The following is a 57,671-nucleotide window of genomic DNA, read 5'->3' as shown; positions in this document are numbered from 1 at the left end:
CGACGACTGTACTAGAGTCAACAACGGTGTAACCCAAAGCTTGCGCCTGATCACGATCTGCAGGCTCAATCCAAACCGCTTCCAAGCCAAATGTCGGGTCCTGCGTCGGCGTTCCGGCCACTTCACCATAAACATTGCCAGGATTGATCGCCATTTCGCGATCCGGCATTACTTCACCTTCACCAGATGGCACGCCCATGAGCATGATTCTATACTGGTTCGGTTTTAAGTCCAAGTTGTCACGAATATGTACAGGAGAAACTAAGAAACCTAAGTCTTGAGATACTTTGCGGCGGACACCGCGAATTCGTTCTAACAACTGCCCATTCTGCGATTGATCCACCATCGGAATTAAGCGGTAACCCACCTCTAGTCCCAACACATCAACATTTTGCACATCATCCCAGTCCAGTTCAGCTGGCTTTGATTCTTCTGCAAAGTCTGGTTCAATCAGATCGCTCTGTACAGCTAATTTTTTCTGTTGATTCAGGTAGATGAGATAAGCACCCATGCCAGCTATGGCTGCAAAGGACAGGAAGGCAACATTGGGCATTCCGGGAATGAGACCCATGGCTCCGACAATACCAGCGGTCACACCTAGCGCTTGTGGGCTAGAAAACATTTGCGCTTCAAGCTGCTCACCCATATCTTCTTTATCACCAGAAACACGGGTAACAATAATCGCGGTTGCAGTCGATAAAAGTAACGCTGGTATTTGAGCAACCAAACCATCACCAATGGTTAATAATGTATAAACCTCAACAGCTTCACCAAAACTTAAACCATGCTGACCAACGCCAATCGCAAACCCGCCAATAATATTAATCACCAAAATAATAATCCCGGCAATTGCATCGCCACGCACAAACTTACTGGCACCATCCATGGAGCCATAAAAATCAGCTTCCATAGTAATTTCTTGACGACGTTCTTGAGCTTCTTCTTGCGTAATCAAACCCGCATTTAAGTCGGCATCGATCGCCATTTGCTTACCGGGCATCGAATCCAATGTAAATCGTGCACTGACTTCAGCAACGCGACCAGCGCCCTTTGTTACGACCACAAAATTAATAATAACCAAAATCGCAAAAATAATGATACCAACAGCATAGTTGCCACCAATAACAAACTCACCAAAGGCTTCAATTACCTTACCGGCGGCATCGCCACCGTTATGCCCTTCTAGCAAAATCACACGTGTGGAGGCGATATTGAGCGATAAACGAAACAGAGTTGCAATCAAAATGACAGTCGGAAATACAGCAAAATCCAGAACACGCTTAGCGTATACCGTCACCATCAAAACAACCAACGAAATCACGATATTAAAAGTAAAGAAAACATCCAACAAAAGCGGAGGCAACGGAATTGTGATCATAGCCAACAAGGCTAGAATCAAGATTGGTGCTCCAAGCCCACTTTTTAGCCATTTCTTAGCTTGTTGAAAGATTTGTTGAATATTCATTATGTTCCGTTAGTTAGGGCTCGGTTTTAAGATCATTGGGTATATCAAGACTACTGACATCCAGTGGTTTTGTGCGTTTATTATCGCGCAAACCGAACACATAAGCCAATACCGCCGCCACGGCTTTAAATAAAGAGTCCGGTATAGGCTGATCAATCTCAGCATTATAGTACAAAGCTCGCGCCAATGGCGGCGCCTCAATAATTGGAATATTGTGTTCTTTTGCTAAGGTTCTGATTTGTGCAGCCATGAAGTCGACTCCAGAGGCTAAAACAACTGGAGCCCGCATTGAGTCCTGCTCGTATTTTAAGGCAACAGAAAAGTGAGTTGGGTTGGTAATAATGACATCCGCTTCGGGAACTTTTTGCATCATTCGTCGTTGTGACATTTCACGCTGAATTTGGCGAATTCGACCTTTAACCTCTGGGTTACCTTCTTGTTGCTTATATTCTTCTTTTACTTCTTGCTTGGTCATCTTCAACTGAGTCGTATGCTGCCAAACTTGAAAAGGCACATCCACAATGGCCACCACAATCAAAGCCAAGCTGACAAAAATAAAAGCTTCAATAATAATTTTCGCCGAATGGGCTAAAGCCGCATGCAAAGCCTGACTACCAATCGCAATAACATCTTCATATACATGCCATAAAAAATAAACTGCAACCGCTAACACTAAGGTAAATTTGGCTAAGGCTTTGAATAACTCCATTAATGCCTGAGTCGACAGCATGCGTTTGATCCCCTTAAGAGGACTAAGCTTGCTAAATTTAGGAGACATGGCTTGCGCACTAAAATTAAAGCCACCTAAAAGCGAAGAACCAATAATCGCAACAGATACCATTAGTATAAAAAAGGGCATCAACAGCATGATTGATTCCACAACCAAAGCGATAATCAATTCGAGCATCTTAGTGAGATCAAATGCATGATCTCGATCAAAACTCAGCCCATTGACCATTATCACTTCAAATGACTGAATCATGCCGGCACCGAAAAAATACAAAAATAGGGATGCCGAAATCACCATCAAAAAGGTGGTGAGCTCTCTTGAGCGCGCAATTTGCCCCTTCTCACTCGCTTCTCGAAGCTTTTTCTCGGAGGGTTCTTCGGTTTTTTCTTGACCACTGTCGTTTTCTGCCATGTATTACACCTAGGCTGAATTCAGTTGCAGCATTTGAATAGTCTCCATTGCACGGGTCATCAACTCTTGTAAATGTGGCAAAATCATAGGTGTGGTATAAATCATCATCACCAAGCCAGCTAATAAAGTAATCGGAAAACCAACTGCGAAAATATTTAAAGCCGGTGCCGCACGTGTAATCACACCAAAAGAAATGTTAATTAGTAATAACGCTGTAATGGCAGGCAAGGCTACCAGTACCCCTGCCGAAAACATATAGCTTCCAAACTCATACACCAGTTTAAAACTTTCTGTGGTTAACATATCGGCGCCAACTGGCAAATAATGAAAGCTATCAACCACAGCATAGATGACCATTAGGTGTCCATTTAACGCTAGGAAAAGCAAGGTTACTATAATTGTAAAATATTGTGAAACAACCGGCGCCTGAACGCCACTGGCGGGATCGACCATAGAGGCAAAAGCCAAACCCATCCCCATTGCAATCATATGACCCGCCACAACAAAAGCCTGAAAGACCACCAAAAAAATAACACCCATGGCCAAGCCAATTAAAATCTGTTGCATGATATACATTAAACCCAACCAGGTGAAGGGATCAACTGGTGGCGGTAGATTCAACATGGGAGCAACAGCAATGGTGATCAAAACTGTAAGGATCAGGCGCGATCTTACTGGAACTGATCGCATGCCAAACAATGGAATGATTGATAGCATTGCGCCAATACGCACAAACGGCCAGAAGTACAAGCCTATCAATTGAAGAAGTTCTTGATAGGTAAAAGACATGATTAACCAATCAAAGCAGGAATATTCATATATAGCTCAGTTGTATAGGAAATCATGGTGGTTAACATCCATGGTCCAGCAATCATCAGAGCCACCACAATGATCGCTAACTTGGGGATAAAGCTTAAGGTCATTTCATTAATTTGAGTCGCGGCCTGAAACATACCAATCAATAAGCCTACTAACAAGGCCGGAATTAAAAGCGGCGCGGATAACAGCACCACCACTTCCAACATTTTTTGCCCAAGCGTTAATACTGTTTCGGGTTGCATCTAAGCACCTCCTACCACGACAAAACTATTCGCCAATGTACCAACAACCAATGCCCAACCATCAATCAAGACAAACAACATTAACTTAAAAGGTAAAGAAATAATCATCGGAGACAACATCATCATCCCCATCGACATCAGTAAACTCGCTATAACTAAGTCAATAATTAAAAACGGAATAAAAATCATAAATCCGATTTGGAACGCCGTTTTTAGTTCACTAGTCATGAAAGCCGGCACCAAAACTCTAAGCGGCACTTCTTCTGGAGAAACCAACGTTATATCAGCCATCTCTGCAAACATACCCAAATCCGACTCACGTGTCTGCTCAATCATAAATTGATGCATCGGCACAACTGCTAGGTCTACCGCTTCTCTAAAATCCATCTGTTCTTCTAAATAAGGGCTAACGGCCGTATTGTAAATTCGATCTAATACCGGCGACATGATAAACAAGGTCAAAAACAAAGCCAAACCAATCAAAACCTGACCAGACGGTGTTTGCATTGTACCTAAAGCTTGACGTAATAACGCCAACACAATAATGATGCGCAAAAAAGAAGTAGTGGCAATTAGTGCCGCTGGTAACAGAGTTAAACCTGTCATCAGCAGTAAAATTTGGATCGTTAAGCTATAATCTTGATTTCCTTGTGGATCGGTTTCCACCGTGAAGGCAGGAATACCCGGCATTGCTTGGGCAAAAATGGGCAAGAAGGATAATAAAAGAAAAAGAAAGAATTTAACTATTTTCACCAGAATGTCTTTGCTTTAAGGCATCTTGAAGTCGTTGTGAAAAAGAGGGCTTAACATCGCCCGTTGAATTTTGTTCTTGAATCATGATCGGCTCATCAAGTTCGTGTAGTGTCGTAATTCTACTAGGCGTTACGCCAACCAACAGCTGCTTAGCGCCAATTTGTAATAACATAATACGTTCTTTTTGACCCACTGACAGCATGCCTAAAACACGAAGCTGGCCATCAGCTACCGCTGAAAAACGTCCGTACCTTTTAACCAACCAAGCGCCCATAAATATAATCGCTAACACTAATATTAAAGAGATCATAATCTGACCCAAATAATCACCAGGCCTGATCAATGAACCACCAACTTCGTTGCCGCTAGTACCAGTTTCGGCCGCTAAAGCCGTCCCCATCAATATCATTAAACCGGCCATAATAGCCGATAGCAAGAATTTAAATCGCGTCATTTAAGCTTTTTAATCCGTTCTTGTGGGCTAATTACATCGGTTAAACGAACACCAAACTTGTCGTTCACCACCACGACTTCACCATGAGCAATCAAAGTACCATTTACCAATAAATCTAGTGGTTCACCTGCCAACCTATCCATCTCAACCACTGAACCTTGCGTGTAAGACAACAGGTTGCGAATTGACACTTTAGCGCGACCAATTTCGAGCTGCAAAGTAACAGGGATATCGAGCACTACATCTAGGTCAACTTTGTTTTTAGAATCACCGCGATCAGCATTTAACGCTTCAAATGCGGCGGCATCCATCGCACCCGCTTTGGTTGCTTTCGCGCCTTCTGCGGCCTCAGCTTTTGATTGCTCGCTCAGAGCGTTACCCCAAGGATCATCATCCGCACCTACATCATCAGTATCTGCTTCAGACTCAGCTTGTTCATTTAAGGCGTCACCCCACGCATCTAGTTCATCTTGATCACTCATTGTACCAGTCCTTCACATTATCGATCATTCGCTCATGATAAGCAGGATGATGCAAAATTTCTTCAATTTTTATAGATTTTTTATCGTTACTAATGCCAACTTTACCTCTAGCCAACGCGATCCCTTCAGCTCGGAGGGTCACAGATTTTGGCATCTCAATAGGTATAATATCGCCAGTTTCCATTTTTAAAATATCGTTCATGTCCATCGCTATCTCAGCTAGCGCAGCCGTAATGGTCACCTCAATGTTTTTTGACTCTTCTCTCAAAGTTTTCGACCACCGGTTATCGGATTCTCCCTGAAGATTCTGCATACCCTCTTCAAGCTTATCGCGAACCGGTTCAAGCATGGCGTAAGGCATGACTATATCAACACGCCCTTCTACCCCCTCAAAACGCACATTAATTGGACTCACCACAATCATGTCAGTCGCATCAACAATCCCAGCAAATTTAGGATTCATTTCAGAGTGCATGTACTCAATTTCAACATCCATCACTGGCGCCCATGCTTTTCGCATGTTTTCGGTGGAGATATCCAAAATGCTACGTATCATACTCATTTCGACAGGCGTATATTCGCGCCCCTCGATTTTGAAGGGTAACAAGCCTGTGCCGCCGAAATAGATATCCACTGCTGTAAAAATAAGCTTTGAATCTAATGTAAACAAAGAAATGCCGTTGAGTGGATTGATGCGATAAATATTTAAACTAGTAGGGACAAACAAATTACGAAGATAATCAATCATTTTAATAATTTTAACTTCACCAGCCGTCACTTCGACACTTGCTAGGATCATCTCATTAAAATGTCGCTGAAACCCTCTCGCAAAACGTTCGTTAATAATATCCAACGCTGGCAAGCGCCCACGAATAATACGCTCTTGGTTAGTAAAGTCATAGACTTTAGCTGAGCCATCAGATGTCTCATCGCTTTCAGTCTCTACATCCCCATCCCCCATACCGCGGAGGAGCGCATCAACCTCATCTTGACTTAGGATATCATCCATCTAACATTCCTTACTGCATGACAAAACGGGTTAAAAACACATTTTGCACATATTCAGGGTTTAAACCGTTACTTTCAGCCGCCGCACGTCCAATTTCTAAAATGCGTTGACGCAGTAATTCTTGACCGTTATCTTGACTCAACTCAGTATATGTTTGGTTACGTAATAACATTTGCAGATCATTTTGCAAAACTGGACGAATGTGTTCCATGTCTTCAATTAACTCAGGGTGGCGTGACATAAACTTCAAATCAACTGCTAAAAAGCGGGCCCTACCTTCACCTTTAAAGTTCACAACAAACTTCATTTCAAAGTAAGACGGCGGAGTACCTGCAGGTGGAGCAGGATATTCTTTATAAGGAGAGGTAGATTCGGCTACCGCTTGTTCAGCTGCAGCTCCGTTTCCGCCTGACCCCATAAGCATCGTCGCCATTACACCCATACCAATAGCCAACAATAAAACCACCACACTTAATGCAATAATTAAACCTTTGCTACTTTTCTTTTCCGGTTGGACTTCTTCCGCCATGTCTGTAATCCTAAATTATGATTTAATTGAAAATTGTAACACCAAAATCATAGGGTGTTTTGTAATTGGCTGCCAGCTGAATCAACAACAGGGGCATCACTGAGTGAGCGAATACGCGCAATCGCGTCTTGATTTAGTACCACAATACTGATCCGACGATTGCGTGGATTATACGGGTTTTCCTTGTCAAATGGGACGGTATCAGAAAGACCTACAACCTGTACAATTCTGTCAGCTCCCACACCGCCCTGCAAAATTAATCGGCGAGCCGCATTTGCACGATCTGCTGACAATTCCCAGTTAGTATATTCAGCATTTGCGCCATAACTTGACGAATCGGTATGGCCAGCCACACTAATTTTACTGGAACTTTTACCCAACACCATGCCTAACTCTCTAATGATCGTTTGAGCATAAGCTCGCGGTGCATCGACACCCGCATCAAACATCGGACGCCGCCGATCATCTAGCACCTGAACCTGTAAGCCGTTTGGTGTAATATCGAGCTTGAGTTGCTCTTTAAATTCTTGCAATACTGGTGATGCTTCAATACGCTGCTCCAACTCTTGCTTCAGCTGCTGCATTTCTTCACGCTCTTGCTGACGCTCTTGCTCATTAATCTCATCATTCTTGTCGCCACGAGGGGCGTCTTTAAACCCACCCATATCGATTACCGAATCGGTAGCTTGGCCGGCGCGTTCAGATTGAATTAAAATTTCCGGAGACGCCTCAATGACAGTAGGGTCGCGAAAGTACTCAGCCATGGACTTGAGCTCTGAATCACTAGTTCCACCCAAAATCCACAACATCAAAAAGAAGGCCATCGCCGCAGTCATAAAATCTGCAAATGCGACTTTCCAAGCACCACCATGAGCAACATGGGGGCACTTATTGACTCGTTTAATAATTATGGACTGTTCGTCACTCATGCTATTTTGTCATTGGTCATTATTTTTGAGTTTGCAAGTATTCATCCACTTCATTAAAAGTCGGGCGTAACTTACCAGGAATTGATTTGCGTCCAAACTCAATCGCAATTTGCGGCGCATAACCGTTTAGATTAGCCATTAAGCAGGTTTTGATTGTAGTAAAAAAAGCACTAGATTCGTGAGCTCGATTCCCCATATCTGAAGCGATTGGTCCGACAAAACCATAAGCCGCCAAAATACCTAGAAAGGTTCCGACAAGCGCGACCGACATGTGATGAGCGATCTCCATTGGACCTGCATCCAAATAACTCATGGTTACGATAATACCTAACACGGCTGCCACGATACCAAAACCAGGCAAAGCTTCAGCTACTTTCCCAACGGCCTCTGAAGGCGCCATGGCTTCATGATGATGCACATCTAGCTCCAGTATCATTAAGTCTTCAAGCTGATATGGATTGCTGGCACCACTAATCATTAATCGCAAATAATCACATATAAAATCGACCACATGATGGTCTTTTACAATTTTAGGATACGCATTAAAAATATCGCTTTCATGAGGTTCTTCCACATCTGCTTCAATGGCCATTAAGCCTTCACGACGCGCCTTATTGAAAATACGGAACATTAAACCTAATAAGTCCATATAGAGCTGCTTGTTAAAGCTGGAAGGTTTTGCTAAAGCCAGCGCACCGGCAAAGCCGCCCTTAATAATCCAGCCAGGATTACCAATAATATAAGCCCCCAGCGCGCAACCAAAAATGATGAGCATTTCTAATGGCTGAAAAAGTATGCTCAAGCTTCCATGGGGGACGTAGCCGCCTAAAAAGCAACCCATTACTATTAAGGTTCCGACAATCGCCTTCACTGTATATTTACCCTTTTCATAAAACTATAAGACTAAGACACCCATCTCATATACCAAAACCAAGTTTGATAACTGGTTTTGTGTTATTAGTGTTTAATAACATTCGTCAAAGCGTCTTGAGCTGACTTTAATTGATTCAAACTAGCGGCAATATCATTTAAAAAATCACTCACTTTTCCAGCTTGTGTTTGCGTATTCTCTACCCGTTCTTGTCCATGTTCCATTACCTGAACCGCATTTCGAGCCCGTTTTTGTAATTCTTCTATAATGGTTTGTATTTCGGTTGTGGCCTGCTGGGTCTTACCTGCTAATATTCTAACCTCATCGGCCACTACCGCAAAGCCTCGACCATGCTCACCCGCACGAGCCGCTTCAATTGCGGCATTCAGTGCTAATAAATTCGTCTGTTCTGCAATGTCTCTAATTAAGACTAAAACCGTACCGATATTACTACTGTCGGACTCAAGTTGCTTAATCACTTCGGTTGCACGAGTTACTTCTTCAGTTAAACCGCTAACCTCGGTTATAACATTTTCAGCAGAAGACATACCCGAGACAGAGCCATGACTCATACGTTCTACCGCTTTTTCAACCTGCTCAGAGAGCTCAAATAACTCACTCACATCAAAACCTGTATCCGCTGAAGCACGTGCTTCTTCTGTTTCTTGCTGAGCATTGGTTAAGGCCGAATTCAAGCTATTTACCTGTTGCTGCAAGCTTTCAATTTCAGATTGATAGTTAGTCACTTCTTTCGAACGCTGATCTAATTTTTCCTGAGCTTGCTCAAGTAGTTGATTCAATGCTTTTAATAATTTAGGGTTCGTATTTGGAGCTTTCAAAACCTGATCAAAACGATCATCATGACCCACTTGTGTTAATTCATCAACTAGCTCTGACTGCTCACATACGCCCGCCTTATTACACCACAATAAGTAGACCAATGCACTAACGATTACAGCGGTCACACCCACCGCGACCGCCACAAAACCAATCATAGAGCCAGTTGTAACTTCAGTACTCGCCATGCTGATTGCGGGCAAACTAAGCCCTCCCAAAAACAGTCCATTGCTAACGGCTTTCATTCGTCTACTCCTAAGCATAAAAATCGATCATATTATCAGTTTGTTTTTTGGATAAGGGCGACTCAGCATCATCCTCGTCTCCGGAACCTGAGCTACCTGCTGCTTTCACTCTATCTGACTCGCCTGTTTGGCTTTGGCTTGATTGCTCAAAGACCTCTTCGTCTTCAACTTTAACCTCATCGAAACGGATACCAGCCTCTTCCAACATTTCTTTTAATCGAGGTATCGCGGCCTCCAAAGCCTCACGTGTCGCGCCGTGTTGTGCGGTCATAGATACCGTCACCATTTGATCTCGATCTAACTGCAACCTCAATTGAATAGGCCCAAGTTTATCTGGGTTAAGGCTAATTTGAGCTTGTTGCATCTGCTGATTCGCCATAAAGACAATCCGCTTACCAACTGACTGCGCCCACTGGGGATGACGCAGAGGGTAGGCAATCGAGGCCAAGGCTGGTGCATTCGATTTCCGCTCGGCTCCGGCTGCCTGCACACCCAGTAACTCAAGTTCACCTTCCGCATCTGCCGCTTTATACTTAATGTCCGAGGCCTTTAAGGTTTCTTGCTGCTGTTGCGCCAATTGATCTCTTAAATTTAAATTCATCGCCTGTTGCTGCAAGTTGGATTGGCTTAACTGCTGTTGAACCGTCTGTACCGGCGCCTGAGTATCTTGCAAAGGCTTAGAGGTTAAATCACTTGTCGCCGCTTGAACCTGAGCTTTATCTGCTAACGCGCTGGGGCTAGCGGGCTGAGCCTGACGATTAACTGCGGCTTGCACCATTCCTGTTAAACCTTGCGGCGCAGCTTGCTGGGTTGCTTGAGTACTAGCAGGAGTAAAAGCTATAGCCTGGTTTAGAATCGAGTTAATGCTGTCTTCATTTTCAGCAGTATTCATATCTAAATCAGGGTTGATTAACTCTTTATTACCCTCAGCCTTAGCCATGGGTTTGATATGCACCAAATCATCATTCAGCTGATTGGGTATCTGCAAACTCTCAGAGGACAAAAGTACCGTCAATTCCTCCAATGTATGAAGCGCACTCATATCACTGAACTCCAACTCACCAGAGTTTGAGGCGGCAAGATTGACCTGATCAGCCGACAAGTTATCGACTAACTTTTGAGCGCGTGGCAATAAATGCTTTTGAATAAAATCCGCCAGTAACGACGAATCTTCTGATGCCGCCTCAGCTTCAAACTCGGCAATTAAATTATGACCCTGATCAGTATCTAGATCGAATGAAACTGATGGCTTCTCTTGCTTTAGAAAAGCCATTAACTTCTGTAGTGAATCTTTAAAGCCATCCAGCGCTAACTGTTTTTGCTCCGTCGTTTCGGCACTTTTTAGTGCTTCAAGCATGGTTTGAACTGAAGCTTTCAACTCTTCAGCCAGCTCTTTAAATTCAGATAAAGTCTCAGGTGTTAACTCATCAGAATTAACTTGTCCAACCGCCTCAGACAGCTCAACCAGGCCTGGAGATTCAACATCAAGCGATGAATTAAGCATATTACCCAACGCGTCCAATTCAGAGAACGAGTCACTTTCACCGCCTGCAGACGACTTCGCATTCAGAGGGGACTCGGTAAACGATGTGGCTAAACCTTGCTGAGCCAGCCAACTTGAAAGCTGTTCAAACATACTTTCATCGGACTCAAGGTCAACATCAAAAGACAGGCCTTCCGCAAACTCTTGTAAAGATTGAGGGTCGACTTTTTTAAGATTGGATAAGGCCGCCAAGTCTAAATTGCCTTTTTTATATTCGGCCATCATCAGCGCACCCAACTGCATCGAGAAATCGCCCTGTGATTTTAAACCAGGACCCGATACCTCCAAAGATGGGGTTTCAGCACGATGAATAAACCCAAACATAGATGGTGCCGCTTTTGCGTCCGGTGCGTTGTTCAGCATAATACATATCTCATTAAATTCTTCTAAACGAGCTAAAGCAAACACTATGCCTAAAACCCAACACTTAACTAAACCTCCAGTTATTTAAGGAATTTTTGGGCGGCCAAGTCATCCATCAATCTTTGCTCAGCACGATCTAACGCCACCCTTTCATCCCGCTGCAACTTTTGACAAACTTTTTGTAGGGCATTAAATCTCACCCGCTTTTCTGTCCACTGCTCATGCGCCATCTTTACAATATCTTCCAGTGAATCCAGCTGTTCCTGCTGATTCTCAATCGCGGTTTTTAATTTTTCAATAAAGGCTTGGGTAGTTTGAAGTTGAATCGGCATAAACTGCTGACCAGAAGTGGTTAATTTGATGACGTACTCGTTTAGATATTGTTTTAGGTCATTCATCTGAACTTGGACATAATCCCGCTGATTGGTCACTTCTTTAAGAGTCGCATGCGCTGTGGCCATTTCTTCTTCAGCCAAATCCGCAATCACTTGCATTCGCTTAGAGCGTGACATAACAAACCTTAAGTTTTAAGAGAGGGTTTTGCTTAACGCATGCAAACTTTTTGCAAAATCAAATCGTTCATCTATCGACTGACTTAAAAAGTTATTTAACGCGCTATGTTTTTGAATCGCAAGATCAATTTCAGGGTTTGACCCTTTTCGATACGCACCCACACTAATTAAATCCTGATTTTGCTGATAAATTGAATAGATCTTCTTAAAGGTCTGGGCATGACTGTATTGATCTTTCGAAACAATCTCAATCATGACACGACTGATCGAGGATTCAATATCAATAGCTGGATAACGCCCTGAGTCGGCAATTGAGCGTGACAATACAATATGACCATCCAACACACCACGCGCCGAATCCACCACTGGATCAGATTGATCATCACCTTCCGCCAGTACGGTATAAATAGCCGTAATCGAGCCGCTTTCGCGACGGCCATTACCGGCTCGTTCAACTAATTGTGGTAATTTCGCAAACACCGAAGGCGGATACCCTTTACTGGCAGGTGGCTCTCCAATCGCTAATGCAATTTCGCGCTGCGCTTGTGCAAAACGCGTCAAGGAGTCCATTAACAACAAAACATTCAAACCTTTATCACGAAAGTGTTCGGCAATGGCGGTCGCTAACATGGCGCCGTGCAAGCGCATTAAAGGTGGATCATCGGCGGGCGTCGCGACCACCACCGCGCGTTTTAACCCCTCCTCACCCAGGTTATGGCGTACAAAATCATTCACCTCACGACCACGCTCACCAATCAACCCCACCACAACAACATCAGCATTAGTGAACTTGGTCATCATGCCAAGCAATACACTTTTACCCACCCCGGTGCCAGCCATCAATCCAATACGCTGACCCATCCCAAGGGTTAAAAGCGCATTAATTGCCTTCACACCGACATCGAGTGGCCGTTCAATTGGGTGACGGTGAAGAGGATTAATTCGTTGTCCAGATAAATCGGCATAACTATCAGTGGCTAACGCGCCCTTGCCATCTAAAGGTTGACCACGCCCGTCAATAACTCGCCCCAACATGCCGATACCTACCGGAACTTTAACCCCGCCTTTTATAGGTATAACCCTTGCATTAGGGGCTAAACCATGTGTTTCGCCAACCGGCATTAGAAATAAACGATCATCATGAAACCCAACGACTTCAGCGGTTACCGGCTCGGCATTATCATGCATAATTAGACAACGAGAGCCAATTGGAGCATAAGTACCTACAACCTCCAGCGTCATGCCAACCATGCGCACTAAACGCCCCTCAACCACCAGGCCTGGTGGTTGAGGTAAGTTTGTTTCCAAATAACCTAACTGGGATTCAATTTGTTGGTTTAAAAAGCTAGAGAAACTCATGACTAGACGGTGGTCGTGTCGTTTGTTGATGGTTTGGCATCACCAACCGAGTCTACGGCATCATCAGGCTGTGAAACCATCGAGTTAACCAGTCGCTGGGTATCTGACAACAACGTATCCAATCGAGTATGCCAATTATGACTCACAACCGAATTTAACTTTTTAACTCGACAAGTGCCAGGTTTGATATTTTTATTCGGTTTCAGCAGCCAACTTTGTTCAGTTTGTTGCTGATAATAGGTCACCATACTGAGGTCATCAGGGTGCAAATCAACTTCAATTTGCGCATCGCCTTCTGGCATTAAGGCCACCGCCTGTTCAACAAACTGTGTAATACGCTGTTTATCTAAATCTAGTGTCTCTTCCACCATACGTTCCGCCAATTTAATGGCAAGCTCCGCCAATTGCTGAAAAACTTTTTCAGTTAATAACTCTTGTGGCTGTGTAAGATCGGTCAAAATGGATTCTAAACGTTGAACTTTTGGTGTGATTTCAGCTTTAGCAGACTGCTCGGCCTTTTCAATCCCTTGAGATTGACCGGTTTCAAATCCTGCTTGATAACCTTCTTCAAAACCAGCCTGCTTCGCTTCTTCAAAAGCTTCTCGTTTTAGGATGGCGGTTTGCTTAGATATTTGTGGTTCTAATTCACGCTGTATGCGTTCATACACTTCGGAGCGAACTAACTGCTCTTTTCGGACTTCGTCTTGTTCGAGATTGATAAACTGCCAAGCATGAACTTCTGGATTTTTAACCTCTTCCGCCCTCACAAGACGGGTCAATTCGGCCTCGTCATGGACTGAATCGGGATGACGCTGATCATCGCTAGCCATGGACTAGACAAACTCCTCTGTCCCACCTGGCATCATAACCTTGCCTTCGTCAGACAAGCGACGAACGGTTTGGATAATAGTTCGCTGTGCTTCTTCTACATCGCTTAGTTTAACTGGCCCACCCGTTTCCAGATCATCGCGCATGATATCGGCTTGACGTTTTGACATATTATTCAGGAACTTATCTTTAAGGGTCGCCTCAGCGCCTTTCAGTGCGATTACTAACACATCATTAGCGACGTCAGCCAATATGGTTTGAACGCCGCGGTCATCAATGCCGATAATATCGTCGAATACGAACATTTTGTCTTGGATCGCCTTACTGACATCTTCATGTTCTACCGCAATTTCATCCAAAATCTTGCCATCTAAGCCACTACCAACATAGTTTAAAATTTCCGCCGCACGCTTATCTCCGCCAATAGACGCTAATTTACCGCCTTCACCATCACGTGAGGCCGATTCAAGCACATCATTCAAATCAAATAAGGCTCTCGGCTGAATCGTAGTTAAGGTCGCAATACGATAGATAACTTCGGCTTGGAAGCGTGCAGGAATGCCACGCAATACTTCTGCAGCTTGGTCAGAATCAAAATAAGATAAAACAATAGCAATAACCTGAGGGTGCTCATTACGCAGCATATTCGCAATCGTAGTGGGGTGCATCCATTTTAGAGCTTCAAGCCCTTTAACCTGATCGCCAAACAAGGCCGCATCCATTAAATAGCCGCCGCCATCTCCAAGCGCGTCGGTCATTAAGCTTTGAGCGTACTCATTGGCATCCACACCCAGTGCGTCATCACCAACTAGGTCTACGAAAGACTTCATAACTTGATGAACATGCTCATGTGTCACATTTTCGACACTCGTCATCGCCGTGCCCAATTGCTGAACTTCACGCGGGTTAAGATGTTTCAAAATTGAAGCGGCTGTTTCTTTGCCTAAAGCCAGCAACAAAATAGCGGCTTTATCCATCCCCTTAAGATCACTGGAACCGTCAATCTCTTCAATTCTCGACTCAGCCATTACTTCCCCTGCATCCACTGTTTAATGATCATTGACGCTAACTTAGGATCATTGGTTGCCATTGTTTTAACACGTTCAAACACATCAGCCTCTTCTGAGTTAGACTCGTTATCTTGTGCAACTTTCTCTTCCAATTCTTTGTTCATCTTATCCAAAGCATTTGCAATTTCATCCGCATCGCGAATTTCTTCAACGTCCTCTTCCGGCACTTCATCTGGATAATCTAAGTAAGTTTCTTCTTTACGTGATAGGTCTCTTAACATAGGGCGAATCACACCGAATACAATAATAAATAGAGCCAAGGCCGCCAGCACTTGCTTCATAATGTCCCAGAACCAAGCCTCCTGCCAAATTGGTGTGGCTTCAAAGAAGTCATCTTCCGGCTCTACAAATGATGCATTAACGAGACTTAAAGTATCACCTCGAGTCTCATCCAAGCCTACCGTATCTGTAATTAAGCGCCGATAACTTTGTAGCTCCGCTTCTGTTAAAGGTTGACGCTCCATACCATCATCCGTTACTACCCACTTATCATCCAGCACTACGGCCACGGATAAACGGCGAATATTGCCGACTGAATTTTTGATATGGCTTATTGTGCGATCAATTTCGTAGTTGCGAGTACTGCGTTCGGATAGGTTTTTTAGATTTGGGTCATTTTGAGCGCCAGTATAACCTTCCTCTGGCGCGATACCTGCTCTAGGAGGTTGATTCGTCAAAGCACCTGGAATACCGGTAGGACCTTCGTTACGGTTAATCTCACGGATTTCTTGCTCAGAACGAATCGCGGCCGGATCCGGGTCGTAATTTTCTCGGGTTTGTTCTTGCTGAGTAAAGTCGAGCTCTGCTGTTACTTGGGCTCTTACTTTATTTGCACCGCCCACAATCGGGGCAATTAAATTAACTACTCGCTTGGACAAAGTTTCTTCTACTGAACGCGTGTAGTCCAGCTGCTTCATGCTCATTTGCATATTAGTTGGACTACTATCATTCGACAACAAGTTACCCAACTGATCAACGACGGTTACATTTTTTGGATTGAGATTAGGTACACTTGCAGCAACCAAATGAACGATAGCCGATACAGCTGGCTCGTCCAGCGTTCGACCGGAGCGCAATTTAATAACTACTGAAGCGCTAGCTTCCTCTTGTTTTCTAACAAACACCGAACGCTTAGGCATACCCAACATGACTCGAGCCGATTCAACCGAGTTGATTGAAGCCACCGACTTAGCTAACTCCCCTTCAAGCGCACGATGATATTGGGTGGTTTCACGGAACTGAGAGATGCCAAAACCTTGCTCACGATCGAGCAGTTGATAACCTGTTTCAGCTTGCTTCGGGTAGCCTTCTGAAGCCAGTTGAAGTCTAAGCGGATGAACCTGATCGGTCGGCACCATAATCGAGCCGGTATTAGAATCTAATTCGTATTTAACATTTTGCGCATCTAATATCTGAACCACTTCATTCAGTTCAACAGGCTCCATGTTGCCAAATAACAAAGTGTAACTGGTAGTTTGCGACCACATTAGAATGCCGATCGCCAGCGCAATCGAAGCGGATAAGCCAATAATAATACCGACTTGACGCGCAACAGGAAGGGATGTCAAATTATTGATAAGAGTGGACATACTCATAGCAGAAGGCTGCGCATTCAATTTGTTATCTAATGATGCTGATTCAGCCATACCACACTCTATTTAGGTTAAAAAAATACAACGACAAACTGGTTGCATAATGAATTAGATAGGCATATTCATCACGTCCTTATAAGCCTCCACCAGCTTATTACGGACTTGAGTCATAGCTTGAAAAGAGAGGCTGGCTTTTTGGGCTTGCAACATTACTTCGGTTAAGTCGGCCCCCTCTTCTCCACTTTCAAAGGCTTCTTTAAGTTCTCTGGACTTACCTTGTTCCTTGTTGACAGACTCAATCGACTGCTTTAGCAAATCTGAAAAGCCTTGGGCTTTGGCTTCACCTGTCTGTTCGACAAGCTGGTTGTCTTCCGGACGGTTCTGAGCCTGCGCACTTAAGGCACGCATCTGCAACATTAAACTTTGAGTATCGACTTTGTCCATTGAATTTTAAACCCTATAAAACTTGCTAAAAAGCGTTTGATTATTATCACATAACCAGCAATTCATATGCCAATAAAACATTTTTTATTAGGCCATTAAGAAATTTCAACACCCTGCTCTTTCAGTCTTGCCAGTTTATAACGCAAGGTACGCGGACTCAAATTTAAATCATCCGCTGTTTTTTGACGATGACCATTATTTCGTTTGAGAGCAGTTAATATTAACTCTACTTCTCGAGCTTTTAAATCAAAGTTGGAATCCGTGTCCGACTCTATCGACTCTTCAGAAACTCGAATATCGTTCGACTTAGCCGGCTCGGCAGCAACAGAAGGTTGATGTTGATCCCCATCAAACAATAAATCCTGCTCATTAATCGCATCCCCGACCATCATCACCAAAGCACGCTGGATTACGTTATCCAATTCTCGTATGTTACCCGGCCATGTATATTCTATCAATTTTTTTAAAGCCGGCGCTGAAATTACAGGTTGCACTCGTGCATTTGCACAGCGCCGACATAAGAGCTTTTCGGCAATCGCGGCAATGTCTTTTGGGCGTTCGCGCAAAGGCGGTAAATGCACGGGGAAAACATTCAGGCGATAAAACAAATCTTCACGGAAGCGTCCATCCGAAATAGCCGACTTCATATCCACATTCGACGCGCTCAACACGCGCAAGTCTAATTGAATCGACTTCATCGAACCAATACGTTCAACTTCGCGCTCCTGCAACACTCGTAGTAACTTAGCCTGCAAGTCAGGCTTCATTTCACCAATTTCATCTAAGAAAATGGTGCCACCCTGAGCTTGCTCAAATTTGCCAGGCATGGCTTTCATCGCACCTGTAAAGGCCCCTTTTTCATAACCAAACAACACGGCCTCTAACATGTTTTCTGGAATCGCGGCACAATTGATCGCAACAAATGGCTGATCACGGCGCTCGGACTGTTGATGAATATAACGCGCCAATACCTCTTTACCTGTACCGCTTTCGCCGCTAATCATGACACTCGCTTCGCTTTGTGCCACTTTATTAGCCATCAATTTAATTTGTGTCGTCACCGGATCGGCCACAATGAAGTCGTCCGCTGAAGAGGCATCGCGATTAAAATAGGCTTTAGCTTTTTCCACTAACACATTGGCTTCAAATGGCTTAACCATATAATCTACGGCGCCTTCTTTCATGGCTTCTACAGCTTGCTCAATTGTTCCGTAAGCGGTCATCAGCACAATCGGCAAATAGGGTTTCAAGGCACGAATCCGTTTCATCAGATTATAGCCATCCATGCCATCCATGCGAATATCCGAAAAAACCATGCCAATATCGTCGTCTAAAGCGACCAAGGCCTCTTCAGCTGAACTGACGGCGAGTACTTCAAACTCATTTAGCATTAAAATATCCGTTAAGGCTTCTTGAAGTTCTGGATCATCTTCAACCACCAAAATCTTCGCAATACTCATCTAACCATATCCTCTTTAATCAAAGGCAAACGTATCCCAAACTGCGCGCCCTGACCGAGCTTGGAACGCACCCAAGCTTCTCCACCATGCGCTTCAGCCACCGTTCTGACCACCGCCAAACCTAAACCTGTGCCTTTGGCACGACTGGTATAAAAAGGTTCAAATATTTTTTCTTGAATCGCCGCATCAATGCCTGGCCCCTGATCGGACACAATCAAATCAACCCAACCATCTGCATTATCATGAATTCGAATATTAATGTTAGCACGCATTCGCACGACATCTATGGCGTTAACAACCAGGTTTTGCAAGGCCGTCATAAGAGAATCATGATCCCCTTTAACCACCAGCCCTGGTGCTTTATTTTGAATACTTAGCTGACTATCACTATTGGCCACTTGCTGCTCAACAGCCGACTGCAAGCCGTCAACCAACCCATCCAGCTCAATTAAAGCCTCTCCAACGCTACCGCCTTTAGCGTATTGCAACATGTCTTTAACCAGTCCATCCAAGTGTTTGAGACTTAATAAGGTCTTATTCACAAATTTGTGGCGCTTATCCTCCGCTAAACCTTCAGATGAGAGTTGCGACACATACAATAAAGCGGCCGCCAAAGGTGTACGAATTTGGTGAGCAAGTGATGCGGCCATTTCGCCCATCGAACGTAAACGCTGGTGTCGGTTTATATGATCCTGCAACTGACGTGCCGAGGTCACATCTTGAATCAATAAAATTTTACCTAAGGTGGTGTCTAAAGGCACTTGAGATAGCTGGTATATAGTTTTGTTATGTGTAATTAATTCTTGCGCGTCATTAGTGCTTAAGAAAACTCGCCTCACTACTTCGCTCCAAGCCTGACCATAAGCTTCATCACCCAAAATAGATTGTGCACTTGGATTCATTTCAATAATTTGATTGTGCACATTCAACACAATTACGCCAGCGGGCAAGAGCGTTAGTAAGCGTTCCAGTCGATCCGCTACCCGTCGCTTTTCTGAGTCACTTTGGGCCAATTGTTGCTGCAAGTGAACCACCTGGTTTTGCAAGGCTTCATAAGCTTGGGTCAACTGATCAGATGTTTGGTTAAATAAAGCAAAGGCTTGCTCCAACTCCTCCAAACGATCTTTTTCGACCTGATTAAGCAATATAAAGCTCCTTCAAATTATGTTTACGGATTTTCTCAATTAAAGTGGTACGATTCACCTGCAACAGTTTAGCCGCTTGCGACACATTCCCTTTCGTTTTTTGTAACGCACCACAAATCACCTCCAACTCCACTTGCTGCAAATAGGTTTTCATTGGCAACCCAGCATTTAAGTCAAAGCTCGGAATATCTACCAGGCCTGGTACTTCTTGTACCTGAAAGGCTTGTTGCACACTATCAAATTCATTAGTCGAATCTGGTAAAAAAGCATGACACTCATCATCATTAAAGTGATTAGACAACAGAAAAGCCATCTCATCTTCAATCAAGCCAAGCGGCAACTGATCTTTAGAGTGAGGCTCGCGATAGCGTTCCGGTAAGTCTTCCAGACGAACCAACTTACCGGCAAAGTTCGTCGCCAAGCTTTCAACTAAACATTCTAGCTCTCTAATATTTCCTGGCCAGTCGTATTCTTTTAGTGCATTTAACGCTAATGGATCTAGCATGGGTGGCTCTACATCGGCAGCTTGAACTTTTGCGAATAAAACTTGAAACAAAGATTCAATATCTTCAGGGCGGTCACGTAGAGGTGGCATGTGTAACGTATGCGAACGAAACAGCGCGTAAAGAGCGCCCGAGAAATAACCATCATCCACCAAATTAACCAAGTTATCGGTCGCCCCGACGACCAAACGAACATTCACTTTTAAAGGCACATGAGCGCCCACAGGGTAAAATTCTCCTTGCTGCAACGCGTGAAGTAGCTTTAATTGGATTGGCATGGGCAAATGATCGACATCATCTAGAAACAAAGTGCCATCATGTGCCATTTCTAATCGACCTTTTCGACCTGTAATCGCGCCTTGAAATGCACCCTGCACATGACCAAAAATTTCCGACTCTAATAATTCATGCGGAATCGCCGCACAATTAAAACTCACAAATAAGGCCGCAGATCTGGCAGATTCATAGTGTAGTTCATGTGCTGCAGAATCCTTACCCGTGCTTGATTCACCCAAAATTAAAACAGGCGTATCGATAGACGCCAGCTCGCTAATAGCCGTATATAGGCGCTGCATAAGCTGACTTTCACCAACCAAAGTAGAAAATAGATTTAAAGACATGTTCTCGCCGCAAATGAAATTTTTAAACATTCTACCCTCAAAAAGCGTAAAAGTGTCAAAATATTGTCAAGCAAGAATTAAAAGATTACTTAGAATTGGAATAAAATGAATTTATTTTTTTGGCGTCTCAAGGTATTGCTGCATCGCCTTAATATTACGGCCTTCTGCTCTTTGGAGAGAAAGAATACGCTTCTGCTCCTGTTTTATCAAGGCCTGTATTTGCTCATTTTGCTCAAGCAATTGAGCGGACAAAGCCTGACTCTTCTCTTCAGGCAAGTCAGTATTTGAGAAAAATGCTTCTAACATTGGCTGAAACTGTGTTTCTAAGCGACGCAGCTCATCCCAACGTTCCTGCTGCGCGCATACCAACATATTTTGGGAATGTGCGATCAACTTTAATGGTTCAGAGATATGCGATTGAGACACTACTGAGCTACTCTTTTTTGACGCATGGCTTTTAATTGATCTTGAGTCAGGTTTTGGTAATCCGCCGGCATTTCACCCCAAGCCCCATCCAAATCCTTTAATAGATCTACAACCTCATTAATTAGCGACACATCATTTTTAGCCGACGCTTCAAAAGTGCGCCGAACCATATAATCGTATAAGCCCCATAGATTTTCTGCTACTTCACCACCAACTTCCATATCTAAGCCGGCTTTTAAGCCATGCAAGATGGATATAACTTTATTAATATGCTCGGCTTTTTTGGCATAATCCTTACGCTCAATAAAGACCTTAGCCACACCTAGATTTTTAATCGCCGCCTCATACAATAACTTAATCAATTTATGAGGTGTAGCTTCCACTACCGCGGTTTCAACATAATTATTAGCATACTGTTGCGCGAACTTATTACGCATTGCCAAGCTCATTTTTAGCTCCCTATCCTTAAAATTTCTATGGGGTTAATCAATTATTGCGCAGGTCTGTTATAAGTCTGAGTTAGAAAACTTTGCGTCTCCTGCATCTGCGACATAATGGATTGCATCATAGAAAACTGCATACGATACTTCATTTCCATTTTTTCGAACCGAATATCAATTTTTTCACGCTTCTCTTCAAGCTCACCCAAACGATCATTCAATGAGCTGACGCGCTGACCGATTAAACCTGTATCAGCCTCTAATACATCATTAATAGTGTTAAATACCTTACTACCGAAACCTTCAACATAGTCAATAGTACCTCTAGGCCCCAAAGCGCCACCCTGCACATCAAACTGGAGACCTCTTACATCGGCTGCAGCACCTGATGAATCCACCGCAAACTCAGAGATGTTCACTTTGCGGCCATCACTCATATCCGCATAAGCACCAATATTGACGGTCGCACCATTGTTCATGGTCAAGGTACCATCTACGTTCTGACCAATATCGTTTGCAGCCGCACTATAACCCGCTGCTGCAAACGCTGACATATCAACTGACGAAGCGGCGCCAAATCGGTTTGATGTGATGTTTAGATTATTAGTCCCATCCAAACTGACACTCACACGTGCACCAGAAGCCATAATATCGGCATTCCCATTAATCGCGTCGGACATCGCTGTCGCAAACTCTTGTGGGCTCGCATAGTTTTGTGCGGCAAGCGTAATATCAACAGTAGCACCACCATCAACACTAATACTGAATGTTCTATCCGCGAGTGCCGCCGCTGATAAATCCACACCACCAGCTGCAATTGCAGTGTCGCCAGCCACAACGGCTCTTTCAGCCACCTGCGTGATATCTAAAGCATAACTACCTTCTAACGTTTTTGCGGATCCCCCCGTCACATTTACCAAATTATCTGTGGCGGTTCCACCGGCTGAAAAAACACCAGCCAGAGCATCCATATCAGAGCTCATTACTGAGTTAAGTTGCGCTTCATCTAACTGCATCTGACCATAACGATCAAACGAAATCCCAACACTAGATAATGAGTCAAACGAACCTGATGTACTTGTTAAAGCGCCACTCATTGCCTCTCTAATCTGAGTCTTTAAATTTCTAAGCAAGCTATTACCGGCTAAGTCACCCGTAAATTCTTTTTCCGGATCTTCCATCTCAGCTGCGGTTAACGGATCATAGGAACCCAAGTCCTTTAAGATCGTGTCCAACTGGTTATAAACGTCCACGAAATCTTTAATGGCCGTTACAACAGATTCAGAGTCATTAGCTATTGACACTACCTGCGTGCTACCCACGGCTTCAGAGTTTAAGTTAAATGTTAGTCCACTAATCACATTACTGAATGAATTCGTCGAATTCGTTACCTGAACACCATTTAATTTCATAATGGCATCCTGACCTTCAGCGCCAGGCACAGCCGCAAATGCATCCGCCCCAGTAAAATCTGGATGCCCAGTTACATCGAACTGGCTAGCGGCACCCGTTTCATTGGCGGTCATCATCAACTGGTATCCACCACCGTTGTTAATAATCGATGCCGTTACACCTAAACCGGATGCATTGATAGTGCGTTGCAACCCTTCCAACGTATTATTAGACGCATCAATCGTGATATCTTGGCCATTAATGGTCATGGTTCCATTCGAAATCGCATCATACTGAGAGCCAAATGTTTTACCAGAAATAACCGTATGAGCCTGAGCCAACTGCATCGATTCAATATTATAAGAACCCGCAGTGACATCACCCGTTATTGAAGCAGACACGACGGCTTCATTAGTTGAGTTTATGGTGTTTTGTGAAAATAAACTAGGGGACGCTAACTCTTTAGCATAGCTATTAAAAGCCGTCAGATTTGTTTGCAAATATTTCAACGCATTCAGTTCGGTATTATATTTTTCTGACTTTCGATCAACAATACTTAGCGGCCCTGCCACGTCAGCTTCAGCTAGGACTTTAGCCATATTACCAACATCGAATGAACTTCTTGTTAGCGAGTTTAAAAGTGTAGTGCCAATTTCGTTAGCCATGATACTCTCCTGGTCAGGGCGTTTATTGCAAAAGTTCTAAGCGACTTCTATACCAACACAAACGCTTGGTTGATTTACTCTGTATAAAAGTTATCGACCATTAAATTAGAAACTTTAGAAATCCAACTGAAAAAAAGCGGCCATAAAGACCGCTAACACACAAGGGAACCGTTAAACCTGCTGACTGGTAAATAAACCAACAGGTATTGAACTTGGATTATCACTCAATCCATTATTGACTTGCTTTAGATAAGCATCAATATTTTTTGCAATACGAAGAAAATCTTCGGAGGGAATCTGCATAATCAATTCATCAGTTTGGGCATTTTTAATCGCAACCACCATTTTATCGGTCAGCTCATCGCGCTCGAACCTTAAATAGCTGGCCCTTAAACTCTCTAACTGATTATTTGCAGCTAGCATAGCCTGATCCAATTCCTCAGGCGTAGCTTGTTTTGTATCAACAGGCGCCTGCATACTTTCCACGCGACTGTCGTTATGTTTGGGCGACGCAGTTTTTAACGTGTCAACTGGCTGCGTCGGATTGTATCCAATATCATCGCCGTTAAACGATTTCTTTACCGCACTTGTATAAACTTGATTTGACACCGTAGCAGCCAGTTTGTTTAACTCGCTCATGGTGATTACTCCTTAACAAATCTATCATCTATATGATTTCATTGAATAAGGCGCCTGTCAATTGTTGTTTATCCATGCCGGATGTCGGTTGTTGCATTAAATAGTTCTGAATATTTTTCATTACTTGCAAAGCCCCTTCACTCGGATATTGCTTGATCACCTCATCAGTTTGGCGATCTACTATACGAACAATCGGGCGATTGGTTTCCGCATCACGGTCAAAGTTAACACTTAATCCGTATTGAGAAAGCGCATCACTCACACGTTCAACATTAACTTCCAACAGCTCTGTTTTGGTGACTTCAGGCTGACTAGCCGATTTCGACCTGTCAACTTGTTCAATAGCGGGTCTAGGTTTTTGCTCAACCTGAGGCGACACGGGAGTATCACTTCGATACCCAATATTATTTGAAAGTCCTGACGTTTCCATGACCTTCTCCTTTATTTATAAAGGCCGGCGCCCTAATAATTAGAGCGCCTAAAGCCGAGTCAATTATCTTAGTAACGATAATACGTTTTGTGACTGCTGGTTCGCTTGACCCAACATCGCCATACCCGCTTGCTGCAACACCTGGATTCGTGCTAACTGCGAACTTTCACGTGCATAGTCAGCGTCTTGAACCTGTGAACGTGCTGCATTCATGTTTTCATTCACGTTCGCCAGGTTCGATACGGTGTAATCCAAACGGTTTTGCATCGCACCCCAGTTGGCTCGTACGTTCTTGATCGAACCTAAGTTGGCATCAATTGAACCGATCGCCGATGACGCGTTAGCAATCGTCGTAATATCTGTAGCCAACGCCGTTAGACCAGTAAAGTCAATCGTACTGACGTTAATCTTATTGTTCGCACCTGTCTGCCAACCCACGTGCAAACTCACGGTACCGTTCGCATTCATTAAGTCAGTTTCGTTAAACTGAGTTGTGTTCGCAACACGTGTAATTTCCGTACTTAACTGTTGGAACTCAGCATCCATTTGAGTACGGTTATCAGCACTGTAGGTACCGTTCAATGACTGCACACCTAGCTCACGCATACACTGTAACATGTTTACCACTTCTTCGGTCGCCCCGTCCATGGTTTGCAACAATGATGCACCATCATTCGCGTTACGAATCGCTTGATCCGTGCCTCGGATCTGGGTGGTCATACCAGTCGTTACCGCTAAGCCTGCCGCATCATCGGCCGCTTTATTGATACGTAGACCTGAGGTCAAACGTTCCATTGCGGTATTTTGTTCTTTTTGCGTGCCGTCCAAAATACGACTCGCGTTGATTGCACCCATATTGGTATTGATTACCATAGCCATAATAACTCTCCTTTTTTAATAAAAAAGACAAGGATTCTAAGCGATCCTATTTTGCCTCATTAGAGTTAACGACCGACCAAACTATAGCTTTAGTATTTTTTTAAAAAAATTTAATAAATTTTTTTAGGTATAAAAAAAGCGGCCATAAAGACCGCTAACACACAAGAAAATCAAGTTAAGTTCAACACCCTACACTCTCGCTTAAGATGCTCAACTTAACCGGCTGGCCAGTTTAAAGTCTGACCAGCGGCTTTTAAACTTAACGCACCAATGACAAGACGTTTTGTGACTGCTGGTTCGCTTGACCCAACATCGCCATACCAGCTTGCTGCAACACTTGGATTCGTGCTAACTGTGCCGATTCGCGTGCATAGTCAGCGTCTTGAACCTGTGAACGTGCTGCATTCATGTTTTCATTCACGTTCGCCAAGTTCGATACGGTGTAATCCAAACGGTTTTGCATCGCACCCCAGTTGGCTCGTACGTTCTTGATCGAACCTAAGTTGGCATCAATTGAACCGATCGCCGATGACGCGTTAGCAATCGTCGTAATATCCGTACCTAACGCTGTTAGACCAGTAAAGTCAATCGTACTGACGTTAATCTTATTGTTCGCACCTGTCTGCCAACCCACGTGCAAACTCACGGTACCGTTCGCATTCATTAAGTCAGTTTCGTTAAACTGAGTTGTGTTCGCAACACGTGTAATTTCAGTTGTTAACTGCTGGAACTCGGCATCCATTTGAGTACGGTTATCAGCACTGTAGGTACCGTTCAATGACTGCACACCTAGCTCACGCATACGCTGTAACATGTTTACCACTTCTTCGGTCGCCCCGTCCATGGTTTGCAACAATGATGCACCATCATTCGCGTTACGAATCGCTTGATCCGTACCTCGGATCTGGGTGGTCATACCGGTTACTACAGCTAAACCCGCCGCATCATCGGCCGCTTTATTGATACGTAGACCTGAGGTCAGACGCTCCATTGCGGTACCTTGTTCTTTTTGCGTGCCGTCCAAAATACGACTCGCGTTGATGGCACCCATATTTGTGTTAATTACCATTGCCATGATGTTCTCTCCCTTACTGGAAATTATTTTCTTAAAGAGGTTCAACCCCTTGTATGTTCATTTAGTTAAACGGCACTTTTAACTAAAACTTTAGAATAATTTAATTAATTTTATTTTTTTGCACAAATAAAAAAAGCGGCCATAAAGACCGCTAACACACAAGAAAATCAAGTTAAGTTCAACACCCTACACTCTCGCTTAAGATGCTCAACTTAACCGGCTGGCCAGTTTAAAGTCTGACCAGCGGCTTTTAAACTTAACGCACCAATGACAAGACGTTTTGTGACTGCTGGTTCGCTTGACCCAACATCGCCATACCCGCTTGCTGCAACACTTGGATTCGTGCCAAGTTAGCACTTTCACGTGCATAGTCAGCGTCTTCAACCTGTGAACGTGCTGCGTTCATGTTTTCATTCACGTTCGCCAAGTTCGATACGGTGTAATCCAAACGGTTTTGCATCGCACCCCAGTTGGCTCGTACGTTCTTGATCGAACCTAAGTTGGCATCAATTGAACCGATCGCCGATGACGCGTTAGCAATCGTCGTAATATCCGTACCTAACGCTGTTAGACCAGTAAAGTCAATCGTACTGACGTTAATCTTATTGTTCGCACCTGTCTGCCAACCCACGTGCAAACTCACGGTACCGTTCGCATTCATTAAGTCAGTTTCGTTAAACTGAGTTGTGTTCGCAACACGTGTAATTTCCGTACTTAACTGTTGGAACTCGGCGTCCATTTGGGTACGGTTATCGGCACTGTAAGTACCGTTCAAAGACTGAATCCCTAGCTCACGCATACGCTGTAACATGTTTACCACTTCTTCGGTCGCCCCGTCCATGGTTTGCAACAATGATGCACCATCATTCGCGTTACGAATCGCTTGATCTGTGCCTCGAATCTGGGTGGTCATACCGGTTACTACCGCTAAACCCGCCGCATCATCGGCCGCTTTATTGATACGTAGACCTGAGGTCAGACGCTCCATTGCGGTACCTTGTTCTTTTTGCGTGCCGTCCAAAATACGACTCGCGTTGATGGCACCCATATTTGTATTAATTACCATTGCCATGATGTTTCTCCCTTGTGACAATTTTAATAACTAGGCCTGGTTGTTTTTATTTGGCCCAGCGACACTCTCTTTTTAAAACGTTACTTCTATTAATTAAAAACTTACTGCAATAACTGCAAAACATTCTGAGCCAACTGGTTTGACTGCCCCAACATGGACATACCCGCTTGCTGTAAAACTTGAAATCTAGCTAAGTTGGCACTTTCTTTTGCATAATCCGCATCTTGAATCTGGGAACGTGCACTGTTCATATTTTCGTTTACGTTTTGTAGATTTGACACGGTGTAATCCAAACGGTTCTGAATCGCGCCCCATTTAGCACGCTCTGTTTTAACGGATGCTAGATTAATATCAATCACACTAATAGCTTGTGAGGCATTCGCTACCGTTGAAACGTTCTCACCCAGTGCCGCCATACTTGCAAAATCAACCATAGATAAAACAATTTTATTTTCTACGCCTGTTTCCCAACCAACGTGAAGCTGGATCGTAGAAGCAGAGTTATTCATTAATGCAATTTCGTTGAACCTAACCGTCTGTGCTACACGTTCAATTTCTCGTGCTAGTTGCTGATACTCAGCATTCATTTGACCGCGGTTTTCATTACTATAGGTTCCAGTTAAAGACTGAATCCCCAACTGACGCATACGCTGCAACATGTTAACCACTTCTTCTGAGGCCCCATCAACGGTTTGAATTAACGACGAACCATCGTTGGCATTACGGATAGCTTGGTCGGTACCTTTAATCTGCGTGGTCATCCCGATCGCTACGGCCATACCAGCGGCATCATCCGCTGCTCTGTTAATTCTCAAACCAGAGGTTAAACGCTCCATAGTGGTTGACTGATCCTTTGATGTTCCATCTAGGATTCTTGCGGCGTTCATAGCCGCCATATTTGTATTAATAACCATTGCCATGACTATTTTCCTTCTTGTGTGTGTTAGATATTTTTATCTTTATATTTTTTCTTGAGGCTGTATCTTCAGCCTTCAATTTATTTAACGGCCTAACGCCGATTACTTGAGTAAAATTTAGCCTGAAAAATGCAATAGAAATAAAAAAAGCGCCGAATGGCGCTTTTAAAAGGAAGGAAGCTTGGTTTTATAAAGACTTTAGTAAGTGCAAGGCCGTTTGATTATCTGGATCAAGCGCTAAAACTTTCTGTAAACTGGCCTGAGCCTCCTGGTTTGCAGACACATTAATTTGACGTTGTGCCAACTTAATATAAGCGCTGATATTGTCAGGTTTTTGTGTCAAGTACATCTTCAATACCTCAATCGCCATCGACTCATTGCCTAATAGGGCTAACAAATCCGAATAATACACCATGTAGTCTAGTGAAAATAAACAAAGGTTTTCAAGTGTAACCATGGCCTCTTCGTATCGCTGCGCCTGCATCGCGAAGTTTAAAATGCGTTTTAAAGCCAGTAACTTTAAATCCGGTAGCTGAACCTGTTTAAAAAACCCTATCGCTTGTTCTTCATTTTGTTGCAGTTCAGACTGCATACCTTGAATCAAGTAGCTTAAGTCACGTTTTTGATCAGTGTCTTCTAACTGAGCGGCGTGTTGCAGCAACATATCCAGCTGAGATGGGCTCGCTTGATTAAACGCATCGGTTACTTTTCTTACCAAGGTCTCTAGGTTCTGAGCTGAACGCTTTAAGTTTTGAAATTGCTTGGTATCGGTTTTTTCAATCTCCAGCTGAAACGCTTGTTGCGCTTGTTGCAATAACGCCTGCTCATCTTGAGTCAAACTTTTTCCACTATGCCAGTTTAACCAGAGCTTTACACGCCCAAACTCATCCCTGGCTTGCCAAGCCTTAAATAACTCCGACAACGCTACCTTGTCCTCCAACTCATCAATACGTAACTGAACTCGTTCTATCGCTTTCAATATTAACGTTTCAAACTGCTGTGTTGATTGCTTTACACCTTGGAAAAAACCATTTAACTGAGTGGTGACTACATCCGAGTCCAGCGGTGAATCTTGTTCGACTGGAGTATAAGTATCTGCAAAGTTTTCACCTTGATAACTTAACAATAAATCCCCATCTTCTCCCACCAAACGATTCACTTTTTTTCTTAATTTCTGAACTTTGTTCATGACCTTGAACTTGGGCTCGGCACCTTTTTCACTATACAGTTTCGGAATCAACCCTAGCGCTTCATCCGCCACGCGAGCAACCGCTTTAAAAGCTCTCAACTGTTGCTGAAGTTCTTCTTGAGTTAATTTCGCATAGTCCAAGCGCTGCGGTTGATTTAACGCTAAACACTGTTTCAAATCGGCTAATTTAGACTTGGTTTCAGGGTTCAAAAAATGTATAGAATTCGGGTCTAAATACTCAACACCTTCCACTTTTGCTGAATGCAACCCGGTTGAGTATAGTTTAATGGTGGGGTTTTCTTTATGATAGAAGTTTGCTTGGTGCTCTAGCGCATCTCGTGCTTTCGCCAAAGTTGGCTCGGTTGTTTCAAGCTGACCCGAATTGGTAACCAGTTTAATATTAGTCTTATGGCTCAAATGTGAAGCCGCTTTAGCCTCATCACTACTAGATTCATGACTCTTACCCTTGGCAAAACAAAAATCCACGCCAGATAATATGACATTTGAACACCCAAGATAAACCGAAACATGTATGGCGGTATTAATGACCGTTGGGCCAATCGGTTCAAAATTTTCATCGTAACGATCATTTTTCCAACCGTATTTAAGCCCCATATAACAAGACAAACCTGCCCATTGACTGAGCAGTTTGGGGTTAACGTGATAGCCATTAATTAAGACAGTGGAATCCTCAAAGGCAAAAATTCCTTTTGAATTATCAAAACTCACATCGTGCGGATCAACCGACACAAAGAAATCGGGGACAATGCCTTCAATCGCTAAACGTCGTGCGACCCTAGCGGCCGCAAAAATGACTAAGTTTTGCTGGTTTCCTTTAATCCAGTCAATCACGTCATCCAAGGTTGGGCCACCACCCAACACAATCGCCGTCGCAGTTTCGAGCTTATTCTTTAAGTTCATAATTGGCAGAACGTTATCCGCGGCATTATACAAACGTGCATCCTCAAACTGAGAGCTGCGCTGACTCACTAACACCTCAAGATTAAATGCTGAAAAGCGCGCTTCAATATCTTGCCATAATTGCTCGTAGGCACTTGATGGCGTTGCATCCATAACGGCTAAGCTTTTAATCAAAGTGTATTTTTTACGGTAAACAAAGGTTTCAAACTGCTCATGAAATGCCGCAAAATCTACCGATTCATCGACAAATTGAATTTGTTTGTTATCTTGATCAATACTTAACCCTAAAGCCTGTATCACATTTGATAACTCAATAAAAACAAACTTAACATGAGGCTTTATGGGCTGACTTTTAATGAACTGATAAAGCAGCCCACTATCAGTACCTACTACAATAAATAACTGCTCTTTCTCATCAAGCAAACTCGAAAAATAATGTTTAAAGACGGTTTCTGAGGACTGTTTTGCAAATGTAAGATTATTAATTTCTTCGTAATAGGCTTCACCAAACGCGTTGTGCTTGGGCTGTGATAGTTGAAGGTCGTTCATAAATTCCTCGGAAAAGCTCAGTTTTAAGTTTCAACCTTGAAGCACAAACCAGACCAGTGATTTCAGTTAGGTTTATTTTAAAGACGTGATTGTAAAAATTCCGCATATTGGAAATCAGTTAAAGTATCAATATCAACAGAAAACTGAGGCTCCATTTTATAGGCATAAGTACCACTAGGAACATAAAATGTTTGATTACTAAGCAATGCTTTAACTTGTCCACAGCTTATCGCGCCATTTAAACGATAACGTTTTGGCAAATCTTGGCTACGGGTTTTTAGATGCGTTAGATGATGATGGATAAATTCATCTAAATTGCCACTGTCTGGCAAAGTCATACTCCATTCAACTGGGTGATCAAGCTCGGTTACCGATACAACTGCGTTTGCATTAAACTTTTGCAACATTAAGAAGGCTTCCTCAATATGTTGGCTTTGCCTAAAAGGGGAAGTGGGTTGTAACAATATTACGTAATCATAATGACGCCCAGAAGCCGCGAGTGTCTTTAGTGTGTAGTCGATTACATCAAAACTCGATGAGGCGTCCTGAGCTAATTCATCCGGCCTCATAAATGGGATATCTGCACCATACTCTAATGCAACCTTAGCGATTTGTTCAGATTCGGTCGATACAACCACATCCATATCCAGCCGAGCTTCCAGTGCCGACTTAATTGTCCAAGCAATTAAAGGCAAACCACCCAAAGGCATAATATTTTTTTTTGGCAAACGCTTGCTGCCCGCTCTGGCTGGAATAATTGCTAGTATGTTGTTTTGCTTTTGAGTCACAAGTTAATAACCTTGTATTGAAGTCTGTCGTTTCTGAAAATGTACTTCATAATCCGCTTGGGCTTGATGGTAGTCTGGCATTTGACCAATATCCATCCAGTATTCAGTTAATGGAAAGCCGCCCACTTTTTTATTATTCGCTAAGGCTTTTTCAATTAGAGATGTCATATCATAAAACTCATTAGGCGGCATTAAATTCAATACTGCTGGGCTTATAGCATAAATTCCAGCATTGACAAAATAACGGTAAATTGGCTTTTCTACTAGCTGATTAATTTGGTGACCATCCATTTCAATCACGCCATAAGGTACCTGTTGCGAATACTCGCGCATACAGGCGCTTATGATGTCGTCATTAGTTTGATGAAATTTCAACAAGGCTTTCAAATCAACCTTGGTGAGTAGGTCGCCATTCATCACAATAAATGGCTCCGTTAATCTTTCAGGTAGCAAGGATAACGCGCCAGCTGTTCCCATTCGTTCAGTTTCTTCAACATAATGAATCCGTACGCCAAACTGTTCACCATCACCAAAATAATCGCGTATTTGTTGACCTAGGTAATTAATACAGAAATAGAACTCTTCAAACCCCTGCTCTGCAATATGGCGCACTATGGTTTCCAATATTGGCTGATTGCCTACCGGGAGCATGGGCTTAGGAACATTCTCTGTCAATGGACGTAACCGAGTGCCCATGCCGCCTAACATTAAAACCACGGCATTAGGTAAGGCTGATTGAGTCTGCTTTTGATAAAACAAGCCTAATATTTTTTTCGTTTGAGTCACAATCGGTAAATGGCGTAATTGATGTTTAGCAATGCGTTTTTGCCAAACCAAAACCGACTCACTTTCCATGCCCAGCGTAGGCTGTTTATTCATTACGTTTTGTATTTCGCTTTCAAGACCAAAACCCGCCAAGAGACCACGACGTATATCACCATCGGTTACTGTGCCCACCAAAGTTTGGTCAGTCGCAATCACCAGAGCAATCTGCAGAGCGGCTCGATCCATCACTTCTAATGTGTGTTTAACCGAGCTTTCTGGCTCAACCGCAATCAAGACCCAATCATGCAAATTCATAATCTATCCTTCGAAGGTGTAGTAAGAGGTTTATCGACCAAGTCATAAAAAGCTTTTGTGTTTAAGTGCTTAAGCTCAACTTCACTTAAAATTTTTAGCATTTTTTCAACACTATTACCTTGACCATAAACGCTGTTTTTTTGAGCCGCCAATTTTTGAAAGTCCAAAGTCAGGGCTTTACAAATCGATTGATGAATCCCTTCTTCGGATTCATCACAATCTAAAATTGAGGGTGAACGTAACCGACCTTGTTGTCGGCTACCTATATTGACGGTTGGTGTGCCTATAGCCGGAGCTTCAATAATTCCACTTGAAGAATTGCCTATTACCACATCCGCCAATGCCATTACACTTAAGTAACGCGCGGAGCCCAATGAAGCAAATAAATGTACGTTTAAAATTGAGTTGTGCGACCACCGTTTAATCATTTGATGCATGGTTTCGCCTTGCACATCGGCGTTGGGCGCTGTCCATACAATCGTCGCCTGTGGAAAAGCTGCCAGTGCAGCAAACAAGTTTTGCAAGGCCTCCATTCCGGCCGCTGTACCCCATGTAACTGGATGATAAGTAATCAAAAACAACGGTGAATTCAGTGACATATTTAATTCCGTCACTAATTGCACTCGAGTGAGCAATCTAAGGTGACGGATTAAATCCAGGCCTGGCGCACCCACATTAAACACTCGATCCGGCCGTTCACCCATTTGTATCACCCTTTGGCGATAAGGTTCAGTCGCCGTGAAGTGTAGGCTGGCCATTTTTGTGATTGCATGACGAATTGACTCGTCAACCGCTCCGAATGTTAATTCGCCCCCGTGAATATGAGCAATAGGCACATTCATCAATAATGCAGCTTGCGCGGCCGCCAGCATTTCGTAACGATCACCGAGCATCACTAGAATATCCGGCTTTAGATGCTGCAAGGCATCGGCAAACCCGATCAACCCTTTTGCAACCGACTTAACTACCGAAACGGCATCATCTCCGTCCTCGAGCATTTCAACTCCGGCATCGACTTGAAAACCATCGGCTAAAATTTGGTTAACTGTCATACCATGCTTAGCCGATAAGTGTGCCGCGCAGGCTATCACTTGTAATTGTAGTGTTTCAGCATTTTGAATTGCCGCCATTAACCGACTCAGCAAGCCATATTCGGCCCGAGTTCCCGTCACCACGCAGATTTTTCGTAACGTGTTATTGTTCAATTTCAATCCCCGCACCCGCTTGAAAAGTAGCGACCGACGTTTTGCCAATAAGATCGTCCCAAAATTTAGATTCCAGCCCTTTATCACTTCGCTTTAAAGTCAAATTTTGCTCCGAAAAAAGATCCCCTTGATGGATCAAAGTTTTAGCGACGATGCGTTTTCTGGCGACGGCAATATTGCCTTTTTCCGATTTTGACGGTTGTTTATCCGCAGACCCCATGGCTAATTCAATATGACGAACTGCACTCACCATCTCTTTCAATTCAAAGGGTTCAAGGCTGGCTTTATGATCCGGACCAGGCAGAGTTTTATCCAGTGTAAAGTGTTTTTCAATTACTTGAGCTCCCAGCGCCACGGCCGCAATCGGCACTTCAATACCTAATGAGTGATCCGACAGGCCCACGGATACGCCAAGTTCATTAGCTAAGGTTTGCATCGCGCGCAAATTGACATCTTCATACGGCGTTGGATAAGCCGTATTCGCATGCAATACGATAAGATTTTCCCTATCTAAACCAGCCTGAAGCAAGGTATTAACGGACAGACTTATTTCATCCAAATCCCCCATTCCGGTGGATAAAATTGTCGGCTGATTTAAGGTGGCAATCGCTCGTAAATAAGGAATGGATAACAACTCACCGGAAGGAATTTTCCAGCGTCGCATACCCAGTTGATGCAAAAGGCGAACACTCGGCATATCAAAAGCCGTCGACATAAACTCAATACCTTGTTGCCGACAATAATCAAACAAAAAATGATGATCTTCTTCTGTTAATTCCAGCCGTTTAAGCATCGCAAACTGACTTTCTTTAACACCCGTGTTAGCAGTTTGATAAGCCGCTTGCTCGGCCGTTTCAGTCACCAACTCCTCGGTTTTAAAGGTTTGAAACTTAACCGCATCTGCGCCGGCTGCCACCGCCACATCAACCAGTTTTTTAGCCATATCGAGCGATCCATTATGGTTTACCCCAGCCTCAGCAATAATAAAAACAGATGGCTTTATGGTATTTTTTTGCATCACTATTATTCCTGTTAATTATGCCTACTCCAGCCTTAAAAACCGGCCAGTTAGTTTTTTACTGATACTTGCCCCGTCACCACATTAGCCGATAAATCAAACTGGTAAATTAAATCTGATGTATCAAACTCAGCCTTTTTTAGCTGATCGTTAAATTTAAACTCTGGGTTAATATCTTGCAAGAACCCATAGCCAACCTCAAAAAACTTCCGCATCGACATCCCCATACCATGGCCTAAGTTTTTAATAAGATGCCCATCAATGTCGGACTCATCCACCACGTTCATTAATACATGCTTAAACCCTAACTCGGCCATATTATTGGCCATTTCGATTTTTTCATGGGTAGGTGCAATGTTGTCAGTTTGGGCATGATAAAACACGTAAAACGTATCTTGACCGCCTTGATTTGCCATACTTTGCAATTGAGGCTTAGAAAAGCCACGAATTTCTTGACGTCCACCACTAAATGTATTCGGCAATCCCTGGGTTAGTGTCCAAGGAGAACGAACATTTAAATCTAGAATGACCTTAGGATAAACCTGATAGGAAAACTCAGGCACGCCCATTTCTTGTCCTACCACATAAGCCAAGTTGGTTTGTGCCCATGATGAGTTATCAAATACTGCTTTAACTAAGCCCGGATATACTTTAGTAACCAAGTTAGCCAAATAGCCACCGTAGGAAGATCCCACCAAAATCACATTATCCAAGCTGAGATTAAAGCGCTGAGTGGCGTCTTTAATCGCATTAACAATGTCTAAAGCAGCCAACAAACCAAAGTTTTGATATTCATTTTTCGTGGGTACCAAATCACCTGTTAACTTAATATGATTATTGGAGTTCATAAGCAGCGCATTTAAAGCTTCAATAGAGGCTTCACCCGTTCCCCCCATTTGAATAAAAGCCTGTTCAACTTTGGCTTTTTCAGAGTTATGAACTTCAACTTTCGCACCAGCTGAAGGCCGAGAACCAATACAGAAATAATTCAGCGTCATAGCCGCCATTTGATATTGTTTAGACGTTTTTTCACAAAACGCTTTGGCATACTCACCCAAGTCGCCACCAAAACCGGGGATATATACGACTAAACCATCAGTATAGTCTGTGTTATAAATAAAATAATCGGTTTGACGTGTACCATTCAAGCCAAATTCAAAATCGGCGCAGGTATCAAAAACCACTTGTTGTTCCATACTTTATTTCCTTAATCAGCGCGGCTGGCTGAATTGAGTAACCGACCTTGACCCACATAACAACCAGGCCTGGTGATGTCTTTCAAAATTAATGCACCTGCGCCAATAATCACATTATCGAGAATCTTGACGCCCTGTTTAATCATCGCTCCACTGCCAATTAAACAGCCCTTACCAATCGTAACGTCGCCGTTGATTTTCGCGCCGGTCGAAATGTGGCAATGATCGCCAATAACCGCATCATGCTCAATTAATGCTTGTGAGTTGATAATACAGTTGTGGCCAATTTTCGCGCCGACATTGATTAAAGCCTGGTGCATCACCACCGTGCCTTCGCCAATTTCGGCATGCTCAGAAACATAGGCTTGCGGTGAAATCACCGCTGGAAACTGCGCGCCCGCCTGTAACGCTAAATCAAACAACATCATGCGCAGATCAGCTTGTTTAACTTGACCGACACCAATTAAGCAATGAGGTGTTTGTTGCACCAGGCCTGGTAAATGGACATCCGTACCCACAATTGGATAACCCAGCACTTGGCCGCTGGTTGCTTGCGCTTCAACAATACCGGCCACCGCAAAGTCGGATGTCTGTTCGATCACATCGACCAAGGCGCGACAATGACCGCCACCTCCTAATAATAGAATCGGCGTTTTAGTCATGGCACTTCACCCCACTTGGTAAATTGACCACCAGCGCGGCTAACCATTCAGTATTGGGCAATTCGCTGCGCAAGCAATCGGCATAGATCGGCAATTGATGCATAGGTGTCCACAACGGACGGGCTTGGATGTTTTGGCCGTTACACAATTCTAAAAACGCATCGCGCTCGACTTCGGATTCGCATTGCAATGCATTTAACCAATAGTTGGCTTGCGCATTTTTTGGTTGTTTTATCATCACCAAGCCTGGTGATTGCTGATAAGCCTGTGCTAATTGATGCTTTTCAGCTAAAAAAGCCGGCAATTTTTGCATCTGAGCCAGGCCCAGTGCCGCATTGAGATTCGGCATCCGCATATTGTAAGCCGCTTCATCATGTTCAAATAACCAGGCGTGTGGGATTTTGGCCGTGGTGCTCAAGTGTTTGGCGTGGCGCGCCAGTTCGGTATCATCGGTAATGAGCATGCCGCCCCCGCCGGTGGTAATAACTTTATTGCCATTAAAGCTAAACACCCCCATTTTTCCAAAAGTCCCGGTATGTTGAGCTTTATAAAAGCTGCCCAAACTTTCAGCCGCATCTTCCACCAGGGCGACATGGTATTGGTTACAGATTTCTAGAATTTGGTCGATTCGTGCCGGAAAGCCCAATGTGTGCATGGGCACACAAGCGCGGATTACACGCCCGGTTTGACGATGAATACATTGGCCATTTTTCAGCTGGGTCTGCTCGGCTAAAAATGCATTTAAGGAGTCAGGACATAAGCCTAAAGTTTCGCGCTCTACATCCACAAATACCGGATCAGCCTGATGCATTTTGATCGCGTTTGCCGTCGCCACAAAGCTTAAGGATTGAGTTAACACTAAATCATTTGGCTGTAGTCCAACTACTTTTAACGCCAGATACAACCCCATGGTGCCATTCACCACCGCTACCGCATGTTTCGCGCCAGTAAACTCTGCAACCGTCTGCTCAAACTCGGTTACGTATTGCCCCACTGACGAGACAAAAGTGGAATCAATACAATCGACAACCAGCCGTTTTTCCGCCTCATCAAAACACGGCGCATGTAACGGAATTAAGCCTTCTGCCACACCATAATGCTGGCGAATAAAATTAATTAACGGCAACCAGGCCTGGTGGTTAGACATTGTAAAGTCCTGTTTTATAGGCTTGCAGGTTTTGTGGCTGAGTGAACCAATCAATGGTTTTTTTCAAACCGATTTCCAATGAGGTAGTGGGCCGATAACCTGTCAATTCAATTAATTTCGAGTTATCACCCCACAAACGGAAAACTTCCGAATCTTTAGGTCTTAGGCGTTGCGGATCTTGGATAAACTCAACGTTGGAATCCATTAAACGTTTAATTAAATCAAGCGTATCTTGTACCGAAATTTCATAATTGGAGCTGATATTAACGCTTTCACCAATGGTGTTATCGCTCGCCATTAAAGCCATCATGCCGTCACAGGTATCCGCGACATAATTAAAATCACGCGTTGGACTGGTATCGCCTAGCTGGATTTGGCTTTGACCAGCGGCTATCTGACCAATAATGGTTGGAATCACCGCGCGTGCGGATTGGCGTGGGCCATAGGTGTTAAAAGGCCGCGCAATCGTCACCGGGGTTTCAAACGCCAAATAATAAGACATCGCCATCGCATCTGCACCGATTTTGCTCGCACTATAAGGCGATTGTGGCTGCATTGGATGTTTTTCATCAATCGGCACATAGCGCGCGGTACCGTAAGTTTCAGAGGTGGAGGTATGCATAAATCGGCGCACATTTTGATCTCGCGCCGCTTGCACCATATTTAAAGTGCCGGTAACGTTGGTATCGACATAGGAACCGGGAGCAATGTAAGAGTAAGGAATGGCGATTAATGCCGCTAAATGAAATACGGTATCCATGCCTTTACAAATAGTCTGGCACAAAAATGGATCACGGATATCGCCGCTGATAATTTCCATGTCATCAGCCTGTGGACTCTGATCCAACCAGCCCCAACTATTGAAGGAGTTGTACTGCACCAAGGCTCGCACTTGTGCGCCCGCATTGACCAAGGTTTCCGCTAAATGCGAACCGATAAATCCGTCTGCACCGGTGACTAATACCTGTTTTCCTTGCCAATTGCCTTGCATCGTTTATTCTCCTTAGCACCAGGCCTGGTGGACTGTTATCGGCTCGCGATTAAATTCGTATCTTCACCTAATAGAGCTTGATAGCGTGTTTTGGCCTGTAACACTTTATCTAAATAGCGTCGGGTTTCATCCGAAGCATGATCATATCGCAACTTGCGATAAACCTGACGCGGACTGAGTTTATTAATTTGCGCCACCGCTTGCTCAGGTGTGTCGCCAAACAATCGCCAAACGGTTGACATGCCGCCGTTATAAGATGAGATGGCCACCATTTCACGCGATTCTGGGTGGCGAATATCGGCAAAATAGTCATGTTTCAGCAAGCTTAAATAAGCGGTGCCGATTCGGATATTATTTTCAGCATCAAATAACTCGGCATCGCTGGGCGCATCCAAACGAAAATCAACATATTGGTAGACATCACGCCCAGCGGCATTGGGCTTAATTTGCATTAGCCCTTTGGCTTGCGAACGACTGACGGCTTGCGAATCAAACCGGCTTTCAGTTTCCATAATTGCAAACACCAAGGCGGGATCAATATTAAAGTCTTGCGCAAAGCCCATTACCCAAGGTTCGTATTGACGAGCGGGTTCCGCTAAGTTGGAAGCTTGCAACGGGATATGCAAGCTGACAAATTCGCCTTCTTCGTCCTTAGATTCGGTTTGATGACGTGCCATCAAATAATCAGCATACTCAAACGCAGCACGCGGGTAACGAATGGGTTGTTGTTTTGCATCGACCACTCGGCGATAAAAAGCCGGTCTTTGTCGATACTCAAGCGGCTCCAAACTTAATAAATCCTGTTCGGCATAAGGGTTCGGGCTCAGCAACACTCGACTGACGGCTCGTTTAATATTTTGTGGCGTCGCCAGTTGTTTAGGAAATTCAATCACAATTTCATCATCATACACTACCACAATCGGCTGAAGTTCAAACGCACTGTCCGAATCATTCTGCGTAATCATAGAGTCAGCTGGCGGTTTAACCAGACCTGCTGACTTGGGTTGAGTTTCGTCTTCAGCTTGTGCCAAACCACCAGGCCTGGTGGTCGGATTTAGGGTTGCTGGTTTGGATGGCTTTGTCTGTAGAGTCTGCACGGGCTGTGCATTTAATGACGTATTTAACGAGACGTTACTCGGGATTGAAGCATTCAATTTAACGTGCTTAACTTGTTCAGTTTCGACAGGTTTTACTTCCGTTGGTTTTGACACGCTAGGCATGAGTGCAGGCAAAGGACGATTTGAAACCACACGCAGATCGGGCAATGAACTTACCTGAGCAATCTTCGATGTATTGGTGGTGGCATAACTTTGCGCCATCGCCCAATACTGAAATTGTTGAAACGCCGCGCCACCTGCAATTAATAACAGGCCGACCGGAATTAACAAAGCGATGATTAAATGTTCAAATTTCATTTACAAAAATGCCTCCACTGGGGAGGCATTAGCAAGTTGGGTACCAACTTTAGAATGGTTAACGCATATAGTTAAATAAAGACATATCCTGCACTTTACCAAACACCTGTTGCGCCATTTGCAAGGCATTCTGAGTAACGGTAAACTTGGAAATCCCTTCCACCATATCCAACTCTTCAATATTTGACTTACGTTCGGTAAGCGGCATTTTAAAAGACTCGCCTGCTTCATACTGAGTTTCAATACGAATTTGGCGCCCGCCAATACCCGCCACTACTTCTGACATGTTTGTGATTGAGTTTTTCAAGTCATCCAGCACATCGTCTCCAGGTTTTTGACCCGCCATCATCCGATCATACATAACCTTCATAGTATTATATATATTTGGGTCAATTTCACCCGGTGCCGGAGGAAGAGTTTGCGGGCCTAAAGACGTAGCCGGATTGGGCGCAAAACCAAATACTTTCGAACCGGTATCAGTAATCCGCACACGCGACATATTAAATTCATCATCTGGCTCTAGCTTATCTGTATGATCAAAGCCAATTTGTACAAAGCGGCCACCAAAGGTCGCGTTTTCATCATAATCAGCCGCCGCATTTGGGTTACCAATGTAAACTAAGTAACCGGGGTTAGCCGGATCATCCACAAACGGAGTGTCTTTTACATTGTTACCGGCAAACATGTACTCACCTTCTGAATTTTTCATGTTCATGGTGCCTTTTACATGCAACATCATCTGCTCAACTTCGGCGGCGGCTACTCGACGCTGATCTGGGCTGTAAGTATCGTTCGACATTTGAATACCCAACTCTCGAATACGTTGCATAATATCAATCGTATCTTGGACAGCCGTTTCCTCCAAAACCAGTTGCGACTTAGCATATTCACCATTTTTCGCATATTGGTCAATCGTATTGATCGCACGATTAAGAGTATGGATTTGACTCATCGCAACCGGGTCGTCACTCGGGCGGTTAACCCGATTACCCGTGCTCAATTGTTCTTGGATATCTAGTAACTTATTGGAATGCGACTGGATGGCATTAAATCCCATGCTATAAACTTGATTAGTGGTAACACGCATTATCCTATCCTCTTACCGCCCCTAACAGGGTCTGAAATATTGTTTGTGAGGTCTGCATCACTTGAGCCGCCGCTTGGTAAGCTTGCTGAAACCGCATCAAATTGGCCGCTTCTTCATCTAAGCTGACCCCAGATAAACTCTCTCGGCGATCCATAATGTAATCATAAGTATTCTGTTGTGCGGTCAACTGAATCTCTTGACCGCGAACATACATACCGACACTACTCGCCATTCGTGAGTAGCCGCCTAATAGTGTTTCGGCCGGTTGGCCGGAATTATTAGCAAACATCACCTTTTTTGATTGCAAACTCGCCATATTAGCAATATTTACGTTATCCCCTTCAGCCGCTGGACGTACTGGTTCGTCATCCAAGTTACCCGAACCTGTCGAATCAATAGGCGATTGACCACGTGTAGCCAACTCTTGACCATCACGAATTTCAACCCCAAAACCTTTCAAAATATCTTGATGCGGCTTAAGCACGTAACGATCACCCGCGACACTATTTAAATTGGCCTCTTCAAACCGCAAGCCATCAAACTGAACACTGTCACCCGATACAAAAGTCGCGGTTTCTTTATTACTTAAATTCGTTACCGTCCAATTAGTGCCATCAAAGCGCATTTCATAACCATCGGGCGACAAGTTTGAAATCGAAGTATAAGCATCAGTCAAATCCTGTTTTTTATCACCATAAGTCAACGGCTGAGGAGGATAAGGTGGGATAGCCGTGGCATCAATTGGATTGAATGTAGCTTTAACTTCACCACCCAGGGTTGAGTTATCTTTGTGAGCCAACCCAGTCGACGCTAAAGGCGTAAACAAATTACCCCCCGCGTCACCATTTTCATCAAACCCTTGATAATGCTGCCAGTTATTCGCGGCTACAAAAGCATTTAATGTTGTACCCAACTCATTTTGTGCACGATCCAACATATTTTTACGGAAATCTAGCACGCCACCCAGCTGGCCGCCACCTAATAATAAATCCGTTACTTGTTTACGCTGGCCACCGATCTGAGCATAAATCTCAATTCGGTTTTCATCTGGGTAAGCGCTTTGATCCGCTTGCAAACGCGTCACTGTGTTATCACTCAACAAAGGTACTTTACCGTTGATGGTATGAATATCAATCGTGCCATCAGGCTGTTTATAGGTTTTCACCTCAACCAAACTCGACAGTTCTAAGATTGCCTGTTCACGCTGATCCAATAAATCGTTTGGTGGTTGCGTACCTTGCGATTGAGCGTAAGCCACCATATCATTAATTTTTTGAATTTCTTCAAGGTTGCGATTGATGCCCTGAGTCAGATCTTTAATTTGGTCGTTAACCTGATACTGGGTATCGTCTAATACCACGCTGATATTATTGATATGACCAGTCAAATTATTAGCCTCATCTAACATCAGCTGGCGATTTACACGCGAGGTCGGATTATCCGCTAGGTTTTGCATCGAATCGAAATAACGCTGCATAAAGTCCTGCACACCTTCATCGTTACCAGCAATGATGCCTTCCACCTGTTTTGAATAACTGAGCGATTCCTCATAGCCTTTAACGGTAGCATTGGTACTTACCAATTGCTTTTGAATATAATCAGCATACATACGCTCAACCGTTTCAACGCGTGAGCCGCCACCATTAAAAGAGGTTCCCACAATGCTTGGCGAGTTAGCATAAATTTCAGCACGCTGACGGCTGTAGCCTTCCGTGTTGACGTTGGCCACGTTATGACTACTCACATCCAACGCTTTTCTAAAGGTGGTGGCCGCTGAACTGGCAATACTTAACATATCTGACATAACGATTCTCGCTTATGGGTAACCCATTTAATGGGGTTTCAGTTTTGAATAACCCGCTTATAATTAAAACGAGCTATTCTAAATTAATTTCAATTATTCCAAGTTTCTTAAAGCTAACGCATCTTGCGTTGAACTGGGCGTTTTGCTCGACATGCTTGACTCAAAACGTTTTTGTTGATCATTCAACCACTGTTGCTTTTGTTCATCATTCAGTTTTGGCAAACTGGCAGAAAGTTGCTCTACTATTTGATCGGCAAATCCTAGAGAACCTTTAGCCGACATATCCTGTGCAAGCTGTTTATCGTACATATCGTAGTAAGAATCGGCTTGTGAACCATCTAACCAGCCATCGTCTAGCTTAACACTGCGGGAATTTTTGAGAATTTGCTCTAAAAACATCGCTTCAAATTGTTGCGCAATCGGCTTTAAGACCGACTCTTGATCTTCGCGCGCTTGACGTTTTAAATCGTTTAACGCTCCAAGGTTGGTGTAAATCGTATGGTCTTGCGGGCGCGTTGTGGTTAAATCGCTAATACTCGACATCGCAGCCTCCTTTAAATAACCATTAACTCAGCTTTAAGCGCGCCGGCTTGCTTTAGCGCCTCTAAAATTGCCACTAAGTCGCTGGGCGCTGCGCCTACCTTATTCACAGCTTCCACTAAGGAATCCAGTGTAATCCCCGAATCAAATTTAAACATCCGACGATCACCCTGCTGTTCAACCTCAATATCCGTATTTTGTTGCATCGCGGCTTGACCACCTCCAAAGGCATTCGGCTGCACCACTTCTTCGTTTTCTTCGATACGTACCACCAAACCACCGTGCGTCACCGCCGCTGGGCTTACACGCACTGTTTGACCGATCACTACCGTGCCGGTACGTGAGTTGACAATAATACGTGCCGCACCTTCACCTTCTTTCAATTCAATATTTTCCAGTACGGATAAGAACGACACACGCTGATCAGGGATGCGTGGTGCAATCACCTCAACGGATTCAGCATCCAAAGCTCTAGCTGTACCTTCACCCAATAAATCATTAATGGATTTAGCCATATTACTCGCGGTCGTAAAATCGGCACGATGCAAATTAAACGTGACCGTGGAACCTAAATCAAAACCGGTATTCACTTCACGTTCAACATTTGCACCATTCGGAATACGTCCTACGCTTGGTACATTCACTGTCACACGCGAACCATCATTACCGCTCGCATCTAAACCGCCAACTACCAAGCTACCTTGCGCAATCGCATATACTTGATTATCCACACCTTTTAACGGCGTCATTAAAAGCGTACCGCCTCTCAAGCTTTTGGAATTACCCAAAGAAGAAACCGTCACATCAATTTTCTGACCTGGTTTCGCAAACGCTGGTAAATCTGCATGAATCGCCACGGCCGCGACATTTTTAGATTTAGTATTCACCCCCGGCGGCACGTTAATACCAAACTTGTTTAACATACTCACCAAGCTTTGCTCCGCAAACGGGGCTTTTTGATCACCCGTACCGCTCAGACCTACAACCAAGCCATAGCCAACTAACTGATTATCTCGAACGCCGGCAACATTTGCCAAATCTTTTATGCGTGAATTGGCTAAGCTTAAGCTGCTCCAAGCCATTAACGCGATCATTAAAACTAAAATTTTTCTGGTTATCATGCTCATGCCCCTTAAAGGATTGACTGAGTTTCTTGAAGCCGTCTTAACGCGGCAGATTTTTATTAATTTATTGAACACTAAGCAGGATTAATGCCAGATCATAATCTTGAGGATAACAGAAACTAAAAGACAAAAAAGGGTGCGACTGCACCCAAGACCAGAAATCATATACCACCAGGGCTGGTGGTATTGAATAGCAAACGAGTCAAGGTTTGAATCGCTTGCCTTTAAATAAAAAACCGACTTGTAAAAAGGAGAGTATAAAAACAAGCCGGGTCAAGTTTTAACCCACTTAAGTCAAACTTAAAGTGGCCAAAACTTTGACAAAAACTTTGTTACCGCACCAGGCCTGGCGGTATCGCCCCCTATGCCGGTGTCTCTATAAATCATGCGAACATCCGCCACTCTAGTGGATTCGATTGTATTATCAGGTGTAATGTCTTGTGGTCGGACAATACCAGCAAAGCGAATCACCTCTTCACCATCATGCACCGTAATCCATTTCTCGCCACGTACAACTAAATTACCGTTAGGAATGACCTCCACCACCGTCACGGCTATCGAACCGGATACGGATGAGTCTTGTTTAACATCACTTGAACCATCAAACGTGTTACTTGAACCATAACCGATGCCACCCGTGCCTAATTCCGAATAAATTTGCGCTGGTGTGCGCCCAAGAACATTTAAAGGCGTCGTTACACCGAAGTCCGCCTGCGAACTTTTATCATAGCTCGCTTCATCTTTTTTATTGGCGTTAAACTGCTCCGCCAAGCTCACCGTAATAATATCGCCGACTCGATGAGCACGAGCATCATCAAATAAGGTGACCGAGTTCGATGCCTGATACAAAGAGCCGTTTCTGGGTGGAGGCTGCTGCCCCATATTGGTTGGGTAGCTTGGCTCGTAAGTAAAGTCTTCCATGCGTTCGGGCACCGAAGAACAAGCTTGCAACAAACCCAAAATCAACATTAATAACCCGAAACGTGAATAAATTTTAATCTGCTTCATGTCATCCTCTCAACGTTACACGTTGTTATTTAGGTACTGCATCATGCCATCGGCGGCGGAGATTGCTTTTGAATTCATCTCGTAAGTGCGCTGGGCTTCAATCATGCCAATCAACTCTTCTACCGTATTGACGTTTGAGGATTCCAGTGCCCCCTGAATTAAGGCACCAGCATCTTCCGCATTCGGGTTATTTACCACCGGCGCGCCACTGGCAATGGTTTCATAAAACATGTTCTGGCCAACCGCTTCTAGACCCGATGGATTAATAAAGGTCGCAACTTCTAACTGACCTAAATCCAATGGCTGGGGGTTTCCTGGCTCTTTAGCAAACACCGTGCCGTCTCGCCCAATCATCACCTCAGTTGCTTCTTGCGGAATCTGGATATTCGGTTCCAATAAATAACCTGATGAGGTCACCACGTCGCCATTCTGGTTCACTTCAAACGAACCATCTCGGGTATACATAATGTTGCCATCGGCATCCAAAACCTGAAAAAAACCCTTACCATCAATCGCCATATCCAACTGGTTATCGGTAATCATTAAATTACCTTGGGTATGAATTTTCTGAACCCCAACAGCCTTAACCCCGACACCTAACTGTAAACCGGAAGGCAAAGTATTTACTTCATCCTGCGTCGCCTGAGCACCCGGAGTCCGCACGTTTTGATATAACAAATCATCAAACTCGGCACGACCAGATTTATAACCATAAGTATTCGCATTGGCTAAGTTATTCGAAATGGACGCAAGACGGAACTGCTGGGCTTCTAGGCCGGTTTTTGCAACATATAATGCTCTATTCATATCTCACCCCATTATCGAATTGATAAAATCTTGTCTGATGCGGCACCGTGATCTTTGGTGGTCTTCATCATTTTGACTTGCATTTCGTATTTACGCTGAAGCTCTATCATCGTCACCAAAGCCGTCGCCGTATTCACGTTACTGCCTTCTAGCGCGCCATTTAGCACCGATACGGGCGCTTGCACTAATTCGTCATTACCTGGCTTCTGACGAATAAAACCATCCAAACCTTTTTCTAGCTGCTTCACATCTGGTTGCACTAAACGTAGCTGATCAATCACCACTAGCTCATTTGCCGCGGCGCCAACTGGAATAACCGAAATCGTACCATCACGACCAATTTCAACCGACTCAACTGGCGGCAACACAATTGGGGCACCACCTTCGTTTAGCATCGGATTGCCGTGCACATCCACCAAGGCACCACCGGCGGTAATTTGCATACTCGCTGAACGCACATAAGCTTCATCGCCCGCAGGCGATAACACCGCCATAAAACCGTTTTCTTTGGTGGCCACATCCATGCTACGTCCGGTCACCTTGATTGGCCCCGCGGTAAAATCTGTTGCCGGACGCTCGTCCATTGAATAGGTACGTGTATGCCAACCCGGCCCTTCCATATGCTGGGCACGGAACTGGTTGAAGTCCTGTTTAAACCCGTCCGTGGTTGCATTTGCCAGATTATTGGCATTATTGGCCTGCGAGATCATGGCTTCTTTCGCACCACTCATCGAGACATATAGCATTCGATCCATCGTATTACTCCGAATCTGTATCTGTTTTCTGGTCAGAAAATGGCCGGGCAAGCCCAGCCGACAGCTTTATTAATTTATTTAGTTTTAACACAGTGCGTCTTGGTTTATATATACGACGCGATTCCCTTGTGTGTTAGCGATCTCGCTTGGATTGCTTTAACAAAAAACTAAAAGCAATCTATATGCCAATAAATAAATAGAAAGGGGTAATAGGAATTAAATAAAACAGAATTAGAGCACCAGGCCTGGTGCTCTGAAAATTGTGTGACGAATTTAAACTATAAAAAAACCCCATCAACTCTAAAGAACTGATGGGGCTTCTTATGTATGGTGCGCCTGAAGAGATTCGAACTCCTGACCGCTCGGTTCGTAGCCGAGTACTCTATCCAGCTGAGCTACAGGCGCTTAACTTGGTGCGTATTATAGTTTATCAGCCTAAACTGTCAACCTTTATATCACGCTTTTTTAACACTTAATTGAATGGCGGTGAAGGAGGGATTCGAACCCTCGATAGAGCTACAAACCCTATACTCCCTTAGCAGGGGAGCGCCTTCAGCCTCTCGGCCACTTCACCTAATTCAAGCCGCGTATGTTACAAGGAATCCCGCCCCTTGTAAAGCCAAAACCGAAAGATTTAGCCAAAGATTTGGCTTAATTTTCGGTTTCAGATTTTGATACGATTTATTAAGCCTGATCTAGCTCAAACTTTTCGTGCAAAGTCTTAACGGCCGTCTCTAACTGGCTTTCATTAATCACCACAGAAATTTTGATTTCGGTGGTCGCGATCATTTGAATATTGATATCTTTATCCGCTAATACTTTAAACATACGGCTGGCGATCCCTACGTGCGAACGCATACCAACACCGACTAAAGATACTTTAGCAATCGTATCGTCATATACCACTTCGCGCGCACCTACTTCACTTGATACCGCATTCAGAATTTCCAACGCATGAGCGCGATCATTGCGATGCACGGTAAAGGTAAAGTCAGTTGTGCCGTCTTGGCCTTGGTTCTGGATAATCATATCAATTTCGATATTCGCATCCGCAATTGGCCCCAAAATCGCATACGCCACACCAGGTTTATCTGGCACGCCCAATACTTGTAGTTTTGACTCATCGCGGTTAAACGCAATGCCTGAAATTAAAGGTTTTTCCATTTGATCATCCTCAGATGTAATTAGGGTTCCACCGCCTTCTTTAAGCGAAGACAATACGCGTAACGGCACTTTGTATTTGCTGGCAAATTCGACCGAACGAATTTGCAATACTTTGGCACCTAAGCTCGCCATTTCCAACATTTCATCAAAGGTAATGGTCTCTAAACGTCGCGCTTCTGGAACCATGCGTGGGTCCGTTGTATATACGCCGTCCACATCCGTGTATATTTGGCACTCTTCGGCTTTTAGCGCGGCCGCCAAGGCAACCGCCGTGGTATCAGAACCGCCGCGCCCTAAAGTCGAAATATCGCCATTCGCAGTCACACCTTGGAAACCAGCGACCACAACCACTTTATTTAAGTCCAACTGATCTTGAATCTTTTGCGCATTAATGCTGTCAATGCGGGCTTTTGTGTGAACTTCGTCGGTTTGAATTGGCACTTGCCAACCCGTATAGGAAATCGCATCATGACCGCTTTGTTGTAACGCCATGCTCAATAAGGCAATAGTTACTTGCTCACCAGTCGTCAAAAGCATATCCATTTCACGTTTGGACGGGCGCTCTTGCATGGTTTTAGCCATATCGGTTAATCGGTTGGTCTCGCCAGACATAGCGGATAATACCACTACAACCTGATGACCTTCATCAACAAACTTTGACACTTTTTTGGCTACGTTTTGGATACGTTCCAACGTGCCGACCGACGTGCCGCCGTATTTTTGGACAATCAATGCCATGTCGTTTATGCCCTTATCGCTTGATATTGCCTAAATCCCCTGCTTATGACGCTTTAGGTGTGGAACCGCAGGAGATTCGGGCAGAGTTTATTTTGATTCCACCCAAGCTTCAATAGAAGCTAAAGCTTGCGGTAAGTTGGCTGGCTCTTTGCCTCCGGCCATTGCCATATCAGGACGCCCGCCCCCTTTACCGCCAACTTGTTGTGCCACAAAGTTAACCAGCTCACCAGCTTTAAAACGATCCGTTGCCGATTTACTGACACCCGCGACTAAACTGACTTTCTCACCATCAACCGCGGCTAATAAAATCACCGCTGGTTCAATCTTATCCTTTAACTTATCCAGGGTTTCGCGTAATAAATTCGCATCGGCACCCTGCATTTGAGCCGCTAATAAGTTAATACCGTTGACGGATTTAACTTGTTGCAAAATCTCTTCGCCCTGGTTGGCCGCAAGTTTGGATTGCATTTGCTGCATTTGCTTCTCTAAATCGCGCTGTGACGCCACCAGTTGCCCGACTTTATCGACCACGTGTGCTTTGTCCGCTTTGGTTAAGTTTGCGACCTGACCTATGACATTTTCTAGTTCATAAATCGTCTGCCAAGCACCTTCACCAGTAATGGCTTCAATACGACGCACTCCAGACGCCACACCGCCTTCAGATAGAATTCGGAATGGACCAATATTGCCGGTAGAGTTCACATGCGTGCCACCACAAAGTTCAATCGAGAAATCGCCCATATCGACGACTCGAACCACATCACCATATTTTTCGCCAAACAGCGCCATCGCACCCATTTGTTTGGCCGAATCAATATCCATCTGCTGAGTGCCGACTGGGAAGTTCATCATAATATTATGGTTAACAAGGCGTTCAATCTCACGCAACTGCTCAGCCGAAATGGGTTCAAAATGCGCAAAGTCAAAACGCAAACGGTCTGGCGACACCAGTGAGCCTTTTTGTGCCACATGCGACCCTAATACTTGGCGTAATGCCGCGTGCAATAAGTGGGTCGCCGAGTGATTGCGCTCAGAAGCACGACGTGCACCGACATCAATACGCGCTTCAACCGCCTGACCCACCGCCAACACCCCAGCGGTCATTTCGCCTAGATGTAAAAACAAGCTACCCTGTTTTTGCACATCGTTCACATGAAAACTATGCATACCTTCGGTTAACGAACCGCTATCGCCCACCTGCCCGCCAGATTCGGCATAAAACGGCGTTTTATCCATAATCACCAGGCCAGCTTGGCCCTCTTCTAACTTATCAACCGACTGGCCATCTTTAAAAATCGCCAATACTTTAACTGTGGCGCAATCTTGGTCGTAACCGATAAAATCGGTTTTGCCTTCAAACTCAACTCGTGTTTGACCTTGCGAGCTAAAGCTACTAGCGGCACGCGCACGTTCGCGCTGAGCTTGCATGGATTGTTCAAAACCAGCTTCATCGATTGTCAAACCCCGTTCGCGCGCAATATCAGCGGTTAGATCAAGCGGAAATCCGTAGGTGTCGTAAAGTTTAAATACGGCTTCTCCCGGAATTTGTTTGTCGGTTAGAGCTTCAATCACTTCATCTAACAACCGCATGCCGTTTTCAAGGGTTTCGGCAAAACGTTCTTCCTCCAGTTTAAGTGCGCGCTCAGCTTCGGCCTGCTGGGATTTTAGCTCTGGATAGGCTTCGCCCATTTCGGATACCAAAGGTGCCACCAGCTTATGGAAAAACGCTTGTTTTTGACCTAGTTTATAACCGTGACGAATCGCACGACGAATAATGCGACGCAACACATAACCTCGGCCTTCGTTGGATGGCAATACACCATCCACAATCGTAAAGGCACAAGAACGAATGTGATCGGCAATGACGCGCAAGGAATTGTTAGTTAAGTCGGTTTCGCCAGTTAAGTCGGAGGCCGCTTTTACCAAGGTTTTAAACAGGTCGATATCATAATTATTATGCACGCCTTGCAATACTGCGGCTAAACGCTCCAAGCCCATACCGGTATCGACTGAAGGTTTCGGCAAAGGTGTTAACGTGCCGTCTTTCGAGCGATCAAACTGCATGAACACCAGGTTCCAAATTTCGATATAGCGATCGCCATCTTCATCTGGCGAACCAGGCGGCCCACCGGCCACATCTGGCCCGTGGTCGTAAAAGATTTCGGTGCAAGGCCCGCAAGGCCCAGTGTCGCCCATTGACCAGAAGTTGTCTTTCGCACCACAACGAGAAAAACGCTCCGCGCTTACGCCGACTTGTTTTAACCAAATATCCGCCGTTTCATCGTCTTCATTAAATACAGTGACCCAAAGCTTTTCTTCAGGCAAGCCCAAACGTTTGGTTAGAAACTCCCAAGCAAATGCGATGGCTTCGTGTTTGAAGTAATCGCCAAAACTGAAGTTACCCAGCATTTCAAAGAAGGTATGGTGACGCGCGGTATAACCGACGTTCTCTAAATCGTTGTGTTTACCACCGGCTCGAATACAACGCTGCACACTCACCGCACGCGTATAGTCGCGTTTTTCATGGCCGAGAAAGGTGTCTTTAAACTGCACCATACCGGCATTGGTAAATAACAGCGTCGGATCTTCGGCCGGAATCACGGGGCTGGAATGTACGGGCGTGTGATTCTTTTCGGCAAAATAATCAATAAACGCTTGTCTGAGTTCTGCACTGGTCATATAAGCAAACCTAAAAAGTTAAAATTCTGTTTTTTGTTTCAAATTTTTGATGCCTTATCAAGCATCAGGATTTAAACGCTTTGTAACATTGCGAGCCACTGAATCCTCGGCTTTGCAAAAAGCGTAAGCGTTTAGCATGTTCTTTACGCTCTGTAGGTTTATAAGCATCCTGGTATTTTTTTTCCAGAGCTTGCTGTGCGATGTCACACCAGACATCGTCCCCCAGGTTTAAATGCGCATCCATAATGGCCTGGTCATCACTTGCGCGCATTAAAGCTTGGCGAATTTTTAATGGGCCCTGCCCTTTCTGCATCGCCATGCGCACATAGGACTCGACATAACGCTCATCACTTTGCCATTTTTTTTGCTGGCAACACTGGATCACGTCATCCACCAGGCCTGGTGCCTGCTCATATTCGGCAAACTTTTGACACAATTTAGCTTTGAGTTCTTTTGCGCCATGCTCACGCATCGCAAGCAAATATTGCGCACGCCCGAGCATGGTTTTAAACAAATCCTCGGGGGATTTTACGCTTGCCTGCTTAGTCTGGTATTTCATCCAAATCAAACTCAGCGGCGGCTGAAGTCTTTGAACCCGGCTTCGGCATTAAGCGTTCTTTTATTTGCGCTTGCAAGGTCTGGGAGATCTCTGGATTGTCTTTCAAGAACTGACGGGCATTGTCTTTACCCTGACCAATTTTTTCGCCGTTATAGCTATACCAAGCGCCCGCTTTGTCAATCAGCTTTTCTTGTACACCTAGATCCACAATTTCGCCTTCACGCGAAATACCTTGGCCATACAAAATATCAAATTCAACTTGTTTAAATGGCGGCGCGACTTTGTTTTTTACCACTTTAACGCGGGTTTCGTTACCCAGAATTTCGTCGCCTTTTTTAATCGCCCCAATGCGGCGAATATCCAAACGTACTGAAGCATAAAATTTCAATGCATTACCGCCGGTGGTGGTTTCAGGACTACCAAACATAACGCCAATTTTCATACGAATTTGGTTAATAAAGATCACCAAGGTATTGGTGCGTTTGATGTTGGCGGTCAATTTACGCAAGGCTTGCGACATTAAGCGCGCTTGCAGACCCATGTGTGAATCACCCATGTCGCCTTCAATTTCGGCCTTAGGTGTCAAAGCGGCGACCGAGTCGATCACCACAATATCAACCCCACCGGAACGCACTAGCATGTCGGCGATCTCAAGCGCCTGCTCACCGGTATCCGGCTGCGACACTAATAGATTGTCGACATCCACACCCAGTTTTTCAGCATAAGATGGGTCTAACGCATGTTCGGCATCCACAAATGCGGCCACGCCACCCTTCTTTTGGGCTTCAGCAATCGCGTGCAGGGTTAAAGTGGTTTTACCGGACGATTCTGGTCCGTAAATTTCGACTACGCGCCCTTTTGGCAAACCGCCTATTCCTAACGCAATATCCAACCCTAACGAACCGGTTGAGATGGACTCAATGTCACGCGACGCCGTTGAGTCGCCCATGCGCATAACTGAACCTTTACCAAATTGCTTTTCAATTTGACCTAGTGCCGCCGCCAGCGCTTTTTGTTTATTTTCGTCCATTGAGACTTCCTTTTCGTAACGTATTGGTTAGGAATTACTTGGTTTTACAACAAATTAACTACATAAAAACCAAGCCGCAAACCCATTTTAATGACAACAAAAAACCTTTGTCTGAATCCTCAAACAAAGGTTTTTACCGAACATTGTGAACAAAAAATTATCCCACAATTAACGACATTTTAGAAGGGATACTAAAATTTAGACTGGATTTTCGTTGGAATTAAAACCGAATGCATCCCGCGATTCGACTTAAACGCTTTCTAATTTTGTAAAATTTCCAACAAGCCTTCTAACGCGACCTGTGTAGTTTGCAAACGCACCGCATCACGATCGCCTTCAAATAGCATTTTTTTGGTGACAATATCACCATGACCCTGACGTGCCCAAGCTAACCAAACCGTACCCACAGGTTTGTCTGGCGAGCCACCGCTTGGTCCGGCAATGCCACTGCAAGCGACACTCACTTCGGCGTGTGATTGTTGTAACGCGCCCAACGCCATTTCGGTGACACAATCTTTGCTCACCGAGCCGCTGCGCTGAATAGTGGTTTCTTTTACACCCAGCATTTCTCGCTTAGACTCGTAGCTATAGGTAACATAAGCCCGATCAAACCAGGCCGAACTGCCGGCCACCGATGTCAAGGCTTCTGCAATCATGCCACCCGTACAAGATTCGGCTGTGACCGCCATAATATTATGGCTCTTTAAAGCCTCTCCCACTTGAGTGACCAATGCATTCAATTCCATTACTTTATTACTCCTGACAATTGCACTTGCTAATTGATTCCTCTAGGATACCTTTTTTTACTCTTATTCTAAAGTGACAAACTTCGAGATGAGCAAATCCTCCAGCCAACACACCCCGATGATGCAACAATATCTTGCGATTAAAGCCGATCACCCAGATCGTTTAGTGTTTTACCGTATGGGCGATTTTTATGAATTGTTTTTCGAGGACGCGGTTAAAGCTTCTCGACTGTTAGATATCACCCTCACCGCAAGAGGCCAGTCGGCCGGCAGTCCGATTCCAATGGCGGGGATTCCACATCATAGTGCGGAAGGTTATTTAGCCAAGCTGGTCAAAATGGGGGAATCGGTCGCGATTTGTGAACAAGTTGGCCCTGTGCCGGATAAAGGCCCAGTAGAACGTAAAGTAGTACGTGTGATCACGCCGGGTACTTTGACAGAAGATGCGCTACTCGAAGCCAATCAAGAAAATCTATTGTGTGCCTGTTATCAGCTGGATAATCATTACGCGCTGGCGTATTTGGACGTGGCCAGCGGTCGGTTTGAAGGTTGTGAATTTGACGATAGAACCAGCTTTGAGGATGAATTAAAGCGCTTACAGCCAGCTGAATGTATTGTGGCCGATCAACACGAATTAGAAAACCTACTGAGCGAACAACCAGGCCTGGTGACTTTACCCGGTTGGCATTTTGATAGCCAAAGCGCCTATCGCAAAATGACCGAACAACTCCAAACTCAAGATTTGATTGCGTTCGGCTGTGACGATAAACCGGTGCTTATCAGTGCCGCTGGGGCATTATTGTATTACGCACAAACCATGTTGCAGAATGAGCTGAAACAAATTCAGAGCTTTCATACTTATTCCACTCAGGATTCGCTGATTTTAGATGCCATCAGCCGACGCAACCTTGAACTGGATAGCAATCTGAATGGCGGCACGCACAACACCCTGCTAAGCCTGTTAGACCAATGCAGTACAGCCATGGGCAGTCGCTTACTTAAGCGCTGGTTACTACTGCCTTTACGTGATCAAACTAAAATTAACCAACGTCTTAATAGTGTTGAGAGCTTAATTAAACATGATCAGGTTGATGCACTTAAAACCGAGTTTAAGCCGATTGGGGATTTGGAACGTATTTTAAGCCGCGTCGCATTATTTAGCGCCCGCCCACGAGATCTTTTACAACTTGGTCGCGCATTAAACCAACTGCCGACTTTACAGAATCGGCTGGCCGTTTTTGATGACGCCGGACTCAAACAGCTTAGTCAACGCATCGCAGAGTTTCCTGAATTAGCCGACACACTGAATCGTGCGATTCTTGATAATCCACCCGTGTTAATGCGTGATGGCGGCGTATTTAAGGAAGGTTATGACACGGAACTGGATGAGCTGAATAATTTAAAAAATGAAGCTGGTCAATTCTTAATGGATTTAGAGCAAACTGAGCGCGAACGCACTGGCATTTCGACACTAAAAGTTGGTTATAACCGTGTGCATGGTTATTACATCGAAGTGAGCAAACTGCAATCCTCTCAAGTCCCGCTGGATTATGTGCGCCGCCAAACCCTTAAAGGTGCCGAACGCTATATTATTCCGCAACTTAAAGCGTTTGAAGACAAGGTTTTAAGCGCGGGTGATAAAGCGCTGGCACGCGAAAAACAGCTTTACGATGAACTGTTGCACACTATTAACCAGTCTTTCAAAGCCCTGCAAACTTGTGCGCAAGCCTTGGCTGAATTGGATGTAATTACCAACTTTGCCCAAAAAGCTCAGCAACTGAATTTAACCCGTCCGCAATTAACTCAAGCACCAGGCCTGGTGGTGATTCAAGGTCGTCATTTAACGGTAGAAGCTTTAACTGACACACCGTTTATTCCAAATGACAGTGTGTTTGATGACCAACGCCGATTACAAATTATCACCGGCCCGAATATGGGCGGTAAATCTACCTTTATGCGCCAAACCGCTCTAATCGCGATCTTGGCGCACATTGGTTGCTATGTACCGGCGGAGTCGGCTCAAATTGGTTTAATTGATCGTATATTTACACGTATCGGCGCATCAGATGATTTAACCAGTGGCCGCTCGACCTTTATGGTTGAAATGACTGAAACCGCGCATATCTTGCATCATGCTACCGAACAGTCGTTGATTTTAATGGATGAAATTGGACGCGGCACCTCCACCTTTGATGGCTTGGCTTTAGCTTGGGCGATTGCGGAACATATGGCCAAAAATGTGCGCGGCTATTGCTTGTTTGCCACGCATTATTTTGAGCTCACCGGCCTGACGGAGCAGTTTAAAAACACAGTTAACAT

The 57,671-nt window shown here is 44.4% G+C and carries 54 protein-coding genes and 2 tRNA genes (2 of these 56 only partly in view); 1 reads left to right on the top strand and 55 read right to left on the bottom strand.

Features of this window, described 5'->3' with window-relative positions; translation table 11 throughout:
- From flhA to N746_RS0103870, 55 genes are all read right to left on the bottom strand, one after another.
- Positions 1 to 1,465 carry the 5' portion of a flagellar biosynthesis protein FlhA gene (gene flhA, locus N746_RS0104140; RefSeq protein WP_029934161.1) on the bottom strand. It extends 626 nt beyond the left edge of the window, so 1,465 of the gene's 2,091 nt are visible here — the first part of the coding sequence; its start codon is at positions 1,463 to 1,465; the stop codon falls past the left edge of the window.
- A 13-nt stretch (positions 1,466 to 1,478) separates the two neighbouring features.
- Complete coding sequence (gene flhB / locus N746_RS0104135) at positions 1,479 to 2,606, bottom strand: flagellar biosynthesis protein FlhB (RefSeq protein ID WP_029934160.1); 1,128 nt, start codon at positions 2,604 to 2,606, stop codon at positions 1,479 to 1,481.
- Between the two features lie 9 nt (positions 2,607 to 2,615).
- Positions 2,616 to 3,395: a flagellar biosynthetic protein FliR gene (fliR, locus tag N746_RS0104130; RefSeq protein ID WP_029934158.1), complete on the bottom strand. Its 780-nt coding sequence runs from the start codon at positions 3,393 to 3,395 to the stop codon at positions 2,616 to 2,618.
- Positions 3,396 to 3,397: 2 nt separating this feature from the next.
- Positions 3,398 to 3,667, bottom strand: coding sequence for a flagellar biosynthesis protein FliQ (gene fliQ, locus N746_RS0104125; RefSeq protein ID WP_029934156.1), 270 nt, complete (start codon positions 3,665 to 3,667; stop codon positions 3,398 to 3,400).
- Positions 3,668 to 4,414 carry a flagellar type III secretion system pore protein FliP gene (gene fliP / locus N746_RS0104120; RefSeq protein ID WP_425426647.1) on the bottom strand — a complete coding sequence of 249 codons (747 nt, stop codon included), beginning with the start codon at positions 4,412 to 4,414 and terminating at the stop codon, positions 3,668 to 3,670.
- Complete coding sequence (fliO, locus tag N746_RS0104115) at positions 4,407 to 4,874, bottom strand: flagellar biosynthetic protein FliO (protein WP_051678504.1); 468 nt, start codon at positions 4,872 to 4,874, stop codon at positions 4,407 to 4,409. Before fliO ends, fliP begins: the two co-directional genes overlap by 8 nt.
- Entirely contained in the window at positions 4,871 to 5,356 is a 486-nt protein-coding gene (gene fliN / locus N746_RS0104110) for a flagellar motor switch protein FliN (protein ID WP_029934150.1), read from the bottom strand. The genes fliO and fliN overlap by 4 nt, the downstream gene beginning before the upstream one ends.
- The gene (gene fliM / locus N746_RS0104105) at positions 5,349 to 6,365 is read right to left on the bottom strand and encodes a flagellar motor switch protein FliM (RefSeq protein WP_038125877.1); all 1,017 of its coding nucleotides are present in this window, start codon (positions 6,363 to 6,365) and stop codon (positions 5,349 to 5,351) included. Before fliM ends, fliN begins: the two co-directional genes overlap by 8 nt.
- A 10-nt stretch (positions 6,366 to 6,375) precedes the next feature.
- Positions 6,376 to 6,894, bottom strand: a complete 519-nt coding sequence (locus N746_RS0104100; protein ID WP_029934142.1) for a flagellar basal body-associated FliL family protein — start codon at positions 6,892 to 6,894, stop codon at positions 6,376 to 6,378.
- 47 nt (positions 6,895 to 6,941) lie between these two features.
- Entirely contained in the window at positions 6,942 to 7,823 is an 882-nt protein-coding gene (gene motB / locus N746_RS0104095) for a flagellar motor protein MotB (protein ID WP_029934140.1), read from the bottom strand.
- Between the two features lie 19 nt (positions 7,824 to 7,842).
- A complete protein-coding gene (gene motA / locus N746_RS0104090) occupies positions 7,843 to 8,694 on the bottom strand; it encodes a flagellar motor stator protein MotA (protein ID WP_029934137.1) in 852 nt (283 codons plus the stop codon).
- Positions 8,695 to 8,780: 86 nt separating this feature from the next.
- Positions 8,781 to 9,776, bottom strand: coding sequence for a methyl-accepting chemotaxis protein (locus N746_RS10940; RefSeq protein WP_029934135.1), 996 nt, complete (start codon positions 9,774 to 9,776; stop codon positions 8,781 to 8,783).
- A gap of 10 nt (positions 9,777 to 9,786) precedes the next feature.
- Entirely contained in the window at positions 9,787 to 11,682 is a 1,896-nt protein-coding gene (locus N746_RS10625) for a flagellar hook-length control protein FliK (RefSeq protein ID WP_156018272.1), read from the bottom strand.
- Positions 11,683 to 11,762: 80 nt separating this feature from the next.
- Positions 11,763 to 12,194 carry a flagellar export protein FliJ gene (fliJ, locus tag N746_RS0104075; RefSeq protein WP_029934132.1) on the bottom strand — a complete coding sequence of 144 codons (432 nt, stop codon included), beginning with the start codon at positions 12,192 to 12,194 and terminating at the stop codon, positions 11,763 to 11,765.
- Between the two features lie 15 nt (positions 12,195 to 12,209).
- Positions 12,210 to 13,553, bottom strand: a complete 1,344-nt coding sequence (gene fliI, locus N746_RS0104070) for a flagellar protein export ATPase FliI (protein WP_029934130.1) — start codon at positions 13,551 to 13,553, stop codon at positions 12,210 to 12,212.
- Between the two features lie 2 nt (positions 13,554 to 13,555).
- The gene (locus N746_RS0104065) at positions 13,556 to 14,383 is read right to left on the bottom strand and encodes a FliH/SctL family protein (protein WP_029934128.1); all 828 of its coding nucleotides are present in this window, start codon (positions 14,381 to 14,383) and stop codon (positions 13,556 to 13,558) included.
- 3 nt (positions 14,384 to 14,386) lie between these two features.
- A complete protein-coding gene (fliG, locus tag N746_RS0104060) occupies positions 14,387 to 15,409 on the bottom strand; it encodes a flagellar motor switch protein FliG (protein WP_029934126.1) in 1,023 nt (340 codons plus the stop codon).
- On the bottom strand, positions 15,409 to 17,097 hold the full coding sequence (gene fliF / locus N746_RS0104055; RefSeq protein ID WP_029934124.1) for a flagellar basal-body MS-ring/collar protein FliF: 1,689 nt from the start codon (positions 17,095 to 17,097) through the stop codon (positions 15,409 to 15,411). Before fliF ends, fliG begins: the two co-directional genes overlap by 1 nt.
- A 54-nt stretch (positions 17,098 to 17,151) precedes the next feature.
- Complete coding sequence (fliE, locus tag N746_RS0104050) at positions 17,152 to 17,487, bottom strand: flagellar hook-basal body complex protein FliE (RefSeq protein ID WP_029934118.1); 336 nt, start codon at positions 17,485 to 17,487, stop codon at positions 17,152 to 17,154.
- A 95-nt stretch (positions 17,488 to 17,582) separates the two neighbouring features.
- Complete coding sequence (locus N746_RS0104045; RefSeq protein ID WP_029934116.1) at positions 17,583 to 18,947, bottom strand: sigma-54-dependent transcriptional regulator; 1,365 nt, start codon at positions 18,945 to 18,947, stop codon at positions 17,583 to 17,585.
- On the bottom strand, positions 18,944 to 20,092 hold the full coding sequence (locus tag N746_RS0104040) for a sensor histidine kinase (RefSeq protein ID WP_029934114.1): 1,149 nt from the start codon (positions 20,090 to 20,092) through the stop codon (positions 18,944 to 18,946). The genes N746_RS0104045 and N746_RS0104040 overlap by 4 nt, the downstream gene beginning before the upstream one ends.
- Complete coding sequence (locus N746_RS0104035; RefSeq protein ID WP_162173029.1) at positions 20,085 to 21,215, bottom strand: sigma 54-interacting transcriptional regulator; 1,131 nt, start codon at positions 21,213 to 21,215, stop codon at positions 20,085 to 20,087. Before N746_RS0104035 ends, N746_RS0104040 begins: the two co-directional genes overlap by 8 nt.
- A 111-nt stretch (positions 21,216 to 21,326) precedes the next feature.
- On the bottom strand, positions 21,327 to 21,641 hold the full coding sequence (locus N746_RS0104030; protein ID WP_029934110.1) for a flagellar protein FliT: 315 nt from the start codon (positions 21,639 to 21,641) through the stop codon (positions 21,327 to 21,329).
- Positions 21,641 to 22,090 carry a flagellar export chaperone FliS gene (gene fliS / locus N746_RS0104025; RefSeq protein WP_038125876.1) on the bottom strand — a complete coding sequence of 150 codons (450 nt, stop codon included), beginning with the start codon at positions 22,088 to 22,090 and terminating at the stop codon, positions 21,641 to 21,643. The genes N746_RS0104030 and fliS overlap by 1 nt, the downstream gene beginning before the upstream one ends.
- Before the next feature lie 41 nt (positions 22,091 to 22,131).
- Positions 22,132 to 24,138: a flagellar filament capping protein FliD gene (gene fliD / locus N746_RS0104020; protein WP_029934106.1), complete on the bottom strand. Its 2,007-nt coding sequence runs from the start codon at positions 24,136 to 24,138 to the stop codon at positions 22,132 to 22,134.
- A gap of 171 nt (positions 24,139 to 24,309) precedes the next feature.
- Positions 24,310 to 24,777 (bottom strand): flagellar protein FlaG, encoded by a 468-nt coding sequence (locus N746_RS10620; protein ID WP_051678501.1) that lies wholly within the window; start codon positions 24,775 to 24,777, stop codon positions 24,310 to 24,312.
- Between the two features lie 28 nt (positions 24,778 to 24,805).
- The gene (locus N746_RS0104010; RefSeq protein ID WP_029934102.1) at positions 24,806 to 25,207 is read right to left on the bottom strand and encodes a flagellar protein FlaG; all 402 of its coding nucleotides are present in this window, start codon (positions 25,205 to 25,207) and stop codon (positions 24,806 to 24,808) included.
- A gap of 63 nt (positions 25,208 to 25,270) precedes the next feature.
- Positions 25,271 to 26,086, bottom strand: coding sequence for a flagellin N-terminal helical domain-containing protein (locus N746_RS0104005; protein ID WP_029934100.1), 816 nt, complete (start codon positions 26,084 to 26,086; stop codon positions 25,271 to 25,273).
- Between the two features lie 259 nt (positions 26,087 to 26,345).
- On the bottom strand, positions 26,346 to 27,161 hold the full coding sequence (locus tag N746_RS0104000) for a flagellin N-terminal helical domain-containing protein (RefSeq protein WP_029934099.1): 816 nt from the start codon (positions 27,159 to 27,161) through the stop codon (positions 26,346 to 26,348).
- 256 nt (positions 27,162 to 27,417) lie between these two features.
- Positions 27,418 to 28,233, bottom strand: a complete 816-nt coding sequence (locus N746_RS0103995) for a flagellin N-terminal helical domain-containing protein (protein WP_029934097.1) — start codon at positions 28,231 to 28,233, stop codon at positions 27,418 to 27,420.
- Between the two features lie 101 nt (positions 28,234 to 28,334).
- On the bottom strand, positions 28,335 to 29,153 hold the full coding sequence (locus N746_RS0103990; protein ID WP_029934095.1) for a flagellin N-terminal helical domain-containing protein: 819 nt from the start codon (positions 29,151 to 29,153) through the stop codon (positions 28,335 to 28,337).
- A 184-nt stretch (positions 29,154 to 29,337) separates the two neighbouring features.
- The gene (locus N746_RS0103985) at positions 29,338 to 31,809 is read right to left on the bottom strand and encodes a 6-hydroxymethylpterin diphosphokinase MptE-like protein (RefSeq protein WP_029934093.1); all 2,472 of its coding nucleotides are present in this window, start codon (positions 31,807 to 31,809) and stop codon (positions 29,338 to 29,340) included.
- 77 nt (positions 31,810 to 31,886) lie between these two features.
- The gene (locus tag N746_RS0103980) at positions 31,887 to 32,597 is read right to left on the bottom strand and encodes an acylneuraminate cytidylyltransferase family protein (RefSeq protein WP_029934091.1); all 711 of its coding nucleotides are present in this window, start codon (positions 32,595 to 32,597) and stop codon (positions 31,887 to 31,889) included.
- Positions 32,598 to 32,600: 3 nt separating this feature from the next.
- Complete coding sequence (locus N746_RS0103975; RefSeq protein ID WP_029934086.1) at positions 32,601 to 33,677, bottom strand: nucleotidyltransferase family protein; 1,077 nt, start codon at positions 33,675 to 33,677, stop codon at positions 32,601 to 32,603.
- Positions 33,674 to 34,882: a UDP-N-acetylglucosamine 2-epimerase gene (gene neuC / locus N746_RS0103970; RefSeq protein ID WP_211245121.1), complete on the bottom strand. Its 1,209-nt coding sequence runs from the start codon at positions 34,880 to 34,882 to the stop codon at positions 33,674 to 33,676. The genes N746_RS0103975 and neuC overlap by 4 nt, the downstream gene beginning before the upstream one ends.
- Positions 34,872 to 35,900, bottom strand: coding sequence for an N-acetylneuraminate synthase (neuB, locus tag N746_RS0103965; RefSeq protein WP_029934082.1), 1,029 nt, complete (start codon positions 35,898 to 35,900; stop codon positions 34,872 to 34,874). The genes neuC and neuB overlap by 11 nt, the downstream gene beginning before the upstream one ends.
- 50 nt (positions 35,901 to 35,950) lie before the next feature.
- Positions 35,951 to 37,096 (bottom strand): DUF2920 family protein, encoded by a 1,146-nt coding sequence (locus tag N746_RS0103960; protein WP_051678500.1) that lies wholly within the window; start codon positions 37,094 to 37,096, stop codon positions 35,951 to 35,953.
- Positions 37,097 to 37,107: 11 nt separating this feature from the next.
- Positions 37,108 to 37,758: an acetyltransferase gene (locus N746_RS0103955; protein ID WP_029934078.1), complete on the bottom strand. Its 651-nt coding sequence runs from the start codon at positions 37,756 to 37,758 to the stop codon at positions 37,108 to 37,110.
- Positions 37,751 to 38,905 carry a LegC family aminotransferase gene (locus tag N746_RS0103950; protein WP_029934076.1) on the bottom strand — a complete coding sequence of 385 codons (1,155 nt, stop codon included), beginning with the start codon at positions 38,903 to 38,905 and terminating at the stop codon, positions 37,751 to 37,753. Before N746_RS0103950 ends, N746_RS0103955 begins: the two co-directional genes overlap by 8 nt.
- Entirely contained in the window at positions 38,898 to 39,896 is a 999-nt protein-coding gene (locus N746_RS0103945) for an NAD-dependent 4,6-dehydratase LegB (protein ID WP_029934073.1), read from the bottom strand. The genes N746_RS0103950 and N746_RS0103945 overlap by 8 nt, the downstream gene beginning before the upstream one ends.
- A 35-nt stretch (positions 39,897 to 39,931) precedes the next feature.
- Positions 39,932 to 41,311: a murein transglycosylase domain-containing protein gene (locus N746_RS10615; protein ID WP_051678499.1), complete on the bottom strand. Its 1,380-nt coding sequence runs from the start codon at positions 41,309 to 41,311 to the stop codon at positions 39,932 to 39,934.
- Between the two features lie 58 nt (positions 41,312 to 41,369).
- Complete coding sequence (flgL, locus tag N746_RS0103935) at positions 41,370 to 42,398, bottom strand: flagellar hook-associated protein FlgL (RefSeq protein WP_029934071.1); 1,029 nt, start codon at positions 42,396 to 42,398, stop codon at positions 41,370 to 41,372.
- A 4-nt stretch (positions 42,399 to 42,402) separates the two neighbouring features.
- Positions 42,403 to 44,202, bottom strand: a complete 1,800-nt coding sequence (flgK, locus tag N746_RS0103930) for a flagellar hook-associated protein FlgK (protein ID WP_029934070.1) — start codon at positions 44,200 to 44,202, stop codon at positions 42,403 to 42,405.
- Between the two features lie 93 nt (positions 44,203 to 44,295).
- The gene (locus N746_RS0103925; protein ID WP_029934069.1) at positions 44,296 to 44,745 is read right to left on the bottom strand and encodes a rod-binding protein; all 450 of its coding nucleotides are present in this window, start codon (positions 44,743 to 44,745) and stop codon (positions 44,296 to 44,298) included.
- Positions 44,746 to 44,756: 11 nt separating this feature from the next.
- Positions 44,757 to 45,863: a flagellar basal body P-ring protein FlgI gene (locus N746_RS0103920; RefSeq protein WP_029934068.1), complete on the bottom strand. Its 1,107-nt coding sequence runs from the start codon at positions 45,861 to 45,863 to the stop codon at positions 44,757 to 44,759.
- A 303-nt stretch (positions 45,864 to 46,166) separates the two neighbouring features.
- Positions 46,167 to 46,874, bottom strand: coding sequence for a flagellar basal body L-ring protein FlgH (locus N746_RS0103915; RefSeq protein ID WP_029934067.1), 708 nt, complete (start codon positions 46,872 to 46,874; stop codon positions 46,167 to 46,169).
- A gap of 15 nt (positions 46,875 to 46,889) precedes the next feature.
- A complete protein-coding gene (gene flgG / locus N746_RS0103910) occupies positions 46,890 to 47,681 on the bottom strand; it encodes a flagellar basal-body rod protein FlgG (RefSeq protein ID WP_029934065.1) in 792 nt (263 codons plus the stop codon).
- Positions 47,682 to 47,692: 11 nt separating this feature from the next.
- On the bottom strand, positions 47,693 to 48,436 hold the full coding sequence (locus tag N746_RS0103905) for a flagellar basal body rod protein FlgF (RefSeq protein WP_029934063.1): 744 nt from the start codon (positions 48,434 to 48,436) through the stop codon (positions 47,693 to 47,695).
- A gap of 328 nt (positions 48,437 to 48,764) precedes the next feature.
- Positions 48,765 to 48,841, bottom strand: a tRNA-Arg gene (locus N746_RS0103900).
- A 76-nt stretch (positions 48,842 to 48,917) separates the two neighbouring features.
- A tRNA-Ser gene (locus tag N746_RS0103895) sits at positions 48,918 to 49,010 on the bottom strand.
- A gap of 110 nt (positions 49,011 to 49,120) precedes the next feature.
- Positions 49,121 to 50,338 (bottom strand): aspartate kinase, encoded by a 1,218-nt coding sequence (locus N746_RS0103890; RefSeq protein ID WP_029934061.1) that lies wholly within the window; start codon positions 50,336 to 50,338, stop codon positions 49,121 to 49,123.
- 87 nt (positions 50,339 to 50,425) lie between these two features.
- Entirely contained in the window at positions 50,426 to 53,017 is a 2,592-nt protein-coding gene (gene alaS / locus N746_RS0103885) for an alanine--tRNA ligase (RefSeq protein ID WP_029934060.1), read from the bottom strand.
- Between the two features lie 64 nt (positions 53,018 to 53,081).
- The gene (locus N746_RS0103880) at positions 53,082 to 53,576 is read right to left on the bottom strand and encodes a regulatory protein RecX (RefSeq protein ID WP_029934059.1); all 495 of its coding nucleotides are present in this window, start codon (positions 53,574 to 53,576) and stop codon (positions 53,082 to 53,084) included.
- The gene (gene recA / locus N746_RS0103875) at positions 53,560 to 54,606 is read right to left on the bottom strand and encodes a recombinase RecA (RefSeq protein WP_029934057.1); all 1,047 of its coding nucleotides are present in this window, start codon (positions 54,604 to 54,606) and stop codon (positions 53,560 to 53,562) included. The genes N746_RS0103880 and recA overlap by 17 nt, the downstream gene beginning before the upstream one ends.
- 260 nt (positions 54,607 to 54,866) lie before the next feature.
- On the bottom strand, positions 54,867 to 55,352 hold the full coding sequence (locus N746_RS0103870) for a CinA family protein (protein ID WP_029934055.1): 486 nt from the start codon (positions 55,350 to 55,352) through the stop codon (positions 54,867 to 54,869).
- Positions 55,353 to 55,440: 88 nt separating this feature from the next.
- Between N746_RS0103870 and mutS the strand changes: the two genes are divergently transcribed.
- Positions 55,441 to 57,671, top strand: the 5' portion of a protein-coding gene (mutS, locus tag N746_RS0103865) for a DNA mismatch repair protein MutS (protein WP_029934054.1). It continues 382 nt past the right edge of the window; only the first 2,231 of its 2,613 coding nucleotides appear in the window; it begins with the start codon at positions 55,441 to 55,443; its stop codon lies beyond the right edge, outside the window.

The sequence above is a fragment of the Thiomicrospira pelophila DSM 1534 genome (assembly GCF_000711195.1).
In the GTDB taxonomy this organism is placed as follows: Bacteria; Pseudomonadota; Gammaproteobacteria; order Thiomicrospirales; family Thiomicrospiraceae; genus Thiomicrospira; species Thiomicrospira pelophila.
This window is presented reverse-complemented; position numbering and strand designations above follow the sequence as displayed.

Excerpts from the sequence above, each read along its gene's own strand:
- flhB (WP_029934160.1), bottom strand. The coding sequence starts at position 2,606 with ATGGCAGAAAACGACAGTGGTCAAGAAAAAACCGAAGAACCCTCCGAG.
- fliR (WP_029934158.1), bottom strand. The coding sequence starts at position 3,395 with ATGTCTTTTACCTATCAAGAACTTCTTCAATTGATAGGCTTGTACTTC.
- fliQ (WP_029934156.1), bottom strand. The coding sequence starts at position 3,667 with ATGCAACCCGAAACAGTATTAACGCTTGGGCAAAAAATGTTGGAAGTG.
- fliO (WP_051678504.1), bottom strand. The coding sequence starts at position 4,874 with ATGACGCGATTTAAATTCTTGCTATCGGCTATTATGGCCGGTTTAATG.
- fliN (WP_029934150.1), bottom strand. The coding sequence starts at position 5,356 with ATGAGTGATCAAGATGAACTAGATGCGTGGGGTGACGCCTTAAATGAA.
- fliM (WP_038125877.1), bottom strand. The coding sequence starts at position 6,365 with ATGGATGATATCCTAAGTCAAGATGAGGTTGATGCGCTCCTCCGCGGT.
- N746_RS0104100 (WP_029934142.1), bottom strand. The coding sequence starts at position 6,894 with ATGGCGGAAGAAGTCCAACCGGAAAAGAAAAGTAGCAAAGGTTTAATT.
- motB (WP_029934140.1), bottom strand. The coding sequence starts at position 7,823 with ATGAGTGACGAACAGTCCATAATTATTAAACGAGTCAATAAGTGCCCC.
- N746_RS10940 (WP_029934135.1), bottom strand. The coding sequence starts at position 9,776 with ATGAAAGCCGTTAGCAATGGACTGTTTTTGGGAGGGCTTAGTTTGCCC.
- N746_RS10625 (WP_156018272.1), bottom strand. The coding sequence starts at position 11,682 with ATGCTGAACAACGCACCGGACGCAAAAGCGGCACCATCTATGTTTGGG.
- fliJ (WP_029934132.1), bottom strand. The coding sequence starts at position 12,194 with ATGTCACGCTCTAAGCGAATGCAAGTGATTGCGGATTTGGCTGAAGAA.
- fliI (WP_029934130.1), bottom strand. The coding sequence starts at position 13,553 with ATGAGTTTCTCTAGCTTTTTAAACCAACAAATTGAATCCCAGTTAGGT.
- N746_RS0104065 (WP_029934128.1), bottom strand. The coding sequence starts at position 14,383 with ATGGCTAGCGATGATCAGCGTCATCCCGATTCAGTCCATGACGAGGCC.
- fliG (WP_029934126.1), bottom strand. The coding sequence starts at position 15,409 with ATGGCTGAGTCGAGAATTGAAGAGATTGACGGTTCCAGTGATCTTAAG.
- fliF (WP_029934124.1), bottom strand. The coding sequence starts at position 17,097 with ATGGCTGAATCAGCATCATTAGATAACAAATTGAATGCGCAGCCTTCT.
- fliE (WP_029934118.1), bottom strand. The coding sequence starts at position 17,487 with ATGGACAAAGTCGATACTCAAAGTTTAATGTTGCAGATGCGTGCCTTA.
- N746_RS0104045 (WP_029934116.1), bottom strand. The coding sequence starts at position 18,947 with ATGAGTATTGCGAAGATTTTGGTGGTTGAAGATGATCCAGAACTTCAA.
- N746_RS0104035 (WP_162173029.1), bottom strand. The coding sequence starts at position 21,215 with ATGTCTTTAAATCTATTTTCTACTTTGGTTGGTGAAAGTCAGCTTATG.
- fliS (WP_038125876.1), bottom strand. The coding sequence starts at position 22,090 with ATGAGCTTGGCAATGCGTAATAAGTTCGCGCAACAGTATGCTAATAAT.
- fliD (WP_029934106.1), bottom strand. The coding sequence starts at position 24,138 with ATGGCTAACGAAATTGGCACTACACTTTTAAACTCGCTAACAAGAAGT.
- N746_RS10620 (WP_051678501.1), bottom strand. The coding sequence starts at position 24,777 with ATGAGCGAGTTAAACAAACTGGCTGCTACGGTGTCAAATCAAGTTTAT.
- N746_RS0104010 (WP_029934102.1), bottom strand. The coding sequence starts at position 25,207 with ATGGAAACGTCAGGACTTTCAAATAATATTGGGTATCGAAGTGATACT.
- N746_RS0104005 (WP_029934100.1), bottom strand. The coding sequence starts at position 26,086 with ATGGCTATGGTAATCAATACCAATATGGGTGCAATCAACGCGAGTCGT.
- N746_RS0104000 (WP_029934099.1), bottom strand. The coding sequence starts at position 27,161 with ATGGCAATGGTAATTAACACAAATATGGGTGCCATCAACGCGAGTCGT.
- N746_RS0103995 (WP_029934097.1), bottom strand. The coding sequence starts at position 28,233 with ATGGCAATGGTAATTAATACAAATATGGGTGCCATCAACGCGAGTCGT.
- N746_RS0103990 (WP_029934095.1), bottom strand. The coding sequence starts at position 29,153 with ATGGCAATGGTTATTAATACAAATATGGCGGCTATGAACGCCGCAAGA.
- N746_RS0103985 (WP_029934093.1), bottom strand. The coding sequence starts at position 31,809 with ATGAACGACCTTCAACTATCACAGCCCAAGCACAACGCGTTTGGTGAA.
- N746_RS0103975 (WP_029934086.1), bottom strand. The coding sequence starts at position 33,677 with ATGAATTTGCATGATTGGGTCTTGATTGCGGTTGAGCCAGAAAGCTCG.
- neuB (WP_029934082.1), bottom strand. The coding sequence starts at position 35,900 with ATGCAAAAAAATACCATAAAGCCATCTGTTTTTATTATTGCTGAGGCT.
- N746_RS0103960 (WP_051678500.1), bottom strand. The coding sequence starts at position 37,096 with ATGGAACAACAAGTGGTTTTTGATACCTGCGCCGATTTTGAATTTGGC.
- N746_RS0103955 (WP_029934078.1), bottom strand. The coding sequence starts at position 37,758 with ATGACTAAAACGCCGATTCTATTATTAGGAGGTGGCGGTCATTGTCGC.
- N746_RS0103950 (WP_029934076.1), bottom strand. The coding sequence starts at position 38,905 with ATGTCTAACCACCAGGCCTGGTTGCCGTTAATTAATTTTATTCGCCAG.
- N746_RS0103945 (WP_029934073.1), bottom strand. The coding sequence starts at position 39,896 with ATGCAAGGCAATTGGCAAGGAAAACAGGTATTAGTCACCGGTGCAGAC.
- N746_RS10615 (WP_051678499.1), bottom strand. The coding sequence starts at position 41,311 with ATGAAATTTGAACATTTAATCATCGCTTTGTTAATTCCGGTCGGCCTG.
- flgL (WP_029934071.1), bottom strand. The coding sequence starts at position 42,398 with ATGCGTGTTACCACTAATCAAGTTTATAGCATGGGATTTAATGCCATC.
- flgK (WP_029934070.1), bottom strand. The coding sequence starts at position 44,202 with ATGTCAGATATGTTAAGTATTGCCAGTTCAGCGGCCACCACCTTTAGA.
- N746_RS0103925 (WP_029934069.1), bottom strand. The coding sequence starts at position 44,745 with ATGTCGAGTATTAGCGATTTAACCACAACGCGCCCGCAAGACCATACG.
- N746_RS0103920 (WP_029934068.1), bottom strand. The coding sequence starts at position 45,863 with ATGATAACCAGAAAAATTTTAGTTTTAATGATCGCGTTAATGGCTTGG.
- N746_RS0103915 (WP_029934067.1), bottom strand. The coding sequence starts at position 46,874 with ATGAAGCAGATTAAAATTTATTCACGTTTCGGGTTATTAATGTTGATT.
- flgG (WP_029934065.1), bottom strand. The coding sequence starts at position 47,681 with ATGAATAGAGCATTATATGTTGCAAAAACCGGCCTAGAAGCCCAGCAG.
- N746_RS0103905 (WP_029934063.1), bottom strand. The coding sequence starts at position 48,436 with ATGGATCGAATGCTATATGTCTCGATGAGTGGTGCGAAAGAAGCCATG.
- N746_RS0103890 (WP_029934061.1), bottom strand. The coding sequence starts at position 50,338 with ATGGCATTGATTGTCCAAAAATACGGCGGCACGTCGGTCGGCACGTTG.
- alaS (WP_029934060.1), bottom strand. The coding sequence starts at position 53,017 with ATGACCAGTGCAGAACTCAGACAAGCGTTTATTGATTATTTTGCCGAA.
- N746_RS0103880 (WP_029934059.1), bottom strand. The coding sequence starts at position 53,576 with ATGAAATACCAGACTAAGCAGGCAAGCGTAAAATCCCCCGAGGATTTG.
- recA (WP_029934057.1), bottom strand. The coding sequence starts at position 54,606 with ATGGACGAAAATAAACAAAAAGCGCTGGCGGCGGCACTAGGTCAAATT.
- N746_RS0103870 (WP_029934055.1), bottom strand. The coding sequence starts at position 55,352 with ATGGAATTGAATGCATTGGTCACTCAAGTGGGAGAGGCTTTAAAGAGC.